The organism is Streptomyces sp. NPDC006687, from assembly GCF_040636215.1.
Classification (GTDB): Bacteria; Actinomycetota; Actinomycetes; order Streptomycetales; family Streptomycetaceae; genus Streptomyces.
Window position 1 is genome coordinate 25,294 of the sequence record NZ_JBEYJJ010000007.1, and the last position, 55,434, is coordinate 80,727.

Genomic DNA, 55,434 nt, shown 5'->3' on the forward strand with positions numbered 1-55,434 from the left:
ACGGCGGAAGCCACCACCGGAGGACGGACGGTCGTCACGGCGGAAGCCGCCACGGTCACCGCGGTCGTCACGGTTGAAGCCACCCGACGGACGGTCATCGCGACGGAAACCACCCGAGGGACGGTCGTCACGGCGGAAGCCACCACCGGAGGACGGACGGTCGTCACGGCGGAAGCCGCCACGGTCACCGCGGTCGTCACGGTTGAAGCCACCCGACGGACGGTCGTCACGACGGAAACCACCCGAGGGACGGTCGTCGCGACGGAAGCCACCACCGGAGGACGGACGGTCGTCACGGCGGAAGCCGCCACGGTCACCGCGGTCGTCGCGTCGGTTGTCGCGGCGCTCGAAGTTGCCGCGGTCGTCGCGGCGCTCGAAGCTGCGCTGCTCCTGGGCGGCGGCCTGGGCGGCCTGCTTGGCCTGCTCGGCCACAGCCGCGGCCACCTCGGCCTCGGCGGCCTCGACGACCTCGGCGACGGCGGCCTCCGGGTCCTCACCGCGCTCACGGGCGGAGCGGGCGACGAGGCGGTCGGCCTCCTCGCGCAGCTCGGCGGCACGACGGGTCGCGCGCTCCAGCTGCTTGGTCAGGTCGGCGACCTCACGCTCGGCCTGCTTGGCGGCGTTGTTCGCGGAGTCGGCCTGGACCTCGGTGAGCGAACGCGCACCGGTGATCTCGGCGACCTCCGGGTCGAAGGCGCCGGCGCCCTGGACGATGTGGCGCGAGGCGTCGACGCCCGCGTCCTCCATCAGGCGGAAGATCTGGCGGCGCTGGTGCGGGAGCGCCAGCGACACGACGACACCGGACTTGCCGGCGCGGGCGGTACGGCCCGAGCGGTGCAGGTAGTCCTTGTGGTCACCGGCCGGGTCCACGTTGAGGACCAGGTCGATGCCGTCGACGTGGATACCGCGGGCGGCGACGTCGGTGGCGACGAGCGCGTTGACGTAGCCGTCCTTGAAGTCGGCGAGGACGCGGGTACGGGCGCCCTGCGTCATGCCGCCGTGCAGCGCGTCGGCCTTCACGCCGGACTCGACGAGCTGCTCGGCGATGCGGTCGGCGCCCAGCTGGGTGCGGACGAAGATGATGGTGCGGCCCTTGCGGGCGGCGATGGCGGCCGTGACCGGCGCCTTGTCCTTCGGCTTCACGACGAGGACGTGGTGGGTCATGGTCGTGACGTTGCCCTGGGCGCTGTCGACCTCGTGCGTGACGGGGTTGGACAGGTAGCGCTTGACCAGGGTGCCGATCTCGTTCTCCATGGTGGCGGAGAAGAGCATGCGCTGGCCGCCGCCGGGGATCTGGTCGAGCAGCTCGGTGACCTCGGGCAGGAAGCCCAGGTCGGCCATCTGGTCGGCCTCGTCGAGGACGGCGATCTTGACGTTCTCCAGGGAGCAGGCGCCGCGGTTGATGATGTCGCGCAGACGGCCGGGGGTGGCGACGAGGACGTCGACACCGCGCTCCAGGGCGTAGATCTGGTTGCCCATGGAGGTACCGCCGCAGACGACCTTCATCTTGAGGCCGAGGACGTCGCCGTAGGGCTGGAGGGCGTCCGCGACCTGCATCGCGAGCTCACGCGTCGGCGTGAGGATGATCGCGCGGGGCTTCTTCTTCTCGGTGTGGCCGCCGGCCAGCGAGGCCAGGGTCGGCAGACCGAAGGAGAGGGTCTTGCCGGAGCCGGTGCGGCCGCGGCCGAGGATGTCCTTGCCGGCCAGGGCGTCCGGGATGGTCGCGGCCTGGATCGGGAACGGGCTGGTGACACCGTTCTGCGCGAGCTTGCGGACGATGCCCTCGGGCAGACCGAGGTCCGCGAAGGTGACCGTGGGCTCGGCGTCGGCGGCGTCGGCGTCCTCGTCGGAGGCGGCGTCAGCGGCGTCGGCCGTCACATCGGCCTCAAGCGCCTCGATGATCTCGTTCGCTTCCGCGGCCTCCATGGCCTCGGTGACCACAAGGGCCTCAACAGCGTCGACGATCTCGGTGGAGTCGTTCTCGGGCATGACGGAACGGTCAGAACTGGAAATGGACATGCGAAATGCGAAACCTTCCGGAGTCTCGGCACGCGCCCAAACTCCGTGAATCGCAAATCGACCGCCTCAATGCGGTCAGCCACGGCTAGGGAGAGTACGCGCCACACGGCGCTCTTCGGATTCGGCGCCGGGCAATGGGATCAAACGATCTATAACCATACGCACCCTCCCGGGGGTCTGGCAAGTCGCCCCTGCACCACCCCCTCTGACCTGCGACGACGCCCGACAGACCGGGATGGTCGGGGACGCGGTTCCCCCGCGCCCGCCCTCAGGCGACGCTCGGCCCCGGGGAGGCGGGCGGCGGCTCGCTCGGCGTGGGCTGTGTCACAGGAGGCGTGCTCTCCCCGCCGCCGGACGTCGTGGTGGACCCGCCCGCACCACCCGACCCACCTGACCCACCTGACGAGGAACCACCGGCCCCGCCCGCACCACCCGACCCCGACCCGGAACCGGACCCGCCGGCTCCCGACCCGGAGCCGGAGCCCGACCCGGAACCGCCCGTCCCGGACCCCGAGCCGGACCCGCCCCCGGACGACACGTGGCCCCCCTGCCCGCCGGCCCCGCCCCCGGGACCGGCCGACGGGGAGGGCTGGCCCGGCTTGCCCGCGGGCGCGCCGGGGCCGGGAGAGGCCCCGGGCGCCCCGGCGGAGCGCCCCGGCTCGGCGGACTTCCCCTCCTGAGGGCCCTCCTTGACGCCGTGCCCGTTGCCGTGGATCCCGGAGCCGTGCCCGGAGCCCGCGGCCGTGCCGGCCCCGGCGGCGTCCTTGCCGCCCACCGAGGCGGCGGGTCCCGGCTTCGCGGCGTCCTCGCCGACGCTCATGCAGCCCGCGGTCGCCGCGACCGCGAGGGCGGAGACGGCCAGTCTGAGGGTGGTGGACAGGGAGGGGGGCAACGGGCGCACGGGGGCACCTCCGGGACGCGGGGTGGGGTCCGCGGTGAGCGGGTCAATGAGCCCAACTCCCTTTACCCCGTAAGAGACACGCCCCTTGTGCGAGTTACCCGGAAGGCCCCCGGGGTCACGCGAACAGCTGCCGCGCCACCTGCGCCCCCAGCGTCACCGCGCCCAGGCCCACCAGCAGGGAGGCGGCGACGTTCGCCGCGGCCAGGAACCTCCAGCCGCGCTCGGCCAGCCGCAGCGTCTCGTACGAGAACGTCGAGTAGGTGCTCAGCGCCCCGCACAGCCCCGTCCCCAGGAGCAGCGTCAGCCGCGAGGACCCGGCGCCCGCCAGGAGGGCCCCGGTCAGCACCCCCAGCAGCAGGCAGGCGCCGGCGTTGACCACGAAGGTCCCCCAGGGGAAGACCGAGTCGTGCCGCGCCTGCACGGCCCGGTCGGTCAGGTACCGCAGCGGGGCCCCGATGACCGCGCCCGCCACCACCAGCAGCCAGTTCACCCGGCCCCCCGCGCCCGCAGCGCCAGCCGCGTCAGCGAAGCCGCCGCCCACACCGCGCCCAGCGCGCCCGCCACGGTCAGTCCGGCGTACGCCAGCGCGAGCCCGGCGCGGTCCGCGTCCAGCAGCCGCGAGAAGTCCAGGGCGTAGGTCGAGAAGGTGGTGAACCCGCCGAGCACCCCGGTCCCGGCGAAGGGCCGCAGCAGCGGGTGCGGAGCGCGCCGCCCGCCCTCGTTGATCAGCGCCATCAGGACGCCGATCAGCGCGCAGCCCGCCACATTGGTCCACAGGGTCGCCCAGGGGAAGCCCGCCGGCCCGGCCGGCCACAGCAGGGCCACCGCGTAGCGGGCCGCCGCGCCCAGGGCTCCGCCGGCGGCCACCGCCGCGAGGACCCGGCCCTGCGGCTCGGCGCGCTGGTCCGGGACGTGGAGGTCGACGTCCGGGTCGATGGCCTCCGCGCCCGGTGCGGGCCGGGTCACCCGTAGCCCAGGGCGTGCAGGCGTTCGTCGTCGATGCCGAAGTGGTGGGCGATCTCGTGGACCACGGTCACCTCCGTCTCGGCGATCACGTCCTCCCGGTCCTCGCACATCCGCAGCGTGGGGTTCCGGTAGATCGTGATCCGGTCGGGGAGCACGCCGGCGTACCACTCGCCGCGCTCGGTCAGCGGGGTCCCCTCGTACAGGCCGAGCAGCTCGGGGTCCCCGGCCGGCGGCTCGTCCTCGACGAAGACCGCCACGTTGTCCATCAGCCGCGTCAGCTCCGGCGGAATCCGGTCCAGCGCCTCTGCGACGAGCTCCTCGAACTCCTCGCGCGTCATCTCCAGCACCCGGCCATTGTCGCCCCGGCCGGGGCCGTTCCCCCGCCCGGGCGGTAACCGTTTTGGCGATACCTCCTCGGATCCCATATGCTTCTCACGTCCCCGACGCGCTGAAAAGTGCCCGGCGGGCCTTTAGCCCTCATCGTCTAGTGGCCCAGGACGCCGCCCTTTCAAGGCGGTAGCACGGGTTCGAATCCCGTTGGGGGTACGCAACACCATGTGCAAGACTTGCTCTTGCACAAACCAGGTCCTGTGGAGCAGTTGGTTAGCTCGCCACCCTGTCAAGGTGGAGGTCGCGGGTTCAAGTCCCGTCAGGATCGCTGAGGCTGGAAACAGTCTCGTGGCTGGGTAGCTCAGTTGGTACGAGCGATCGCCTGAAAAGCGATAGGTCGCCGGTTCGACCCCGGCCCCAGCCACAGAAGGAAGGCCCCGTCTCCGGACGGGGCCTTCCGCGTTTCACTCCTCCGGAGGCTTCCCGGCCTCCTGGACCTCACGGGCCTCCTCGGCCTCGCGGGCCGCCGTCCGCCGCCGGTGCAGCAGCCCGAAGGCCACCGCCCCGGCGCCGACCAGCCCGAGGAGCGCCCAGTCCGGGACGGCGTCCGCGACGGCGCCCACCTTCTCCTCCACCGCGTACGAGTCGTCCACGTCCAGCAGCCCCGGCAGGGCGCTCGCCCCGTCGTACAGCAGGAACAGGGCGCCCAGGGTGATGAAGAACAGCCCGGACAGCAGCGAGGTGGTGTGCAGCTCCAGGCGGCCCACCCGTACGGCCCGGCCGCGCAGCCAGGGCCGGCGGCCCAGGTCGAAGCGCTCCCACAGCAGGGCCAGCACGAACAGCGGTACGGCCATGCCCAGGGCGTAGACCGCCAGCAGGAGGCCGCCGTAGACGGGGCTGCCGCTGACGGCCGCCACCGTGAGGACGCTGCCCAGGATCGGGCCCGCGCAGAAGCCGGCCAGCCCGTAGACCGCGCCGAGGGCGTACACCGACAGGGCGGTGGTCGGACGGATCCGCCCCGAGAGCTCGGAGAGCCGCTTCGGTGCGAAGCCGAGGCCGAGGATCTGGGCCAGGCCCAGGACGATGATCAGCCAGCCGCCGGCCAGGACGAGCTGGTCGCGGTGGGAGTGGAAGAACCGGCCCGCGAACGAGCCGGCCGCGCCGAGCGGGACGAGGGTGGTGGCGAGGCCGGCGTAGAAGATCCCGGTGCGGGCGAGCAGCCGGGAGCGGGAGTCGATGGAGTACGCGAAGAAGGCCGGCAGCAGCAGGGCGCTGCACGGGCTGAGCAGGGCGAGGAGGCCGCCGAGCAGGGCGGCGGCGTAGCCGACGCCGCTCACTGGGCCTTCGCCTGTGCCTTGGCCCGGTCGATGGCCGCGGTGAAGGCGGCGAGGGGCTGGGCGCCGGCGAGGGGCTGCCCGTTGACGAGGAAGGAGGGGGTGGACTGGACGCCGATGCGGTAGCCCTCCTCCCGGTCGCGGCGCAGGGCGGCGGCGGCCTGTTCGCCGGCCATGTCGGCCTTGAAGCGGTCCAGGTCGGGCACGCCGGCCTCGCGGGCCAGCTCGGTCAGCCGGTCCGCGCCGAAGCCCTTGGCCTTGGCGCCCTCGGCGTAGGCGGCGGTGTGGAAGGCGGCGAAGCGGTCCTGCTGCCCGGCGGCCCAGGCGGCCTTGGCGGCGGCCTCGGACTCGGCGCCGAAGATCGGGAAGTTACGCCACTCGATGCGCAGGGTGCCGTCGGTGACGTACTTCTCGATCAGTGCGGGCTCGGTGTCCCGGGCGAACTTGGCGCAGTAGCCGCACTTGAAGTCGGAGTACTCGATGAGGACGACGGGCGCGTCGGTGCGGCCCACGGCGAGCTTGTCCCCGGCTTCGCGGCGGGCCAGCGCCTTCAGCTCCGCGAAGGCACCGCTGTCGGGGGCGTCGGAGGCGGAGGCGCTGGCGGTGGGGCGGTCGTGCTCCTGACGGGGCGCGGTGGTCTGCCACGAGACCACCCCGAGGGTGATCGCGGCGACGGCGACCCCGGCGGCGTAGAGGAGGGGCTTGCGGGAGGTCTTACGGGACGTGGACATACGGGTGCTCCAGAGCGGGATGTACGGGGGAACCGGCGGACCGGCTCCCCTACACCCGCATCACGGACAGCTCCACCGGCCCCGGTGCCCGCTGACCGGGCCCGCGCACGGGCACCCGTACGCATTCGGCCCGGTACGGCCGCACCCCCTCGGGCGCGGGCCGCGCGGCGAGCACGGAAACGTGCTCGTGCCCACCTCGGGACGGCACCACCGGCACCACCCCGTCCCGCCCGCTCCCGGGCCCGCACGCGGGCCCCGGCTCCGAGCCCGCGGAGGCCGCCCGGGCCACCGCGCGGGCCGGCGCGTCCCCGCCCTGGGGCGACGCTGCCACGGCCGGGAGGAACCCCGGGGACGGCGGCCCGTGCGGGGCGGTGCCTTCCCCGGCGCCTGCCGGAGCGGCGAAGCCCGTCCGCACCCCGCCGGCCGACGGCGCGGGACCTCCGTCCGCCGTCCCCCGTACCGCCCCCGGCAGGGCGAACACCACGGCCAGCAGGGCCGTCGCCAGGGCCAGCACGGCGGCGGGCCGCGAGCGGCGAACGGGACGGGAGGACAAAGGTGGGGCGCCTCTCACTCGCACAACTGGGGGACTCGTCCCGAAATGGTACGGGGAGGGGCACAAATGCGTTCGCCACCCGCCCGGCCCAGGTGAGATCCTCGACCAGGTATGTCTACTTCCTTCGCCGCCCTGCAGACGCTTCTCGGTGAGATCTCCCTCCGCGACGCGCACCGCCTCGGCCGCCGCCTCGAAGGCGCCCGCCGCATCCGCAAGCCCGAGGACCAGCAGGCCGTACTCGGCGAGATCGCCGCGGAGGCCGAGAAGGCCGCCGCGCGACTGGCCGGCCGCGCCTCGCGGATGCCGGAGGTCACGTATCCCGAGAACCTGCCCGTCAGCCAGAAGAAGGACGCGATCGCCGAGGCGATACGCGACCACCAGGTCGTGATCGTCGCGGGCGAGACCGGCTCGGGCAAGACCACGCAGATCCCCAAGATCTGCATGGAGCTCGGGCGCGGGGTCCGCGGCATGATCGGGCACACCCAGCCCCGGCGGATCGCCGCCCGCACGGTCGCGGAGCGCATCGCCGAGGAGCTGAAGTCCGAGATCGGGCAGACCGTCGGCTGGAAGGTCCGCTTCACCGACCAGGTGAACCCGGACGCGACCTTCGTCAAGCTCATGACGGACGGCATCCTGCTCGCCGAGATCCAGACGGACCGCGAGCTGCGCGCCTACGACACGATCATCATCGACGAGGCCCACGAGCGCAGCCTCAACATCGACTTCCTGCTCGGCTACCTGGCCCAGCTGCTCCCCAAGCGCCCCGACCTCAAGGTCGTGATCACCTCCGCGACCATCGACCCGGAGCGCTTCTCCCGCCACTTCGGCGACGCCCCGATCGTGGAGGTCAGCGGCCGTACGTACCCGGTGGAGGTGCGCTACCGGCCGCTGCTGGAGGGGGCCGATGAGGACGCAGAGGAGAGCGACCGCGACCAGATCACCGCGATCTGCGACGCCGTCGACGAGCTCCAGGGCGAGGGCCCGGGCGACATCCTGGTCTTCCTCTCCGGCGAGCGGGAGATCCGCGACACCGCCGACGCGCTGATCAAGAAGAAGCTGCGCTTCACCGAGGTCCTGCCCCTCTACGCCCGCCTCTCGCACGCCGAGCAGCACCGGGTCTTCCAGCCCCACACCGGCCGCCGGATCGTGCTGGCGACCAACGTCGCCGAGACCTCCCTGACGGTCCCCGGCATCAAGTACGTGATCGACCCGGGCACGGCCCGTATCTCCCGCTACAGCCACCGCACGAAGGTGCAGCGGCTGCCCATCGAGCGGATCAGCCAGGCCAGCGCCAACCAGCGCAAGGGCCGCTGCGGCCGCACCAGCGACGGCATCTGCATCCGGCTGTACTCCGAGGACGACTTCAACGCCCGCCCGGAGTTCACGGACGCGGAGATCCTGCGCACCAACCTGGCCTCCGTCATCCTCCAGATGACCGCCGCCGGGCTCGGGGAGATCGAGAAGTTCCCCTTCATCGACCCGCCGGACCACCGCAACATCCGCGACGGCGTGCAGCTGCTCCAGGAGCTCGGCGCCCTCGACCCGGCCGAGAAGGACCCAAAGAAGCGGCTCACCCCGATGGGCCGGCAGCTCTCCCAGCTGCCGGTGGACCCGCGCCTGGCCCGCATGGTGGTGGAGGCGGACAAGAACAACTGCGTCCGCGAGGTCATGGTGATCGCGGCGGCCCTGTCGATCCAGGACCCGCGCGAGCGCCCGTCGGACAAGCAGACCCAGGCGGACCAGTACCACGCCCGGTTCAAGGACGAGACGAGCGACTTCCTCTCCTTCCTGAACATGTGGCGCTACGTCCGCGAGCAGCAGAAGGAGCGCGGCTCGTCCTCCTTCCGCCGGATGTGCAAGCAGGAGTACCTGAACTTCCTGCGCATCCGCGAGTGGCAGGACATCTACGCCCAGCTGCGCTCGGTCGCCAAGACGATGGGCATCCACGTCAACGAGGCCGACGCCGCCGAGACGAACATCCACGTCTCCCTGCTGGCCGGCCTGCTGTCGCACATCGGCCTGAAGGACACCGACAAGAACGAGTACCTGGGCGCGCGGTCGGCGAAGTTCGCGATCTTCCCGGGGTCGGCGCTGTTCAAGAAGCAGCCGAAGTTCCTGATGTCGGCGGAGCTGGTGGAGACCTCGCGGCTGTGGGCGCGGGTGAACGCCAAGGTGGAGCCCGAGTGGGTGGAGCCGCTGGCGCAGCACCTGATCAAGCGCACGTACAGCGAGCCGCACTGGGAGAAGGACCAGGCGGCGGTCATGGCGTACGAGAAGGTCACTCTGTACGGGGTGCCGATCGTCGCCCAGCGGAAGATCAACTACGGCCGGATCGACCCCGAGGTCTCGCGCGAGCTGTTCATCCGCAACGCGCTGGTCGAGGGGGACTGGCGCACGCACCACAAGTTCTACGCGGACAACCGCAAGCTGCTGACCGAGGTCGAGGAGCTGGAGAACCGGGCGCGGCGCCGCGACATCGTCGTGGACGACGAGACCCTGTTCGACTTCTACGACCAGCGGATCCCCGAGCACGTGGTCTCGGGGGCGCACTTCGACTCCTGGTGGAAGCACAAGCGGCGCGAGGAGCCCGAACTCCTCGACTTCGAGCGGGAGATGCTGCTGACGGAGAAGGCGGCCGGGGTCACCAAGGCCGACTATCCGGACTCCTGGCGGCAGGGGCAGCTGAAGTTCCGGGTGACGTACCAGTTCGAGCCGGGCGCGGACGCGGACGGCGTGACCGTGCACATCCCGCTCCAGGTGCTGAACCAGGTCACCGGCGAGGGCTTCGACTGGCAGATCCCGGGGCTGCGCGAGGAGGTCGTCACCGAGCTGATCCGCTCGCTGCCCAAGCCGATCCGCCGGCATTACGTGCCCGCCCCGAACTACGCCTCCCGTTTCCTGGAGCAGTCGCCCTCGCTGAGCGAGCCGCTGCCGGTGGCGCTGGCGCGCGAGCTCCAGCGGATGGTGGGGGTGCCCGTCTCGGCGGAGGACTTCGACCTCTCCCGGATCCCGGACCACCTGAAGATCACCTTCCGGATCGTGGACGAGCGGCGGCGCAAGATCGCCGAGGACAAGGACCTGGAGGCCCTGCGGCTGAAGCTGAAGCCGAAGGCCCGCCAGGCCCTCTCCCAGGCCGCGGCCGCCACCGCCGAGCGGACGGGCGGGGAGTCGGTGGAGCGCTCCGGCCTGACCGACTGGACCATCGGCACCCTGGTCAAGGTCTTCGAGACCCGCCGGGCCGGCCAGCCGGTGAAGGCGTACCCGGCACTGGTGGACGAGGGGACGAGCGTCTCCGTACGGCTCTTCGACACCGAGGCCGAGCAGCAGCAGGCGATGTGGCTGGGCACCCGGCGGCTGATCCTGCTCAACATCCCGGTGAACCCGGCGAAGTTCGCCTCGGAGAAGCTGACCAACCAGCAGAAGCTGGCACTCTCCCGCAATCCGCACGGTTCCATCCAGGCGCTGTTCGACGACTGCGCGACCGCGGCCACCGACAAGCTGATCGCCGACCACGGCGGTCCGGCCTGGGACGAGGCGGCCTTCCGCCGGCTCTTCGACGCGGTCCGGGCCGACCTGGTGGACACCACCGTGCGGACCGTGGGACAGGTCCAGCAGGTCCTGGCGGCCTGGCAGGCGTGCGAGCGGCGGCTGAAGGCGACCAGCAGCCTGGCCCTGATGGCGAACATCGCGGACGTGAAGACGCAGCTGGCGGCCCTGATGCCGGCCGGGTTCGTGACCCTGACCGGCCTGAAGCGGCTGCCGGACCTGATGCGCTACCTGGTGGCGATCGACCGGCGGCTCCAGCAGATGCCGACGGGGGTCCAGCGCGACACCACGCGCATGGAGAAGGTCCACGAGATGCGGGACGAGTACCTCTGGCTGCTGGAACAGCTGCCGAAGGGCCGGCCGGTGCCGGAGGCGGTCACCGAGATCCGCTGGATGATCGAGGAGCTGCGGGTCAGCTACTTCGCGCACGCGCTGGGGACGGCGTACCCGATCTCCGACAAGCGCATCGTGAAGGCGGTGGACGCGCTCGCTCCGTGATCGCGGAGCGGGCTGGTTCGACCCCACCCCCCGTGCTGCTGTACAGTCTGTTTCGCAGCCGGGCAATCGGCCGCACGCCAGGTCCTGTGGAGCAGTTGGTTAGCTCGCCACCCTGTCAAGGTGGAGGTCGCGGGTTCAAGTCCCGTCAGGATCGCAGAAACGTCAGGGCCCGTATCCCGCAAGGGATACGGGCCCTGACGCGTTGTCGGCTCCGGCGGTCCGGCCCCCTCGTGCGCGCTCCGCCACCTCATGATCACTCGGGGCTCACGGCGCCTCTGGAAGCCCCTCAGGCGGCCCCGGCCGCCCCGCCGGACCCGCTGGGGTCCGCGCTCACTCCGGGGGGCCTCCAGGGCCCTCCGGGAGGCTTTCGGGAATACATGCCTCCGGAGAGAGGAAATCCCCCCTTCGAGTGAGGGGGCGGCTGTGACGGGAGTCACCTCATGAGTTTTTGAGACTCGCACATTTATCGGAGCCCTACGCCCGCTCGATTTAATATGTGCAATGGCACCTACCCGGCCGCAGACGTGGCGGGCACAAAAAAATCGCGCTGGACCCGGCGGAGTCCAGCGCGATCGACGGCAGTGCCTGTTGGGGCAGGCTCCGCCGCGTGAAGCTGTTGTGGGTCATCGGATTGGGGGATCCGATACGCACCCTTTAAAGCGGTGGTGCTGCGCGACCTCAGCCCTCGCTGCGCTGCTGCGGAATTCCCGCGAGCAGTGCGCGAACCTCGGCCTCGCGGTATCGGCGGTGTCCACCCAGGGTGCGGATGGACGTGAGCTTGCCGGCCTTGGCCCAGCGGGTAACCGTCTTCGGGTCCACGCGGAACATGGTGGCAACCTCAGCCGGGGTCAGCAGCGGCTCGGCATCAGGGGTGCGAGCGGTCATGAGCGGCCTCCTCGGGAGAACCGAACCATCTCGGTTCTTTCCTCTAAATTCTGCACCTTGGCCCACGTTGCCCGAAATGGACATACGCAGGCCGAGTCGGTTATAGGACGAACGGCTTGTCCTCGGCACTACAACTACACCATCCGTCCAGCCTCGACGGCCAAACCGATGGAATTGCCCTCCGAGGTGTTCATCAGCGGCGGAAGCCGATGGACCGTCCCATAACGGACAGTCACCCCACTGTGACGATCAGTCACAGAGCGATCAGGAGTCGTCAGACCCCCCATAGAGTGCAATACCGAGCATTCCGCCCTTAGTTGGGCGGAAGGAACCCTCCCCGGACTCCTTGTCCTATTTTGGCATGAGGATAGGGGATGGGCGCAAGGGTGTGGATAGTGCGGTCCGTCACGCTTGGGCCAATGGCCCGGATCGGGACGTAGGTCCTGGGACAAAGACCCTAATACCGTGACCAAGCCCCTGATCTGCGGCGTGTGGGCCATTCGGCCGATCATGACCGGTACGGGCGATACGCGTAGCGCCCGAACGGGCTCCGAACAGGATCCGAACACCTACGCCCATGATCTACGCAGACCCCGGTTCCCGAAAGGGTCAAGGCTGCCTCTAGTTCGCGAAAAGTCTCTCCCTCACCGCCCCCCAGCGACCGGCCAGTTCCTGGTACACCGCCGCCGCCCCCTCCTGGTCCCCCTCCCGCAGGGCCGTGAGCCCCTCCGCGAGGTCGCGGGCCGAGCGGTCCGCGGCCAGGCCGTCAGCCGGGAGCGCGTGCAGCAGCCCGCCGTAGTCCAGTTCGACCATCGAGCGCGGATGGAACTCCTCCAGCCAGCGGCCGACCTCCGCCAGCCCCTCCGCCAGCGGCCCGTACCCCCGCTGCTCCCGGCCCTCCGCCTCGCGCAGCGTCCGCAGCGCCCGCGCGAGCCGGCGCCGGGCCTGCACCATCGGCGTGCGGTAGCGCAGCCGCTCCCCCGGCAGGTACTCCCGCTCCTCGTCCCCCACCAGCACGAACCAGCGCAGCGGCACCTGCCACACCCCGGTACGGATCCAGGGCCGCGCGTCGGGGTTGCGCTCCCGCCACGCCTCGTACGCGGCGGCCGCCCTGCGCCGGGCCGCCGGGGGCAGCGCCGCGTCCAGCACCGGCGCCGGGAAGTTCGCCACCAGCTCCTCCAGCGCCAGCCAGCCGCGCAGCCGCGTCCGCCAGGGGCACACCAGCAGCACCCCGTCCCGCTCGGCCGTGAAGGCGTCCCCGCTCTCGTGCGCCGGGACACCGGTCACGGGTACGCGGACCAAGTCGGAAAGACAGCGGCGCAGTTCGTCCTGGGCGGTTGGCGCGGTCCCGCGCCGGGCATACGCCGCCCAGTGCGTGCGCTCCGGCTCCGGGAAGGAGGTCAGGGGCTCGTAGATCCGCAGGTAGGAGGCGTACGGGACCATCGGCGCGGGCCGCGCGGCCGGCGGCCGGAGGTCGGGGGATTCGCTCACCCCCTCGTCCTCCCCGCTTTCGGGGCCCGGTTCACCTCCAACTCGCGGGCCGGACAGCGAATCCGCCGACCGGCCCGCCGACCGTGTGTGGCTCATGAGTGTTCCGATCCCCGGACAGGGGGTACCGGCGCCCGCCTCAGGTCTTACTCTGCTCCCAGTGCGCCCTCCCCCACCCGCAGGGCGGGCGTTTTTCCGCCGCATCTCTTCCATGGGAGTCACCACCGTGACCGAAATGACCGACGGCGTCCTGCACACCCTGTTCCGCAGTGAGCAGGGCGGCCACGAGCAAGTCGTGCTGTGCCAGGACCGGGCCACCGGACTCAAGGCCGTCATCGCCATCCACTCCACCGCCCTGGGCCCCGCCCTCGGCGGCACGCGCTTCCACGCGTACGCCTCCGACGAGGAGGCCGTCCGCGACGCGCTGAACCTCTCGCGCGGTATGTCGTACAAGAACGCCCTCGCCGGTCTCGACCTCGGCGGCGGCAAGGCCGTGATCATCGGCGACCCCTCCATCCTGAAGTCCGAGGAACTCCTGCTGGCCTACGGCCGCTTCGTGGAGTCCCTCGGCGGCCGCTACGTCACCGCCTGCGATGTCGGCACGTACGTGGCCGACATGGACGTCGTCGCCCGCGAGACCCGCTGGGCCACCGGCCGCTCCCCCGAGAACGGCGGCGCCGGCGACTCCTCCGTCCTCACCGCCTTCGGTGTCTTCCAGGGCATGCGGGCCAGCGCCCAGCACCTGTGGGGCGACCCGACCCTGCGCGGCCGCAAGGTCGGCGTCGCGGGCGTCGGCAAGGTCGGCCGCCACCTGGTGGAGCACCTCCTCCAGGACGGCGCCGAGGTCGTGATCACGGACGTCCGCGTGCAGTCCGTGCAGGAGATCCTCGACAAGCACCCCGGCGGCAAGGTCACGGCCGTCCCGGACACCGAGGCCCTGATCCGCACCGAGGGCCTGGACATCTACGCCCCCTGCGCGCTCGGCGGCGCCCTGAACGACGACTCCGTCCCGGTCCTCACCGCCTCGGTGGTGTGCGGCGCGGCCAACAACCAGCTGGCCCACCCCGGCGTGGAGAAGGACCTCGCGGACCGCGGGATCCTCTACGCCCCGGACTACGTGGTCAACGCGGGCGGCGTGATCCAGGTCGCCGACGAGCTGCACGGCTTCGACTTCGACCGGTGCAAGGCCAAGGCGTCGAAGATCTTCGACACCACCCTGGCCATATTCGCACGTGCGAAGGAGGACGGGATCCCGCCGGCCGCCGCGGCCGACCGGATCGCCGAGCAGCGCATGGCCGACGCCCTCGCGGCGCGCGCCGCCGCCCGCCAGGCGTAGCCCCGACGGGGACCCGCCGGGGCGCGGCGAGACGGAACTCACTGCGCTTCGGCGGGTCGCCGGGCAGGAAAGCGTTAAAATCGCAGCTGACCAGCGAGTACGGGGTGTCCCGCTGGTCCTGTGGAGAGGCACGTCATGCGGGCGGCGTACCGTATGGCCGCGGAAGCAGGTACCGTTAAACCCCTACGGACGGTCTCTTCACGGAGAGCCCGCTCCGAACCATGAACGCGTGTCAGACTCTGGGGCCGTCGAGCCCCGTCACCGAGGGGGTCGAGCCATGGGGCGCGGCCGGGCCAAGGCCAAGCAGACAAAGGTCGCCCGCCAGCTGAAGTACAACAGCGGCGGGACCGACCTGACGCGTCTGGCCAATGAGCTGGGCGCATCGCCGACGGAGCCGCTGATCAGCGCGCCGGTCGAAGTCGATGACGATCTGGACGACGACGACCCGTACGCCAAGTACGCGGATCTGTACAACGATGACGACGAGGACGAGGACGAAGAGTCCGGTCCGTCGGCGCACCGTCGCGGGGCTTGACGCGCAGCACCTCTGCTTCGAGCATCTGCACAGCCGGGCTCCTTCCGGCTGACAGCCGAACATGCCAGAACCCGGTCCAGGGCCTTTGCCCCGGACCGGGTTTTGGTGCTGCTCAGGCCGCGTAGTCGCCGGTGAGGGTGGCGCCCTCGGTGTGGTCGCCGCGGTCGAGGATCTCGCCGGCGACCCAGGCTTCGACGCCCCGGTCGGCCAGCGCGGTCAGGGCCACGTCCACCGACTCCTGCGGGACCACGGCCATCATGCCGACGCCCATGTTCAGGGTCTTCTCCAGCTCCAGCCGCTCCACGTTCCCGGCCTTGCCGACCAGGTCGAAGACGGCGCCCGGGGTCCAGGTGGAGCGGTCGACGGTGGCGTGCAGGTGGTCCGGGACGACCCGGGCCAGGTTCGCGGCGAGGCCGCCGCCGGTGATGTGCGAGTAGGCGTGGACCTCGGCCGTGCGGGTGAGGGCCAGGCAGTCCAGCGAGTAGATCTTGGTGGGCTCCAGCAGCTCCTCGCCGAGGGTCCGGCCGAGCTCCTCGACGTGCTGGTCGAGGGTCATCCCGGCGCGGTCGAAGAGGACGTGCCGGACGAGCGAGTACCCGTTCGAGTGAAGCCCGGACGAGGCCATGGCGATGACGGCGTCCCCCGTACGGATGCGGTCGGCGCCCAGGAGGGCGTCGTACTCGACCACACCGGTGCCGGCGCCCGCGACATCGAAGTCGTCCGGCCCGAGCAGGCCCGGGTGCTCGGCGGTCTCGCCGCCGACCAGGGCGCAGCCGGCGAGGACACAGCCCTCGGCGATGCCCTTGACGATGGCCGCGACACGCTCGGGGTGGACCTTGCCGACGCAGATGTAGTCCGTCATGAAGAGCGGCTCGGCGCCGCAGACGACGATGTCGTCCATGACCATGGCGACCAGGTCGTGGCCGATGGTGTCGTAGACGCCCATCTGGCGGGCGATGTCCACCTTGGTGCCGACGCCGTCGGTGGCCGAGGCCAGCAGGGGGCGCTCGTAGCGCTTGAGGGCGGAGGCGTCGAAGAGGCCGGCGAAGCCGCCGAGGCCGCCGAGGACCTCGGGGCGCTGCGTCTTCTTCACCCACTCCTTCATCAGCTCGACGGCGCGGTCGCCCGCTTCGATGTCGACGCCGGCGGCTGCGTAGCTGGCACCGGTGGTCTTCTCTGTCATGACAGGCGAGAGCTTTCGTGTCGTTGCTGCGTGTGGTGCCGGGCCCCGGGAGAAGCCTCAAAGACAGGGCGCGGCGCAGGTGGAGCCGGGCCGGCCCGGGAAGGGCCGGCCCACGGGCCTACGGGCGGCGGAGCGCGTCGGCGGCGTCGGTGCCGCCCGCGAGCTCGGACTCCAGGAGCTGCTTGCCCAGGAGCTGCGGGTCGGGCAGCTCCATGGGGTACTCGCCGTCGAAGCAGGCACGGCAGAGGTTGGGCTTCTGAATGGTCGTCGCCTCGATCATCGAGTCGAGCGAGATGTACGAGAGCGAGTCCGCGCCCAGCGACGTGGCGATCTCGTCGACCGTCATGCCGTTGGCGATCAGCTCGGCCCGGGTGGCGAAGTCGATGCCGAAGAAGCAGGGCCACTTCACCGGCGGCGAGGAGATCCGGATGTGGACCTCGGCCGCGCCGGCCTCGCGGAGCATCTTCACCAGGGCGCGCTGGGTGTTGCCGCGGACGATCGAGTCGTCCACGACGACGAGGCGCTTGCCCCGGATGACTTCCTTGAGCGGGTTGAGCTTGAGGCGGATGCCGAGCTGGCGGATCGTCTGCGAGGGCTGGATGAAGGTCCGGCCCACGTAGGCGTTCTTGACCAGGCCGGAGCCGTACGGGATCCCGCTGGCCTCGGCGTAGCCGACGGCGGCGGGCGTGCCGGATTCCGGCGTCGCTATCACCAGGTCGGCCTCGACCGGGGCCTCCTTGGCGAGGCGCCGGCCCATCTCGACCCGCGAGAGGTAGACGTTGCGGCCGGCGATGTCGGTGTCCGGGCGCGCCAGGTAGACGTACTCGAACACACAGCCCTTGGGCTTCGCTTCCGCGAAGCGCGAGGTGCGCAGGCCGTTCTCGTCGATCGCGATGAGCTCGCCCGGCTCGACCTCGCGGACGAAGCTGGCGCCGCAGATGTCGAGGGCGGCGGTCTCGCTCGCCACCACCCAGCCGCGCTCCAGGCGGCCGAGGACCAGCGGGCGGATGCCCTGCGGGTCACGGGCGGTGTAGAGGGTTCCCTCGTCCATGAAGACCAGCGAGAAGGCGCCCTTGACCTGAGGGAGGACCTTGGCGGCCGACTCCTCGATGGTCAGGGGCTTGCCCTCGTCGTCGGTCTGGCCGGCGAGGAGGGCGGTCACCAGGTCGGTGTCGTTGGTGGCCGCCACCTGGGTGGCGCGGCCGTCCTGACGGGGGAGGTCGGCGACCATTTCGGCGAGCTCGGCGGTATTCACCAGGTTGCCGTTGTGACCCAGGGCAATGGAGCCGTGGGCGGTCGCCCGGAAAGTGGGCTGAGCGTTCTCCCAGACGGAGGCTCCGGTGGTCGAGTAGCGGGCGTGACCGACCGCGATATGACCCTGGAGCGAGCCGAGAGAGGTTTCGTCGAAGACCTGGGAAACGAGGCCCATGTCCTTGAAGACGAGGATCTGGGAACCGTTGCTCACAGCGATTCCCGCGGACTCTTGTCCGCGGTGCTGCAGTGCATACAGTCCGAAGTAGGTGAGCTTGGCGACCTCTTCACCCGGAGCCCAGACACCGAAGACGCCGCAAGCGTCCTGGGGGCCCTTCTCGCCGGGGAGCAGGTCGTGGTTGAGTCGTCCATCACCACGAGGCACGTCTCGAGTGTAGGCGAGATCGACCACTGGTCCGAATTGGGGATGGCCGGGAAATGTCACAGCACGGAGGGTGACGGGATACCTCCGTCTCGGTATTCGGATCATTTGTTGACATCTACGAGGGCATTCGTACAGGCTCTCGCCCCATGCAGCCCCTCGGTGACCACCGCGTCACCCTCGTCGAGCGCCGGCACGTGGACCTGGTCCGTGTCGCGAGCGCCATCTGTCGCTGTTTCGCGTAGCCGCAACTCCTCTTCGCCCTTTCGCCCTTCCGCTTCGCCCCGGCCCGACCCGCCGTGCGCCGCGCCCTGCCGCGCCCCGCCGGGAAACGGGCGGCCGAGCCGTGTCCTGGAGTACCTGTGTCTTCGTACAACAGCAAGCTGTCCCGCCGCGCCTTCGGGGGCGCCGTCGGAGCGGGCGCCGCGGCCGCCGCCGCGGGGCTCGGGGCGGCTCCCGCCCACGCCTCGGACTGCCCGGCCGTACCCGCGGGACCGGCCGACGACGCCCGCGGGGCCGCCCCCGGGGAGCGTGAGTTCCGGGCCGCCCGCGAGCGCCGCTCCCGGCGGCCGAACGTCCTGTTCATCCTGGGCGACGACCTCGGCTGGGCCGACCTGTCCTCCTACGGCGCCCCGCACATCAGGACCCCGAACCTGGACCGGCTGGGCCGCCAGGGGGTGCGGTTCACCGACGCCTACGCGGGCTCGGCGACCTGCTCGCCGACCCGCTTCAGCCTCTACACCGGGCGCTACCCGGGCCGTACGAAGGGCGGCCTGGCCGAGCCGATCGCCGACAAGTCGGCGGGCCTGGAGCCGACCCACCCGACGCTGGCCTCGCTGCTGCGCGACGCCGGGTACGCGACGGCCCTGATCGGCAAGTGGCACTGCGGCTACCTGCCCGACTACAGCCCGACCCGCTCCGGCTGGGACGAGTTCTTCGGCAACTTCGGCGGGGCGCTGGAGTACTACTCCAAGCTGGGCCTGGGCGGCGAGTACGACCTGTACGAGGGCGACGCCGCCTACAAGGACCTGCGCTACTACACCCGGATCCTCACGGAGCGGGCGAGCGAGTACGTATCCCGCGACCACCACGGCAGGCCCTGGCTGCTGAACCTGAACTTCACCACCCCGCACTGGCCGTGGATCGCCGACGGGGACACCGCGGAGAGCGCCGAGATCGTCCGGCGGATCAAGGCGGGGGACGCGCGGGCGCTGTGGCACCAGGACGGCGGCTCGGTGGAGAAGTACCGGCAGATGGTGGAGGACCTGGACCGCTCGGTCGGCCGGGTGCTGGAGGCGCTGAAGCGCTCCGGCCAGGAGGAGGACACCCTGGTCGTCTTCGCCAGCGACAACGGCGGCGAGCGCTTCTCGTACAACTGGCCGCTGTCGGGGAACAAGGCGTCCCTCCAGGAGGGCGGGATCCGGGTGCCGACCCTCCTGCGCTGGCCCGCCCGGATCGACGGCGGCCAGGTCAGCCGGGTGCCGGTGTTCAGCCCGGACTGGACGGCGACCCTGCTGGAGGTGGCCGGGACCCGGCCGCACCCGGCATACCCGCTGGACGGGGCGAGCCTGGCCGGATACCTGCTGCGGGGCGAGCAGCCGGCCGGGCGGGACCTGTTCTGGCGGGTGCGCGGGGAGCGGGCGCTGCGGCGCGGGAACTGGAAGTACTACCGGGGCAAGGCCGGCCGCGACCAGCTGTTCGACCTGGCCTCGGACCTGCGCGAGCAGGCCGACCGCGCGGCGTACGAACCGGCCCGGCTGGCGCAGCTGCGGGCGGCCTGGGAGCACACCGACGCGGGACTGCTCCCGTACCCGGCCTGACCCGCGGGCTCACTCGGCGGCGGAGGACGCCTCGGCGGTCAGGGCCCGGCCGTCGGCGGCGGTGAGGGTGAGGGTCCGGCCCTGGATCCGCCAGGTGAGCGGGCCCGCGCCGAACAGGGCGGTGAGGGCCCGCTCGACCTCTCCGGCCGGGCCCTCGCAGGCCATACGGGTACTGGTGAGCGGGCCGAAGGTGACGGTGTCGCCCTGGACCGCGGCCGGGGCGCTGAACCGGTTGCAGCCGAGACTGCCCCCGGCGGTGCCGTCGGGGGCCAGGGTGAACCGGGCCCGTCCGGCGGCCCCGGCCGGGACCGGCGCACCGGACAGGGCGGTCACCGTCCAGCCGGTCACGGTCAGCGGGGCGTCCGGTACGGGGGGCGTGGCGGAGGCCGTCGCGGTCATGGCGGGGTCGCTCCCGTCCTGCGGGGTTCCGGTGCAGCCGGCGGCCAGGGCGAGTACGGAGGCCAGTACGAGGGCCGGCCCTGCGGGGTGCCTGCGGGTACGCATGCCCCTGGGACGGGCCCCGGCCCGCACCGGTTCCCCCGCGTCAGCGCATCAGCGGCAGCAGCCCCGACAGGTCCGCCCGCTCACCGCCGGCGCTGACCCGGGCCGCGTCCAGGGCCTCGGCCCAGCCGGTGCGGCCCGTGGCGAGCCGGAGCCAGGTCAGCGGGTCGGTCTCCACCACGTTGGGCGGGGTGCCGCGGGTGTGCCGGGGTCCCTCGACGCACTGGACCACCGCGAACGGCGGGATCCGTACCTCCACCGAGCCGCCGGGCGCCTTCACCGCGAGGGCGTCGGCGAGCAGGCGGGTGCAGGCGGCCAGGGCCTGCCGGTCGAGGGGGATGCCGAGATCCGCGGCCCGGTTCAGGTCGTCGGTGTGGACCACCAGCTCCACGGTGCGGGTGACCAGGAAGTCCGCGAGGGTCATGTCCCCGATCCACAGGTCCATCACCCGGTGGCCCGGGGCTGCCTCCAGGGCCTCGGCCATCCTGGCTCCCGCCCGCTCGAACAGCTCGGGGAGCGGGGCGCCGCTCAGGGTCTCCCGGGCGGCCTCGGAGATCCTCCCGGCGAGGGAGGCGGTGGCGAAGGGCCATTCGACGGCGCTCAGCTCGGCGACGGCACCCGGCGGGCGGGCCAGCCCGGCGGCCAGCGAGTCCGCGACCCAGGCGATGTGAGCGGCGAGCTCGCCGACGTTCCAGTGCCCGAGCCCGCTGGGCCGCGCGAGCTGCTCGGGCCCCAACTCGCCCACGGCGGCGGCGACATGCCCGAACTGGGCGGTGACGGCCGCGCGGATCTTCGCCTGGTCGTAGGTGCGCTGCTTCTTCTTCGCGGGCGACATGCCCCGACCCTACTGGGGCGCTCGCGCGAAGGCCCCGTCCACACGGTGTGGACGGGGCCTCGCGGCGGCCGGGAGCGGTCAGGCCAGGAGGGCCGGGATGGTCGCCTCGTGCGCCTCGCGCAGTTCCGCCAGGGGGAGGGTGAACTCGCCCTGGATCTCGATCTCCTCGCCGTCCACCACGCCGACGCGGGTGGCCGGCAGGCCCCGCGCGCCGCACATGTCGGTGAAGCGGAGCTCCTCGCTGCGCGGGACCGACACGATGGCGCGGCCCGCGGACTCGGAGAACAGGAAGGTGAAGGCGTCCAGGCCCTCGGGGACGACGATCCGCGCACCGTTGCCGCCCTTGAGGCAGGACTCGGTGAGCGCCTGGATCAGGCCGCCGTCCGACAGGTCGTGCGCGGCGTCGATCATGCCGTCGCGCGAGGCCGAGATCAGGATCTCGCCGAGCAGCTTCTCGCGGCCGAGGTCCACCTTCGGGGGCATCCCGCCGAGGTGGTCGTGGACGACCTGGGACCAGGCCGAGCCGCCGAACTCCTCGGCCGTGTCACCGAGCAGGTAGAGCAGCTGGCCGGCCTCCGCGAACGCCATCGGCGTGCGGCGGTTGACGTCGTCGATGACACCCAGGACCGCCACGACCGGGGTCGGGTGGATCGCCACGTCGCCGGTCTGGTTGTACAGGGAGACGTTGCCGCCGGTCACCGGGGTGCCCAGCTCCAGGCAGCCGTCCGCGAGACCGCGGGTGGCCTCGGCGAACTGCCACATGACGCCCGGGTCCTCGGGGGAGCCGAAGTTCAGGCAGTCCGAGATCGCCAGGGGCTTGGCACCGGTCGCGGCGACGTTGCGGTACGCCTCGGCCAGGGCCAGCTGCGCGCCCGTGTACGGGTCGAGCTTGGCGTAGCGGCCGTTGCCGTCGGTGGCCATGGCGACGCCGAGGTTGGACTCCTCGTCGATCCGGACCATGCCCGCGTCCTCGGGCTGCGCGAGGACGGTGTTGCCCTGCACGAAGCGGTCGTACTGGTCGGTGACCCAGGACTTCGACGCCTGGTTCGGGGAGGAGACCAGGGCCAGGACCTGCGCGCGGAGCTCCTCGGAGGTCTGCGGGCGGGGCAGCAGGCCGGCGTCGTCCGCCTGGAGGGCGTCCTGCCACTCCGGGCGGGCGTACGGGCGGTGGTAGACCGGGCCCTCGTGGGCGACGGTGCCCGGGGGCACGTCCACGATCTGCTCGCCGTGCCAGAAGATCTCCAGGCGCTCGCCGTCGGTGACCTCACCGATGACGGTGGCGATGACGTCCCACTTCTCGCAGATCTCCATGAACCGCTCGACGTGCTGCGGCTCGACGATCGCGCACATGCGCTCCTGCGACTCGCTCATGAGGATCTCCTCGGGCGAGAGCGTCGCGTCGCGCAGCGGGACGGTGTCCAGCTCCACGCGCATACCGCCGGAGCCCGCGGAGGCCAGCTCGGAGGTGGCGCAGGAGAGCCCGGCGCCGCCGAGGTCCTGGATGCCCGCGACCAGCTTCTCCTTGAAGATCTCCAGGGTGCACTCGATGAGGAGCTTCTCCTGGAAGGGGTCGCCGACCTGGACGGCGGGCCGCTTGGTGGGCTTGCTGTCGTCGAAGGTCTCCGAGGCCAGCACGGAGACGCCGCCGATGCCGTCGCCGCCGGTGCGGGCACCGTAGAGGATGACCTTGTTGCCCGGGCCGGACGCCTTGGCGAGGTGAATGTCCTCGTGCTTCATCACGCCGATGCAGCCGGCGTTGACCAGCGGGTTGCCCTGGTAGCAGGCGTCGAAGACGACCTCGCCGCCGATGTTGGGCAGGCCCAGGCAGTTGCCGTAGCCGCCGATGCCCGCGACCACGCCCGGCAGGACGCGCTTGGTGTCGGGGTGGTCGGCCGCACCGAAGCGCAGCGGGTCCACGACGGCGACCGGGCGGGCGCCCATGGCGAGGATGTCGCGGACGATGCCGCCCACGCCGGTGGCCGCGCCCTGGTAGGGCTCGATGTACGACGGGTGGTTGTGCGACTCGACCTTGAAGGTGACCGCGTAACCCTGGCCGACGTCGACCACGCCGGCGTTCTCGCCGATGCCGACGAGCATCGCGTCGTTCTCGGGGGCCTTCTCGCCGAACTGCTTCAGGTGGACCTTGCTGCTCTTGTACGAGCAGTGCTCGGACCACATGACGGAGTACATGGCGAGCTCGGCGCCGGTGGGGCGGCGGCCGAGGATCTCGCGGATGCGGGCGTACTCGTCCTCCTTGAGGCCGAGTTCCTTCCAGGGCTGCGCCGCGTCCGGAGTTTCGGTGGCGTTCTTGACCGTGTCGAGGCTCATGCGGAGACCAGCTTCTTCAGGACCGACGTGAAGAACGGGAGGCCGTCGGTGCGGCCCGTCCCGACCAGCGGCTCGACCGCGTGCTCGGGGTGCGGCATGAGGCCGACGACGTTCCCCTCGGCGTTGGTGATGCCGGCGATGTCGCGCAGCGAACCGTTGGGGTTCACGTCGAGGTACCGGAAGGCCACGCGGCCTTCGGCCTCCAGTTCGTCGAGCGTGCGCTCGTCGGCGACGTACCGGCCGTCCATGTTCTTGAGCGGGACCGAGATTTCCTGGCCCTGCGCGTAGTCGCCGGTCCAGGAGGTCTGCGCGTTCTCCACGCGCAGCTTCTGGTCGCGGCAGATGAAGTGGAGGTGGTTGTTGCGGAGCATCGCCCCCGGCAGCAGGTGGGCCTCGGTGAGGACCTGGAAGCCGTTGCAGATGCCGAGGACCGGCATACCGCCCCTGGCCTGCTCGATGATGGTCTCCATCACCGGCGAGAAGCGGGAGATGGCTCCGGCGCGCAGGTAGTCCCCGTAGGAGAAACCGCCCGCGAGGACGACCGCGTCGACCTGGTGCAGGTCTTTGTCGCGGTGCCACAGCGAGACCGGCTCCGCCCCCGCGAGGCGGACGGCGCGCAGCGAGTCACGGTCGTCGAGCGTTCCGGGGAACGTGACGACACCGATGCGAGTGGTCACCGTCAGACCTCGGCCTTCACGGTCTCGACCCGGACGGTGAAGTCTTCGATGACGGTGTTGGCGAGGAACGTTTCGGCCATCTTGTGGATGCGGTCGAGGGCGGCCTGGTCGACCTCTCCCTCCACTTCCAGTTCGAAGCGCTTCCCCTGACGGACGTCGGCGATCCCCTCGAAGCCCAGGCGCGGCAGTGCACGCTGCACCGCCTGGCCCTGGGGGTCGAGGATCTCCGGCTTGAGCATGACGTCGACTACGACGCGTGCCACTGGCACTCCCGATGAGGTGGTTGGTGCAAGGCGGTTCCCTCAGCGTACCCGGCCGAAATTTCTACGCGGGTAGATATCGGCCGGGAGGGTGCGGGGCGCGGTTTGGGCTTCACCAACGCTTCGCAAAATCCACCGGAAAACCGCTCGCCCGGGATTGCGGTGGGACACGCGGGAGGAATTAACTGGGCTTCGCAATTCAATGGGAATCGCGGTACAAAGGAATCAGCCGAGGCCGTAACATTTGCCGCTCCACGACGAGCCCGGTTTGACGTATTCCACCGAAACCTCCACACAGGCGACATCACCGCACGTCAGCACGCGCGGCGAGGCGCACGAAGGGACCGATATCCGTGGCGCAGCGCGTAGTAGTCACGATCTCCGACGACCTCGACGGCGGAGAAGCGGCGGAAACGGTCACGTTCGCCCTGGACGGTAAGTCCTACGAGATCGACCTCAATGTGGCGAACGCAAAGAAACTGCGGAAGAGCCTGGCGCCCTTCGTGGCCGCCGGCCGCCGGCAGTCCCGCTCGGGCAAGGCGTTCAAGCACACCGCCGTCGCCCCGGACCCGGCGGTCGTCCGGGCCTGGGCCCGCTCCCACGGGCACGACGTGCCCCCGCGCGGCCGCATCCCGAAGGCCGTCTACGCGGCCTACAACGAGGCCCACTGACCCCGGTCGGCCCCGGATTTGCCATGCACCCCCTCCGATCGGCTAATGTGTGGATCACGCCGAGGGGCCAGGCCGAGAGGCCGGGAACCGACGTCGTGCGGGTGTAGTTCAGTAGCAGAACACCCCCCTTCCAGGGGGGAGGCGCAGTGTGCAATCCCTGTCACCCGCTCTGCATCGCTTTACCGTCCACGGTCGTGGATCAGGTAGAGTGAGGCGCACAGCGCGCGGCCCACAAGCCGTAGCGGGTATGCGGACGTAGCTCAGTTGGTAGAGCACCACCTTGCCAAGGTGGATGTCGCGAGTTCGAGTCTCGTCGTCCGCTCAGCGAAAGGCCCCGATCATTCGATCGGGGCCTTTGTCGTGTGGTGCGGTCCACTCCTCGGAGGACTCCGGGTGTCTCCGATGTCTCCGGTGTCTCCGGATGTCTCCGGTGTCTCCGGATGTCTCCGGATGTCTCCGGACGTCCTGGATGACAAATGTCATCGGGGGTCGTGACACCGCGCACTGCCGCCCCGGCGGACCCGCCGGGAGGCTTGGGGTCAGGAAAGAACCGGGGGGACGGGGTCGTGTCGAAGCTGACCGGGTGGTGGAAGAACCGCAGCAGTGCGGGCAAGGTCGAGGTGTACACGCGCTGGTCGTTCCACTTCTTCGTCCTGGTGGAGATCTTCTCCTTCGGGTCGATGGCCTTCACGGTCCGCGAGCCGGGCTCCCCGAAGGCGCCGGCGGTGGCCGTGGCGGCCTTCCTGGTGGTCTGCGCGCACGCCGTGCTCGTCGGATTCCTCTCCTCCAGGGCCCTGGACGGCGTCACCGGGCGCCGCGAACGCCCCGTACGGCTCGCGGTCGTGACCTCGGTCCTCACCGGCGTGGCCGTCCTGTTCCTGCTCTGCCTGCGCCGCTTCGCCGGGCTCGAAGCGGCCGCGGCGCCGGGCATGGTGATCGGGGTGAGCTGCTTCGGCTGCGGATCGCTCGTGCTCACCCTGGAGAAGGTCCGGCACATGCGGTACGTGCCCCTGGGCGCCGCGGCCGGGTCCGCGGCGGCCGTCGCCGCGCTGGGGCTGCCGCTGGACGAGGCCGTCGGGTACTTCGTGGGCGTCCTGACGGTCTGCGCCTTCCTCGCCTTCACCTGCGGATTCTCCGGCTGGCTGCTGCGCACCGTCTACGAGCTCGACCACGCCCGGGAGATCCAGGCCCGGCTGGCCGTCGCCGAGGAGCGGCTGCGGTTCGGCCGGGACCTGCACGACGTGATGGGCCGCAACCTGGCGGTCATCGCCCTCAAGAGCGAGCTGGCGGTGCAGCTGGCCCGGCGCGAACGCCCCGAGGCGGTGGACCAGATGATCGAGGTCCAGCGGATCGCGCGCGCCTCGCAGAAGGAGGTGCGCGACGTGGTGCGCGGCTACCGGGAGGCCGACCTCTCGGTGGAGCTGGAGGGGGCGCGCGGGGTGCTGAGCGCCGCCGGGATGGACTGCCGGGTCGAGCTGGAGGCGGCCGCGCGGGAGCTTCCGTCCGAGGTCCAGTCGGCGCTGGGCTGGGTGGTCCGCGAGGCGACCACGAACGTCCTGCGGCACGGGGACGCCCGCAGCTGCCTGATCCGGCTCACGGACCGGGAGGCCCCGGGCACCCTGACCCTGCTGGTGGAGAACGACGGGGTGCCCGAGGCGCCCGCCGGTCCGCCCGGATCCGGGCTCGCGGGGCTGCGGGAGCGGCTCGCGGCCGTGGACGGGTCCCTGCACGCGGGACCGGCCGGCAGCGGCCGCTTCCGGCTGCGGGCCGAGATACCCCTGCACACGCGACGAACGGAGGTGCGGGCGTGAGCCCCGTACGGGTCCTGCTGGCCGACGACGAACACCTGATCCGGGGCGCACTGGCCGCCCTGCTGGGCCTGGAGGACGACCTGGCGGTCGTCGCCGAGGCGGCCTCCGGGCCGGAGGCCCTGGCCATGGCACGGGCACACCGCCCGGACGTGGCGGTGCTGGACCTCCAGATGCCCGGGGCCGACGGTGTGAACGTGGCCACATCCCTGCGCTCCGAGCTGCCCGACTGCAAGGTCATGATCGTGACCAGCCACGGCCGGCCCGGCCACCTGAAGCGGGCCCTCGCGGCCGGCGTGCGGGCCTTCGCGCCCAAGACGGTCTCGGCGCAGCGGCTGGCCGAACTGATCCGGACCGTGCACGCCGGAGGCCGTTACGTGGACCCGGAGTTGGCGGCCGACGCGATCAGCGCGGGCGACTCGCCGCTGACCGCCCGCGAGGCCGAGGTGCTGGAACTCGCGGCGGACGGGGCCCCCGTCGCGGAGATCGCGGAGCGGGCCTCCCTGTCACCGGGGACGGTGCGCAACTACCTGTCCTCGGCCGCGACCAAGCTGGGCGCGGAGAACCGGCACACGGCCGTGCGTCTCGCACGCGAGCGGGGTTGGGTATAGTAGGTCCCGCGCTACGGCGCAGTGCGGACATAGCTCAGTTGGTAGAGCACCACCTTGCCAAGGTGGATGTCGCGCGTTCGAGTCGCGTTGTCCGCTCAGTGAGCGAAGGCCCCGATCATCCGATCGGGGCCTTCGTCGTTTCAGCTCCAGGTCTGGCCGGTGAGGCGCTCGTACGCCTCCACGTACTTGGCGCGGGTCCGCGCCACGACCTCCTGCGGCAGGACCGGCGGCGGGAGCTCGCCCTTGGAGTCCCAGCCGGAGGCCGGGGAGGCCAGCCAGTCGCGGACGTACTGCTTGTCGAACGAGGGCTGCGAGCGGCCCGGCTGCCACTGGTCGGCGGGCCAGAACCGGGAGGAGTCCGGGGTGAGGACCTCGTCGGCGGCGACGAGCGTGCCGTCCTGGTCGAAGCCGAACTCGAACTTGGTGTCCGCGAGGATGATGCCGCGCTCGCGTGCGATGTCGCGGGCGCGCCCGTACACGGCGAGCGTGGTCTGGCGCAGCAGCGCCGCCGTCTCGGCGCCGGTGGTGCGGGCGACCTCCTCGTAGGAGACGTTCTCGTCGTGGTCGCCGACCTCGGCCTTGGCGGCCGGGGTGAAGATGGGCGCGGGCAGCTCCGAGCCGTCCACCAGCCCCTCGGGCAGGGCCAGGCCGCAGACGGTGCGCGTCTGGACGTACTCCTTGAGGCCGGAGCCGGTGAGGTAGCCGCGGGCCACGCACTCGACGGGGATCATGTCGAGGCTCTTGCAGACCAGCGTGCGGCCGGCCCAGTCGGCGGGGGCGCCGGCGGGCAGGTCGGTGCTGATGACGTGGTTCGGGACCAGGTCCACCAGCTGCTCGAACCACCAGAGGGAGAGCTGGGTGAGGATGCGGCCCTTGTCCGGGATCTCGGAGGGCAGCACCCAGTCGGCGGCGGAGATGCGGTCGCTGGCGACCATGACGAGGTTGCCGTCCTCGCCGCGGTAGAGGTCGCGGACCTTGCCGGTGTGGAGGTGGACGAGGCCGGGCACCTGCACCGGCTCGGGCTTTTCGACGAATCCGGGCACGGGGTCTCCCTGTGGTTCTGTACGAGCGCGGGACCATTCTCCCGTACGGGGGGCCGTGCCCGGGGCAGGGGGTGCGCCGGGCGGGGACGCGGCGGGGTCAGTCCCGCTTGCAGATCCGGTCGAGGAGGTTGGCGGTCGCCCGCTGGATCCGCTCGTCCACGTGCCCGGGGCGGTCCAGGGCGGGGGACCAGGCGAAGGTGCCGGAGGCGAACACCAGGGCCCCGCTGGGCGCCCGGTACAGGGAGGTCTCCTGGTGACGCTTGGCGCCCTCGCCGTCGAGGTACGGGGAGTGCGCGAGGAGGATCCGGTCCTGGTGCTCGGGGAGCTGGGTGCGCGGGAAGTACCGGTCGGCCTCGCCCGCCACGAGTCCGTCGAGCTCGTCGTTCTCGGTCGCGCCGGTGGAGTCCCAGAGCCAGTGCGTGGCGTTGCGGACGACCAGGGGCGCGGGTTCGGGGACCCGGCCGGCGTACTGGATGCCGAGGAGCTGCTGTTCCGGGCGGTCGACCTCGCGCCACAGGCTGGGGCGGCCGGGCCCGCGGCGTTTTCGGCAGGTCAGGAGCCGGTCGGGGACTCCGGAGGGGGAGGGGGCGAGCTCGACCTGCCAGTACATGGTGTTGGCGGAGAGGAAGACGAGGGAGGTGCCGTGGTCGCGGGCGCGTTCGGCGGTGCGGCGCATCGGCAGCGACCAGTACTCGTCGTGGCCGGGGAAGACCAGGCCCCGGTAGCGGGTGGGGTCGACGCGGCCGGCGTGCAGGTCGCGGGTGTCGGCGTAGGCGAGGTCGTAGCCGTAGCGCTCGGCCCAGCGGATGAAGTCGTAGGCGTGCCCGACGTGCAGGGGCAGACCGGCGCCCGCGTAGGGGCGGTCGAAGGAGACGGTGAGGGCGGCGCCCTGCTCGCCGAGCAGCCGGCCCTCCTCGTCCCAGGCGTGGTAGAGGCTGGCGCCGGTGCGGCCGTCCTCGGGGTAGAGGTTGTACGCCTGCCAGGTGATGTCGGGGAGCAGCAGGAGGAGGTCCGCGGGGTGGTCGTCGCGGACGGTGAAGGGGATGTGGGAGCGGTAGCCGTCGGCGGTGGTGAGGACGGCGACGTACGCGCCGACGCTCCAGTAGGAGGGGATCTGGAGCCGCCAGGACTGCCACCAGTGGTGGCAGGAGACGGTGCGGTCGGCGGTGAGCGGGGGCGGCTGGACGATGCCGGACAGGCGGGGGCTGGTGGTGATCTTCGAGGCGCCGTCGCCGCCGTAGTGGCCGATGCGGTAGACGTCGACCTGGAACTGCTGGGGCGGGTCGACGGTGATGTGGAAGTCGATGGCCTCGCCGGGGGCGACGGCTCCGGTGGAGGAGAAGCCCTTGATCTGGCGGTGTACGTCGTCGGCGGTACGGGGGCCGCCACCGCGGGCCGCGGTGGCCTGGGCGGGGGTGAGGGCGGGGTCCACGTACCAGGGGACGACCTGGCCGGTGTCGCCGAAGTACACCTCACTGCCCCGGAACCAGGGCAGCGGGCCCTGGCCGAAGGGGTCGTTCACGGCGTGCGCGAGCGCACCCGATTCCCACCGCCGGATCTGGTCAGCACCCATTCCGCTTCCCCTCCCTCGCGCCCCCGAACGCGTTCTCGACACGGCGGCGCGAGGCGGGTTTCGGACAACCCGCGACGCGACCGGTCCCAGCACATCACATAACGCGCTCACCCCGTCACCGTTCGTCGCGAATTGACGTGAACGGAACCAGGTTCGGTGGACGGGGTGCGTCCTCGTTCCGGCCCGTGCCGCGGGCTCAGACGAGCCTGACCGGCTTCTCGGGGCGGACGCCCAGCTCCGCGAGCCAGTCGCGCAGGGGCTCCGGGTCGCCGTCCTCGACGAGGGAGAGCACCCGGGGGGCGAGGTCCGCCCGGCGTTCTCCGCCGACCAGCAGCACCGGGCCGTCCAGCCAGTCCAGGCCGGGGCCGGCGCCGGCCGAGTCCACGGCCGCGCAGCAGACCAGGGCGGTGACATGGTCGGCCAGCAGGTCCCGGCTGCTGCGCGGGGGCTGGAGCGGGAACACGGGCAGGGTGTCGGCGCCCCTGGACCGGCCGCCGTGGCCGGCCGTGCGGGCCCCGGCGGTACGTTCCTCCCGCGCGAGGTCCCCGCTGAGCCGCCCGGCCAGGGCCTCCCCGGCCGCGCCTGCTCCGGAGGGGTCGGTCAGGTAGTCGAGCACCCGCTCCAGCGTCGGCCGGTGGGCGGCCTGCCCCGCCGGGGCGGACGCGGGCCGGACGGTCACCGGTGCGGAGCCCTGGGGGGCGGTGGGAAGCGCCGGGGGGGCCGAGAGGGCGTCCAGGGCGGTGTGGAGGCGGGCTGCCTCCGTGCGCCATTTGCGGTCCACGACCTCCTGCGGGTACGCCGCCCAGTCCACCGGTGCCCAGTCCGGGCCCGCCTCGGCCGGGCCTCCGTGGAAGAGCCGGGCCGCCAGCAGCGAGGCGGCCTCGTCGATCAGCCCGGGCTGCTCCAGCAGATCGCAGGCGGGACGCTCGCCGAGCCGCGAGGTGAAGCCGTCCGCCAGCCGGTCGCGCCGGGACAGCTCGGTCAGTGCGGAGACGACCCCCGCGTCGAGGTGCGCCGGCCAGCGGCCCATCCGCCAGGCGGGCAGCGCCACCCGGGTCAGCAACCGGTCCCAGCCCGCGTACGCCAGGCCCACCTGCTCCTGGGCGACGGTACGCATCCCCTGGTCCACACCCTGCGCCCGCTCGGAGGCGGCGGCGGCCACCCCGCGCTCCATCTCGGCGGCGTCCGCCCCGCACAGCCGCAGCAGCAGCCGGGCGGGCCGGGCGACGAGCCAGCCCAGGCCGGGCCGGCCGCCCACGTCCGCCGCGGCGTCGAGTCCCCGTACGAAGCCGCGGGCGTCGGCTATGTCCGGGTGCGCGGAGGGGCCCGTACCGGCGACGACGGGCGCGAGGAGGGCCCGTAGCTCCGCCACCCGCATCCACCACAGGAACGGCGAGCCGATCACCAGCACCGGCGCCGCACCGGCCTGCGACTCCGGCGCGGCGGATCCCGCCGGCCCGGATATACCGGCGGGCATCCGCGCACGGCCCCGGCGGTGCGCCCGGTGGCTGCGGTCCTCCAGCCAGCTGTCGCAGTCCGGGGTCAGGGCTATCGCGGAGGGCGCGGGCACGCCCATGCGGTCGGCGAGGTCCCGTACGAGCCGGTACAGGTCGGGCGCGGCGGCCTCGGGCAGCGGCACGGTGGGCGTCACGGCGGGGCTCGCCCGCAGCACCACGGTGCCGAAGATCCCGCCCGCCAGCAGCACGAGGGCGGCCACCGCACCCACCGCGAGGGTCACGGCGGGCCAGGGGTCGCCGGCCAGCCGGCCCGTCATCCGGGCGGTGACCAGCACCACCGCGAGGGCGGCGGGCAGCAGTACGGCGGCCAGTGCCCTGCTGCGGACCCGCAGCACGGCGAGGGCCCGGGAGCGCGCGGACGGCGCGCCCACTTCTGCGATCGAACCGGTTCCGGACACGGCCGGACCTCACCCCCTCTGCCCTGCGGCGGCTTTGCTCACTCCCCCACTGTGACACCCGCCACTGACATCGCAATGCCGGTGGGCCATGTGCCGGAATGCTTGCGCCGCACCCTAGTTGGGGTGCGCGCGGCCGTCAGGCGGACAAGGGGACCATCACCCGATGGAATGGCTTTGGGCAAAGGTGGGTGCGCCGCAGCGCCTCCAGAGGCAGGCGCACGCGGGCGCACGCGAGGGCCCGGTGCGCGCCGTCGCGCCCCGGGCCCCCCGTACGCACCGCCCCGCTGGTCAGCGGCCGGCGGCCGCCTCAGCGGCGATGTCCGTACGGTGCTGGGAGCCGTCGAGCCGGATCCGGGCGACCGCCTTATACGCCCTCGCGCGCGCCTGCGCCAGATCCTCGCCGGTCGCCGTCACCGACAGCACGCGGCCGCCCGCGCTGACGACGGAGTCGCCCTCGTGCCGGGTCCCGGCGTGCAGGACGTACGCCTCCGGGCCGTCCTCGGCGGCCACCTCGGCGAGGCCCTCGATCGGGTCGCCGGTGCGCGGGGTTCCGGGGTAGTTGTGCGAGGCGATGACCACGGTGACGGCGGCCTCGTCGCTCCAGCTCAGCGGCGGCAGGGAGTCCAGGGTGCCGTTGGCGGCGCCCAGCAGCACGCCCGCGAGGGGGGTGCGCAGCCGGGCGAGGACCACCTGGGTCTCGGGGTCGCCGAAGCGGGCGTTGAACTCGATCACCCGGGTGCCGCGGCTGGTGAGGGCGAGACCGGCGTAGAGCAGGCCGGAGAACGGGGTGCCACGGCGGCGCAGCTCGTCGACGGTCGGCTGGAGAACGGTCTCCAGGACCTCGTCGACCAGCTTCGGGTCGGCCCACGGGAGCGGGGAGTACGCGCCCATGCCGCCGGTGTTCGGGCCCTCGTCGCCGTCGAGCGCGCGCTTGAAGTCCTGCGCGGGCTGGAGCGGCAGCACGGTGACGCCGTCGGTGATGGCGAAGAGGGAGACCTCGGGGCCGTCGAGGTACTCCTCGATGACCACGCGCTCGCAGCCGGCGGCGTGCGCACGGGCGGCGTCGAGGTCACCGGTGACCACGACGCCCTTGCCGGCGGCGAGGCCGTCGTCCTTGACCACGTACGGGGGGCCGAAGGCGTCGAGGGCGGCGTCCACCTCCTCGGCCGTGGTGCAGACGTAGCTGCGGGCGGTCGGGACGCCGGCGGCGGCCATCACGTCCTTGGCGAACGCCTTGGAGCCCTCCAGCCGGGCCGCCTCGCCGGAGGGGCCGAAGACGGGGATGCCGGCCGCGCGGACGGCGTCGCCGACCCCGGCGACCAGCGGCGCCTCCGGGCCGACGACGACCAGGTCGGCGCCGAGCTCACCGGCGAGCGCGGCCACCGCGGCGCCGTCGAGGGCGTCGACCGGGCGCAGCTCCGCCACCTCGGCGATGCCGGCGTTGCCGGGGGCGCAGTAGAGCGCGGAGACGTCGGGGTCGAGGGACAGAGAGCGGCACAGGGCGTGTTCGCGGGCGCCGCCGCCGATGACGAGGACCTTCACGCCGCCCAGGGTAGCCCGGACGGTGTGGCCGGTTTCGTGCGGCCACCCCAATACCGGGGGCCTACTCGTTCGTGTATTCCTCCACAACGGTCGCTCCGAGCTCGCGCACGATCAGTTCGTGTCCGGTCAGGGCGCTGTCCACCAGGTCGGGATCGTCCGCCTCCGCCACGTCGTCCTCGGGGGCGACCGGCGGCGGCGCCTGCTGGACGGGCGGCTGCGGGGCGGGCGCGGCCTGCGGGGGCGGCGGCTGCGGAGACGACTGCTGCTGCGGGGCGCCGGCCTGCGGGGGCGGCGGCGGGCTGTACGCGGGCGCCGGGGGCGGGCTGTACGCGGGCGGGGCCGACGGGGCTCCGTACGAGGGGGCCGAGGGGGCGGGGGCTCCGCCGCCGCCGACGACGGCGTCGATCTTCCAGTGGACCTGGAACTGCTCGGCGAGCACCGCCTTGAGGACGTCCTCGCTGCCGCTGCTCGCGAAGTTGTCGCGGGCTCCGGGGTTGGGGAACCCGAGCTGGAGGGTGGTCCCGTCGAAGCCGGTGACCTGGGCGTTCTGGCTGAGCAGGATCCAGGTGAAGCGGCGGCGGTTCTTGACGGCCTCCAGTACGGCGGGCCACATGGCCGCCACCTGGCCGACGCCGGCCGCCATCTCGGCGGAGGGCGGCGGGGCGGAGCCGGCCGCAGGGGCCGGGGCGGGGGCCCGCACGGGAGCCGGAGCCCCGCTGCCGGGCGCGGCAGCACTGGGCCAGGCCCCGGCGGAGGGAGCGACAGCGGGGGCGGCGGGCGCGGGCGCACCGCTGCCGGGCTGAGCGGCGCCGGGCCACGCGCCGGGGCCCTGCGCGGGAGCGGGCTGCGCGGGCGCCGGGGTCGGGGCGGGCGCCGCGGCGGCCGGACCGCTGCCCGGCTGTGCGGCGCCGGGCCACGCACCGGCCGCCGCCGGGGCGGGAGCGGCCGGAGCGGGGGGCTGCGCGGCCGGAGCCGGGGCGGCGGCCGGAACGGGACCCGGAGCGGGCTCCTCCACGGCCCCCCGTACGGCGGCGCGCGCGGCGGCGACCCCGCCCCCCGGACCGGCCGGGGCCATGCCGTGGGCGTCGGGCCCTGGCACGTACCCCAGGGCGGCTGGCGCGGCGAAGGCGGCGGCGGGCGGCCCGCTGCGCTCCAGCCGGTCGAGCCGGGCCTGGACGGACCGCTCGTCGTCGAAGGCGGCCGGGAGCAGCACCCGGGCGCAGATCAGCTCCAGCTGGAGCCGCGGCGAGGTGGCCCCGCGCATCTCCGTCAGCCCCGCGTTGACCAGGTCGGCGGCGCGGCTCAGCTCGGCGGCGCCGAACACCGACGCCTGCGCCTGCATCCGCTCCACCACATCGGCGGGGGCGTCGATGAGCCCCTTCTCCCCGGCGTCGGGCACGGCGGCCAGGATGACCAGGTCGCGCAGCCGCTCCAGCAGGTCGGCGACGAACCGGCGCGGGTCGTTCCCGCCCTCGACCACCCGGTCGACGACCTCGAACGCCGCGGCCCCGTCCCCGGCGGCGAAGGCGTCCACGACGGAGTCGAGCAGCGACCCCTCCGTATATCCGAGCAGCGAGGTGGCCATGGCATACGTCACACCCTCCTCACCGGCGCCGGCGAGGAGCTGGTCCATGACGGACATCGAGTCACGCACCGACCCGGCGCCGGCCCGCACCACGAGCGGCAGCACACCGTCCTCGACCGTGGCCCCCTCGCGGCCGCAGACCTCGCCGAGGTAGTCCCGCAGCGTCCCCGGCGGCACCAGCCGGAACGGGTAGTGGTGGGTCCGGGACCGGATCGTCCCGATGACCTTCTCGGGCTCGGTGGTCGCGAAGATGAACTTGAGATGCTCCGGCGGCTCCTCGACCACCTTCAGCAGGGCGTTGAAGCCCGCCGAGGTGACCATGTGCGCCTCGTCGATGATGTAGATCTTGTAGCGGCTGGACGCGGGTCCGAAGAACGCCTTTTCCCGCAGGTCACGGGCGTCGTCGACACCACCGTGCGAGGCGGCGTCGATCTCGATCACATCGATGGACCCCGGGCCGTTCCGCGCCAGGTCACGGCAGGACTGGCACACGCCGCAGGGGTCGGGAGTGGGACCCTGCTCACAGTTGAGGCAGCGGGCGAGGATGCGCGCGCTGGTCGTCTTGCCACACCCCCGCGGACCGCTGAACAGGTACGCGTGGTTGACCCGGTTGTTCCGCAGGGCCTGCATCAGCGGGACAGTGACATGCTCCTGCCCGATGACCTCGGCGAACGACTCGGGGCGATAGCGGCGGTACAGCGCAAGGGACGACACGTCTACGAGGTTATCCGGGCCCACCGACAACGGCCGCCCGCTACGGCCCCGGAACGCAAAGGGCCCCCCACGCACCCGCCAGAGCCCACTTACCCTTGCTGCCTTCCGGCCCTGGGGGAGTTGGGTGAGATAGCGCCACGTGAGGGGCTGGGCCCCACCCTAGCGGATGAACCCCCTCGAAATCGACCCGCCCCGACCGCCACACCCCGCCCCGGTCCTTGATCCGGATCGTGTTCGCGAGCACCCCTCAACGTCTTGTATTGTTTGCCCCGGAGGATTCGCCTAGTGGCCTAGGGCGCACGCTTGGAAAGCGTGTTGGGGGCAACCCCTCACGAGTTCGAATCTCGTATCCTCCGCCAGTGCCTCACCGGGCACGATGTCGAAAGGCCCCCCTGTTCGCAGGGGGGCCTTTCGCGTGCCCCGTCTCAGTTTCCGTCTCAGTTCGCGTTCGGGGCCTCCTCGACGGGGAAACCGGCTGACCGCCTCACGCCGCCCCGGCCACCGCTCGGCGAGCGCCCGCCGCTCCACTCGTCCGTACCGTCCGGACTCCAGCACGGGGCTGCCCACTCTCCCTCGGCCCGTCAGCCCGCCCGCGGGCCACCCTTATATCGCCGACTGAGAGGCGTTCCATGGCATCAGTGATCCATGGAAGGTATACTTGTCTCCACATTTGATATACGGGAGGTGCACAGTGAGTCGGACCGTGATCGATCTCGATGACGAGCTGGTGGCAGATGTAGCCAAGGCCCTGGGGACCAGCACCAAGAAAGAGACGGTCAACACGGCCCTGCGCGAGGTACTGGAGAACAGGCGGCGCGCGCTGGCTCTGACCCGTCTGCGCGCTGCCGCCACCGACGGCGCGTTCGACCTGGCACTCTTCGAGGACAAGCGGAACTACCGACGGTGAACGCCGCCCTCTACCTGATCGACACCAGCGCCCTCGCCCGGTTCATGCGGGGCGACGCGGAGCTGTACGGCTGGGATCAGGCGGCAGCCGCCGGCCTGATCGCCACGTGCCCCATCACGGAGCTGGAGTTCTTCTACAGCGCCCGATCGGCCGCCGACCGGGCACGCGGCATCGAGGACGTCCGCCAGATCTTCAGCTGGGTCCCGGTCGACGACCGCGCCTACGACCGGGCCTGGCAGGTGCAGGAAGCCCTCACCAAACAAGGCAAGCACCGCAGCGCCGGTGCAGTGGATCTCGTCGTCGCCGCGACCGCCGAGTTGCAGGGGCTCACTCTTCTGCACTGCGACCACGACTTCGAGTGCATCGCCGCAGTAACCGGCCAGCCCCTCCAGTGGTACGGACCCGAGGGGCGTAAGTAGCCGAGCGGTGGCTGGTTCGGCCCTGCGGCGTTTGCCCCGTTTCCACGATGCGACGTACCAGTCCTGGCTACGCGCCAGATGCTCCCGAGAACGCCTTGAACATGGCGTCGACATCTCTCCTGGACCCACGCCGACATCCTCGTGAGCTGGGTCAGAAACTCGGCGGGCTGTTCTGCCAGTGTCTGCGACGGCACGCTCCGCTGGAAGAAGAACGAGGCCGTCAGTCCAGGTTGAGGCGGGCCAGTTCCGTGCGGGAGTGGATGCCGAGTTTGGGGTAGGCCCGGTAGAGGTGGTGTTCGACCGTGCGGGGGCTCAGGAAGAGGAGGGCGGCCACCTCACGGCTGCTGCGGCCCTCGGCTGCCAGGCGGACCACCTGCAGCTCCTGGGGGGTCAGGCGGTCGGCGAGGGCCCGGGCGGTGGGGACGGCCGGGGCGGCGGAGTCTCCGGCCGCGCGCAGTTCGGCGCGGGTGCGGTCGGCCCAGGGGGTGGCGCGCAGGCGTTCGAAGACCTCCAGGGCGCCGTGCAGGCGGGCCCGGGCCTCCGTCTGGCGGCGGGCGCGGCGCAGCCACTCCCCGTACGCGAGCAGGGTACGGGCGGACTCGAAGGGGCGGCCGCCCTCGGCGTGGAGGAGCTCGGCCCCGGTGAAGGCGTCCTCGCGGCCGGTCAGCTGCGCCTCGCAGCGCAGTGCGACGGCCCGAGCCCAGGGCTGGCCGCTCGCCTCCGCCCAGGAGGCGAGGCGCTCGTAGGGGAGGCGGGCCCGTTCGGGGGCGCCGAGCCGTACCGCCGCCTCGACCAGGTCGCCGGTGGCGGCCACCAGGGCCGTCATGTAGTGGCCGGGGCGGGTCCAGGCCGACTCCAGGCGGGCCAGTGCCTCCTCGTAGCGGCCCAGGCCCAGGTCGAGGAGGCCGAGCAGGCAGGCCACCGCTATCCCGCCGTCGACGGTGCCTGCGGCCACCGCCCGGCAGCGCTCCGCGTCCCCCTCGATCGCGGCGATCCGGGCGAGGGCCACGTCCAGCCGGCCGATGCGCTGCGGCATGCCGCAGTCCTCGGCGACGGCCCGGGCCTCGGCCACCGATGCCTCCGCGTCGCGGTGCCGGCCCTGGACCACCTGGAGCCGGGCCAGCATCTGGAGCGCCTCGGGGAGTCCGCCCACCAGGCCGGCCCGGCGTCTGCGGGCCACTTCGGCGGTGACGAGTTCCTCCGCCCGCCGGTCGTCGCCGAGCAGGGCCGCCGCGTAGACCGGCCGCATGCCGGGCCCGCCCTCGGCGACGGCCCCGGCGAGGGCGGCGAGGCCGGCCCGGTGGTCGCCGTCCACCAGGCGGGACATGCCCTCCACGATGCGGTCCCCGGGGAGCAGCCCGGCGCAGGCGCGCACCGAGTCGGCGTCCCCGGAGAACCAGGCGTACGTGGCCGCGGTGCGCAGCATCGACGCCGAGGGCCCCGGTTCGGCTTCGGGGGCTCCGGCGACCAGCAGGCGGGCCGCGGCGGCCTGGTCGCCGCGTTCGAACTCCACGGCGGCGCGGACCTCGGCGAGGGCCGCGCGTTCCGGCCCGGTGGTGGTGAGGGGGTCCGCCTGTCCGGCCAGGGCGGCGGCCAGGCTGAGGTCCCCTGCCGCCACCGCCGCGGCGGCCGCGCGGCGCAGCATGCGTCCCCGGTCGGCGAGGGTGGTGGAGAGGGCGGCGGCCCGCTGGTAGAGGTCGCAGGCGATGGCCGGGGCGGCCCGGTCGCGGGCGCGGTCCGCCGCCCGGGCGACCTCCGCGGCCACCGCAGCGTCGGGGCCGAGGGCGGCGAGGGCCAGGTGGTGGGCGCGTACGTCGGCGTCGGCGGCACGTCCGGCCAGCTCGCGGTGGACGCGGGTCCGCTGGACGGAGGCGGCGCCCTGATAGGCGGCGGCGCGGACCAGGGGGTGGCGGAAGGCGGCCCGGGCGCCGTCGACGTGGAGCAGGCCCGCCCGTTCCGCCGCCTCCAGCGCCTGCGGGCCGTCGCCGCCGAGCGCGTCGACGGCGGCCAGTACGGAGGCCAGGTCGCGGCTGCTGTCGGCGGCCGCGGTGAGAAGCAGCAGCCTTACGTCGGCGGGCAGTCCGGCGATGGTGTCGCGGAAGGAGGCCAGGACGCGGTCGGTGACCCGCTGTCCGCCGCAGGGCCCCGATCCCCGGTCGTTGCGGCCGAACTCCAGCAGGGCCAGGGGGTTTCCGTCCGCAGCGTCCAGGACCTGGGTGCGGCGCGGGGCCGACAGCCGGTAGGCGTCGAGGAGTTGCGCGGCGGACCGCCGGTCCAGGCGTGGCAGGACGAGCTCGGTCAGGCCGCGGGCGTCGAAGCCGTCGTCGCGCGCGGCGAAGACGAGCGCGACAGGCTCGGCGGCGAGCCGGCGGGCCGCGAACAGCAGGGCGTCCGCGCTGTTCTGGTCCAGCCACTGGGCGTCGTCCACGAGGCAGACCACCGGGCCGGATTCGGCGAGGCGGGCGAGCAGGGTGAGCAGCGCGAGCCCGGTGGTGTACCGGTCGGCGGGCGCGGCGTTCCCGCCCAGGACGGTCCGCAACGCCTCCGCCTGCGGGGCGGGAAGTTGCGCCACCAGCTCCTGCAACGGCCAGAGCAGTTGCAGCAGTCCGGCTCCGACGAGGTCCCGTTCGGCCTCGCATCCGTTGACCCGGAGTACGGCGTGCGCGGGGGTGTTCGCCGTCTCCGCGAGGTGTTCGAGGAGCGCGGACTTGCCGATGCCCGCCTCGCCGCGCAGGACGAGCGCACCGCCGCGCCCCTCCCGCGCCGCCGCCAGCAGCGCGTCGAGCGCCGCTTCCTCGGGCTGTCGTCCGTAGAGCATGTGCCGCTTCCCCCTCGCTGCCCGCGCCGCCCCCCGGCGGAACTACGTAGCCGCTGCCAGAAACCTTACTGATCCGGCCCGTAGGGGCCCGCGTCTACGGTCGGACCAGATCGCGGAACCGCCCGTGACCACGTCCTCTAGCGCCGCTCGACGGGGAGTCCGGCGCCTGCGCCTACCGTCGGGACGGGATCGCGGTGTCCGCCGCGTCCCTCGCCCTCAGGCGTCTTTTCCAACAAGGAGTCCGACCATGACCGTTCGCGTCCTCGCCCTCGTCGGCAGCCTCCGGGCCGGCTCGCACAACCGACAGCTGGCCGAGGCGGCCGTCAAGCACGCCCCCGGGCACGTGACCGTCGAGATCCACGAGGGCCTCGCCCAGATCCCGTTCTACAACGAGGACATCGACGTCGAGGGTTCCGTGCCCTCCGCCGCGGTGGCCCTGCGCGAGGCGGTGGCCGCCGCGGACGCGCTGCTGCTCGTCTCCCCCGAGTACAACGGCACCATCCCCGCCGTCCTGAAGAACGCGATCGACTGGCTGTCGCGCCCGTACGGCACCGGTGCGATCACCGGCAAGCCGGTCGCGGTCATCGGTACCGCCTTCGGCAGCTACGGCGGCGTGTGGGCGCAGGACGAGGCCCGCAAGTCGGCCGGTGTCGCCGGCGCCGCGGTGCTGGAGGAGGTCCGCCTCTCCGTCGCCGGTTCCGTCACCCGCTTCGCCACCACGCACCCCGCTGACGACACCGAGATCGCCACCGCGGTCCTGGAGGTCCTGGAGCAGCTCGCCGCCGCCAAGACGGCCGCCTGACACACCCCGCGGGCGCAGCTCCGTCGGCACTTCACGCAGGAGCCGGGTCACCGGCCGGAAAGGAACACCGCCATGCTCACCCTGACTCCCCGCGAGGGCGCGGCCCCGAAGGTCTTCGGCCCGGCCCCGCACGGCCAGGGCTCCCAGATCTCCCCGATCATGCTGCAGGAGGAGCTGTGGGGGCGGATGCGGGCGCTGCCGTACGTGTACATGGCACCGACCCTCGTCTCGGTGCCGCACGCCCGGGCGCTCTTCCTGCCCGAGGGCGTCGGCACGGGTCCGGCCGAGGCGTTCCAGCGCGGCAGGGAGTGGGCGCACATCCACCCCCACCACGACGGCTCGCTGCACCTGACGCTGCCGAAGGACGCCGAGGAGCACGTGATCGAGGCGGGCTGGGGCGTGCACCACCCGGTCCAGGACGTGACGCTCATCTACGGTCCCCGCAGCTACGCGGAGCTGGAGACGGTGTGGAAGATCGTCCACTTCTCGTACCGGTACGCCGTCGGCATGAAGTGACCTTCGCCTGACGGGCGCCAGCCGACCGTACGGCGATGAGAGGGCCGGACCGCATCAGCGGTCCGGCCCTCCGGCGTTCCGGCCGGCCCGTCGGCTCGTGTCCGGGCATCGGCCTCTGGTCGGCGTCCGAACACGCGCCCCTCCCGGACCACCCGACACACCGTCACTCTGCGCCACCGCTCGCTACCATCGGCGACGACAGCGGGACGGTACGGGCCGAGAGGTGGACGCAGCGATGAGGCGAACGGGACGACGTGCGGGGAAGGCCCTGGGGGCGTGCGCGGCGGCCGCGCTGCTGGCGCTGGCCACCCCGGCGGGTGGCGCGCAGGCGGCGGAGGGGGTGCTGTCCATCGACGGGACGGAGCACGAGGACCCGTCGGGCTGCTTCCCGCTGGGCGACTTCGCCCCGCCGAAGATCGCCAACCTCACGGACGGGACGGCGTGGGTCTGGTCGGGCCCGAGCTGCGACGGCCAGGTGACCCAGCAGATCGATCCCGGCGCGAGCGCCATCGGGCGCGGCCGGAGCCTTTACATCGAGTGAGGTCCCCGGCCACGGCCCCGGGCGGCGGCCTTACGCGGCCTGGAGGGAGACCTCGGTCGCCTTGATCAGCGCGACGACGGAGGAGCCGGCGGCCAGGCCGAGGGCCTCGACGGCGTCGGCGGTGATGGCGGCGGTGAGCCCGCCGCCGTTCACGTCCACCTTCACGGAGGCCATGGCCGGACCGGCGGCGACGTCCACGACGGTGCCGGCGATCTGGTTACGGATGGACAGCCCCTCGACGGGCCCGGTGGCCAGCGCCACCTCGGTGGCCTTGACCAGGGCCTTCACGGAGGAACCGGTGGCCAGTCCCAGCTCCTTGACGGCGTCGGCGGTGATGGCGGCGGTGATGTCCTGACCGCCTTCGAGACGGACCTTGACCGCCGCCATGGCCTCACCGGCGGCGATGGCGGTGACGGTTCCGGCGAGCTGGTTGCGGATGCTCAGGCTCATGCTGGTTTCGACCTCTTACGTAGTCACGTCGCACGGCCCGGGAAGAGCCGCGCCAGGCCGACCGTAGGGCCGATGTGATCACCGCGCCGACAGCCCCTCGCAGCCACGAACCGGAACCACCCGCGCGCCTCGCCTATGCGGCGTCGGAGGCCGCGACGGCGGGCCGCCGTCCCGCCATACGGCAGCCGAGGCACCCGGCGTGGCCCTCGCGCGCGGCGTGGTCGCGGACCCCCATGGGCCAGTGCGCCTCGGGACGCGGGCCGGGCCCCTTGCCCCAGCCCGCCAGGTGCAGCACCCAAGTGAGCACGGCGGCTCCCGCCATGACGGCGGCCCCGAGCACCACGCCCGGCGCCCAGCCGCATATCCCCAGGCCGACCCCGGCGGCCCCCACCGCGGCGACGGCCGTGCCCGCCCATCCGGCGACCGTGTGGCCCTCGTCGTATCCGTGCGCGCTCATACGTCACCCCTGTCGACCTATGATGTCTTAGTCAGTAAGCAAGTTATCTTAGGCGCTAAGGGATTTTCAATGGACACCCCTCGCCCCGACGCTCCCGTCCCCGACGCCTCCGCCCCCGACGCCTCCGTCCCCGCGGCGATCAGCGCCATGGACGACCTGATCGCGACGAGCATGGTGGCCCAGCAGGAGTTCGCCCGGAATCTGGGCCTGAGCCCGACGGACCTCATCTGCTTCGCGTACGTCCTCCAGGCCGGGGACAGCCCCGTCACCGCCGGCGACCTCGCCGCCCGCGCGCACGTCACCACCGGCGCGGTGACCGGCATCGTCAACCGGCTGGAGCGCGGCGGGTACGTGACCCGGCAGCCCGACCCCGCCGACGGGCGCCGCGTCCGCGTGGTCGCCGTACCGGAGGCGGCGCAGCGCGTGCGCGCGGTGTACGAGCCGTATTACGCGCTCCTCGCGCAGCTCTTCGCGACGTACAGCCCGGAGGAAGTGGCCGTGCTGAACGACTGGTTCACCCGCGCGGGCGCCCTGGCCGCCACCTATCTCGAAGAGTCCTGCGAACCCTGAGCCGCCCGACCCCGACCCCGGCCCCGGCGTCGCGTTCACGTTCATTTCATTGCAACGAACAGTGAGTTTACGTTGCATTAGAGCGCAGGCTCACTGCAACGATTTCCGCCCCTCCACCTGCACTTATCTTGTTACGCACCTGAGCGCAGTTGCCACCCCCATGAACGCAACATAGCGTTTCCTCTATCGGAAAGCCGACGAACGCACGCCGAGCGCAGGAGACCACGATGCAGAAGTTCGCCACCCCCGCCCCCGTCTCGGCCGTCCTCGACATCCCGGCCGGGCGCATCCAGCTCATCGCGGCCGACCGTGCCGACGCCACCGTCGACGTCCGCCCGGCCAACCCCGCCAGAGGCCGCGACGTGAAAGCGGCCGAGCAGATCACGGTCGACTTCCAGGACGGCGTCCTGCGCATCACGGCCGCCCCGGCGAAGAACCGGCTGCTCGGCCACTCCGGCGCCGTCGAGGTGACCGTCCAGTTGCCCGCCGGCTCCCGCGTGGAGGCGAAGGCGGCCGCCGCCGACCTGCGGGGCGTGGGGCGGCTGGGCGACGTCGTCTTCGACGGCGCGCACGGCCAGGTCAAGCTGGACGAGACGGCCTCCGCCCGGCTGAGCGTCCAGGCGGGCGACGTCACCCTCGGCCGCGTCGGCGGCCCGGCCGAGATCAGCACCCAGAAGGGCGACATCACCATCGCGGAGGCCGTCCGGGGCGCGCTCACCCTCAGCACCCAGCACGGCGACATCTCGGTCGGCGCCGCCCGCGGGGTCTCCGCCTCCCTGGACGCCGGGACCTCCTACGGCCGCATCCACAACGCCCTCACCCACGACGGCGCGGCCACCCCGCTGACCATCCACGCGACCACCGCCTACGGCGACATCACCGCCCGGAGCATCTGACCGCGCCGGCCGCCCGCCTCCGAAATCGGATGCGGCCCCCCGCCCCCGGCCTGTTTCCTCATCCCATGCCCACGACGACGAGCCCGGTACGCCTCCACCCCTGGACGGACGCCGACCTCTGGGTGCTCCGCCTGCGCAACACCGCCGCGATGACGGCCCACCTGGGCGGCCCCGATTCCGAGGCCGCCCTCCTGGAACGGCACCGCCGCTGGACGGCCATGAGCGCGAACGCCCCCCACGAAGGGCGGGTGTTCCGCGTGGCATCCCCGGCCGGGGACACCGTCGGCACGGTGTCCTTCGTGCCCAGGGAGCATCAGGGCGAGCCCGTCTTCGAACTGGGCTGGGGCGTCCTGCCCGAGCACCAGGGCCGGGGCTGGGCGACGGCTTCCGTCCGCGCCCTCCTCGCCCACCTGGCCGCCCTCCCCCCGGCGCACCGGCGGGCGGCGGCCCACGCCTTCCCCCGGGTGGCCAACACGGCCTCGAACGCCGTCTGCCGCGCGGCGGGCTTCACCCTCGTGGCCGAGACCGTCCACGAGTACCCCCCGGGCCGGCACCACCGGAGCAACGACTGGCGGTTCCCCCTCCCCCGGTGACCGGCCCGGCGCTCGGTCTCACTCGAACTTCGGCATCTCCCCCGTCCGCTTCGTCATGTCGATCACCGCGAACACCGCGCCCTGCGGGTCGCCCACCGCGGCGAAGCGGCCGAAGGGGCTGTCCATCGGGCCGAAGTACACCTGGCCGCCTCGCGCCCTGGTCTTCTCCACCGCCTCGTCGCAGTCCGGCACGCCGAAGTAGACCTGGACGTAGGACGGAACCTGCGGCGGGAACTCCTCGCCCATCTTCATCCGCCCCAGCACCGGGTGGTCCGCGCCGCCCACGCTGAAGATCTTGAAGTCCATCCCGGCCGCCCCCGGGTCGTCGCAGTCGCCGCCCGCCTGCATCTGCTGGGAGCCGTACGGGAAGACCCGCTCCAGGAACGGGTCGGCCCGCTCCGGGTCGCGGGTGCAGAGCTCGGCCCAGGCGTACGCACCCGCCTCGCCGAGCTTCTCGAAGCCCTTGTGCTCGCCCGGCTGCCAGACGCCGAAGACCGCGCCGCTCGGCTCCTGGGCGATCGCCATCGTGCCGAAGGTGCCGACCCGCATCGGCCCCATCATCAGCTTGCCGCCCGCCGCCTCGATCTTCTCCGCGGTGGCGGAGGCGTCGTCCGAGGCGAAGTACAGGCACCACTGGGAGGGCGCGTCGCCGCCGGGCATCGGCGGAACGATCGCCGCGACCGCCTTCCCGTCGGAGTACGCCTGCGTGTAGTTGCCGTGCTCGCTGCTGGCCTCACCGAAGGTCCAGCCCAGCACATCGGCGTAGAACTCCTTGGCGCCCTCCACATCGGTGAACATCGCGTCCACCCAACAGGGGGTGCCTTCCGGGAACTCGGCCATGGTCGATCGACTCCTGTGTCGTCCGTCTGCGGCTACGTCCTTCCCCACGCTAGGGCGGGGGTCTGACAACCGCGCGCCGAACGGGCACCGGGGCCGGTCCCGGGGGAGGCTGGGGGCATGGACGACATCACCATCCGGCTGGCGCAGCAGCCCGAGGCCGACGCCCTCCTCGCGCGCAGCCCGCTGGCCGCGCTCACCGGGATGCTGCTGGACCAGCAGGTGCCGATGGAGTGGGCGTTCTCCGGGCCCTGGACGATCGCGCAGCGCCTCGGCGCCGACGACCTGGACGCGTACGCCATCGCCGCCCACGACCCGGACGCCTTCGCCGCGCTGCTCTCGCGGAAGCCGGCGGTGCACCGCTACCCGGGGTCGATGGCGAAGCGGATCCAGCAGCTGTGCGCGTACCTGGTGGAGCACTACGACGGGAGGGCTGAGGCGGTCTGGGCGGACGCGGCGACCGGCGCGGAGCTGCTGGAACGGCTCAAGGCGCTGCCGGGGTTCGGGGAGCAGAAGGCGCAGATCTTCCTGGCCCTGCTGGGCAAGCGGTACGGGGTCCGGCCGAAGGGCTGGCGGGAGGCGGCCGGGGGTTACGGGCAGGCGAACGTCCACCGCTCGGCGGCGGACATCACCGGCCCGGAGTCACTGGCGAAGGTGCGCGAGTACAAGCAGGCCGCGAAGGCCGCCGCCAAGGCCGCGAAAGCCACGGGCGGCGGCGCGTAGCTCCCCCTCCCCAAGCCGTGCGCCCGTACGGCACCCCCTACGCCGGGAGCCCCTCCCGCACCGGCCGCCGGCTGCGCAGCGCCGAGGCGTAGACCTCGTCGGCGTCCAGGCGCCGCAGCTCCTCAGCGATCAGCTCCGCCGTGCTGCGGATCTTCAGGGCCACCTTCCGGTCCGGCCAGCCCGGCAGGACCAGGGTGGCCAGCGAGCCGGTGGGGCGGTCCACCACGACCTCCCCGGCGGTGGTCTCCAGGCGTACCCGGGTGATGACCGGCCCGTCGGTGGGCACCCGGGACACCGGCACGCCCAGCCGGTCCTCAAGCCAGCGCGCCAGCAGCTCGGCGCTGGCGTTGTCCGGCTCGCTCTCCACGGCGGCGGCGGTCACCGGGAGCGGCTTCTGGTCGAAGGCGCAGGCCAGCAGCGAGCGCCACGGGGTGAGCCGGGTCCAGGCCAGGTCGGTGTCGCCGGGGGCGTACGAGGCCGCGCGCTCGCCCAGGACGCCCACCGGGTCCACCGCCGCCTGCGCGTCGGTGATCCGGCGCTGCGCCAGCGCGCCCAGGTCGTCGCGGGCGGGGTCGGCGGGGGCCTCGGCCGGCCACCAGGCGACCACCGGCGCGTCCGGCACCAGCAGGGGCAGCACGATCGAGCCCGCCTGGGTGGTGAGTTCCCCGTGCAGGCGCAGGATGACGATCTCCCCGGACCCGGCGTCCGAGCCCACGCGCAGCTCGGCGTCGAGCCGGGTGCGCCGGCGCCGCTCGGGGCCGCGGTGACTCCGCTTGATCACCGCGATGATCCGGCACGGGTGCTCACGCGATGCCTCGGAGGCCGCGCGTACGGCGTCGTAGGCGTTCTCCTCGTCGGTGACGACGACGAGGGTCAGCACGAGGCCCATGGTGGGGCTGCCCACGGCCCGCCGGGCCGCCAGCAGGGCGCGGTCTATCTTGCTGGACGTGGTGTCGGTGAGTTCGGTCCGCATGGATACGAGTCTGTCAGCGGCTGCCGTGGCGCGGGCACCCGGTGCGCTCGATTTCCCCTGGAGGACCTCGCCTTCAGCGGCGGCGGCGGGCCGTGCCGAAGAGGGAACGGGAGATCTCGCGCCCCAGCTGCGTGCCGACCGAGCGGGCCAGCGAGCGGAACAGCCCGCTCCCGACGACCTGTTGGGCCAGTGAAGGATCCGGCTTCGGGGCGCTGCGGGTGGTCGGCCGCTCGGCCTTCGCGCGCTTGCCGGCCTCCGCCGCCGCGGCGGCCGCCTCCGCCTCGGCCTCCGCCGCCGCCTGTTCGGCGGTGATCTTCTCGTAGGCCGACTCGCGGTCCACGGGCTCTGCGTAACGGGCGTACAGCGGTGAGCCCTTGACGGCCGCGTCGAGGGCGGCCGCGTCGACCGGGCCCATCAGCGACTGCGGCGCGCGCAGCCGGGTGGCGGCGACGGGGGTGGGGGCGCCGTTCTCGCTGAGCACCGTGACGACGGCCTCGCCGGTGCCGAGCCCGGTCAGCAACTCCTCCAGGTCGTACGGGGAGTGGGGGAAGGTCCGGACGGTGGCCTTGAGGGCCTTGGCGTCGTCGGGGGTGAAGGCGCGCAGGGCGTGCTGGACGCGGTTGCCGAGCTGGGCCAGCACGTCGGCGGGGACGTCCTTCGGCGTCTGGGTGACGAAGAAGACCCCGACGCCCTTGGAGCGGATCAGCCGGACCGTCTGGGTGATGGATTCCAGGAACGCCTTCGAGGCGCCGCTGAAGAGGAGGTGGGCCTCGTCGAAGAAGAAGACCAGTTTGGGCCGGTCCAGATCCCCGACCTCGGGGAGGCCGGCGTAGAGGTCGGCGAGCAGCCACATCAGAAATGTAGAGAAAAGCTGCGGTTTGTCCTGTACGGCCGGAAGTTCCAGTACGGAAACCAGCCCGCGGCCGTCCGGAGCCGTTCGCAGGAATTCGCTGGTGTCGAATTCCGGTTCGCCGAAGAATTCCGTCGCGCCCTGCTGCTCGAATGCGGTGAGCGCCCGCAGAATCACCCCGGCCGTGGCGGTGGAGAGACCGCCGATCGTCTTCAGCTCGGGCTTGCCCTGGTCGGAGACGAGGAAGGCGACGACCGCCCGCAGGTCCTTGAGGTCGATCAGCTCCAGGCCCTTGGAGTCGGCGTAGTGGAAGATCAGGCCGAGCGACTGCTCCTGCGTCTGGTTCAGCTGGAGCACCTTCGACAGCAGGACCGGCCCGAACGCGGTCACGCTCGCCCGGACCGGGATCCCGGGGCCGATCCCGCCGAGCGCGTAGAACTCGGCGGGGCAGCCGGCCGCCTCCCACTGCTGGCCCACCTCCGCCGCCCGCTGCGCGGTCCTGCCGCCCGGCGCGCCGGGGGCGGAGATCCCGGAGACGTCCCCCTTGATGTCGGCGAGGAAGACGGGCACGCCGTTCGCGCAGAGCTGCTCGGCGATGAGCTGGAGGGTCTTGGTCTTGCCGGTGCCGGTGGCGCCCGCGACGAGCCCGTGGCGGTTGAGCATCGACAGCGGGACGCGGACCTGCCGGTCCGGCAGGCAGACGCCGTCCCAGAGCAGGGCCCCCAGCTCCAGCGCGGGCCCCGTGAAGGCGTATCCGGCGGCGATGCCGGCGGCCGGACCGCCCGGGTCCGTTTCTTCCCCGGCGGCGGCGGCCGGCTCACGCGGGTCGGTGCTCTGGCTCATGCGTCACTCCCGGAATAGCCCTGTGCGCCACTTTTGCACCAGCGGAGCGAGGCTGCGCCCGGAGGCACCGGCCCGGTAGGCTTTCCGTGTGATCTTCAAGCGCATCGGTAGCGGACGGCCGTACCCCGACCACGGCAGGGAAACCACCCGGCAGTGGGCGGACGTCGCCCCGCGCCCGGTCCGGCTGGACCAGCTCGTGACGACCAAGGGCCAGCTGGATCTGGAGACGCTGCTCGCCGAGGACTCCACCTTCTACGGCGACCTCTTCGCGCACGTCGTGAAGTGGCAGGGCGACCTGTACCTGGAGGACGGGCTGCACCGCGCCGTGCGCGCGGCCCTCCAGCAGCGACAGGTACTGCACGCGCGCGTCCTCGAAATGGACTGACCGCCCGCGTAGCGCACCGCCCCCTGCCCGGACCTGCCGAACAGCGGACCGGCGGCGCTGTTGCGCCTTTCGGGTCTGCCTTACCCGATCAACAGATCATTTAGTAGGCATCGTTCCGGTACGGCACTACGCTGCGCCCCATGAGCATGCTCACTCCCCCCGGCATGGGCGGAAAGTACCGCGTCACAGGGACCGCCTACCCGCGCATGAGCCGGCCCCGCCGGCGCCGGAAGCTCGTGCTCGCCCTGCTCGGATCGGTCCTCGCGCTGGCCCTGCTCGGCTACGGGGCGCTGCAGCTCATCGACGTGTTCCGGGGCGGCGGCGGCGACAAGCGGACCGCCGCCGCGAAGGACTGCCCGACCGGGTCCCCCGCCCCCGCCACCCCCGCCAACGCCGCGAACCCCGGGCCGGCCGTCTCCGGAGCCCCCGCGGTGGTCCTGCCGCAGCCCGCCCAGATCACCGTCAACGTCTTCAACGCCACCCCCCGCGCGGGCCTCGCCAAGGCCGTCGGCGACGAGCTGAGGAAACGCGGCTTCACCGTCGGCCACGTCGGCAACGCCCCCGCCGACTTCGACAAGAAGGTCCCCGGCCCCGGGATACTGCTCGGCTCCCCGCGCACCGACAAGGCGGCGTACTCCGTCCTGGCCACCCAGCTCCCCGGGGTCACCCAGCAGACCGACACCCGCGAGGGCGCGGACATCGACCTGATCCTGGGCGACGCCTTCAAGGAGCTGAACACGAAGGAGGACGCGGACAAGGCGCTGGCCCTCCTGGCCAACCCCGCGCCCGCGCCCTCCCCGAAGAAGTGCTGAACGGCGGAGCCCGCCGCTACTCGGCCGAGCCGTACATGCGGTCGCCCGCGTCGCCCAGGCCCGGCACGATGTAGCCGTGCTCGTTGAGCCGCTCGTCCACGGCGGCCGTCACCACCGTCACCGGCGTGCCCGCGAGCTCGCGCTCCATGATCTCGACGCCCTCGGGCGCGGCCAGCAGCACCACGGCGGTCACGTCGTCGGCGCCGCGCTTGATGAGCTCCTGGATCGCGGCGACCAGCGTGCCGCCGGTGGCCAGCATCGGGTCGACCACGTAGACCTGGCGGCCGGAGAGGTCCTCGGGCATACGCGTCGCGTACGTGGACGCCTCCAGGGTCTCCTCGTTGCGGACCATGCCCAGGAAGCCCACCTCGGCGGTCGGCAGCAGCCGGACCATGCCGTCCAGCATGCCGAGGCCGGCGCGCAGGATCGGCACGACCAGCGGGCGCGGACGCGCCAGCTTGACGCCGGTGGTCGGGCCGACCGGGGTCTCGATGTCGGACTGCTCGGTGCGCACGTCGCGGGTGGCCTCGTACGCGAGGAGCGTCACCAGCTCGTCGGCGAGCCGCCGGAACGTGGGGGAGTCGGTGCGCTTGTCGCGCAGTGCGGTCAGTTTGTGCGCCACCAAGGGGTGATCGACGACCTGCAAACGCACAACATCCTCCAAGACTCAGCCGGGCTTCGACCTGCGATCTGCGACCTGCGACCCTGCTACCTGCGAAAAACGGCCGCCTGTGCGCGACCTGCTGCCAAAAGGCTACGCGGTGGAAGGGGCGCGGCGCGTCCCGCGCGCGCCCCCGGCCCCGTGCGGATGCGGGCGGCCGTGCGGACGAGCACCCTGGACGGGTGAGCAACGGACCGGGCAACGGCCCCACGGGCGGCGCGCTGGTGATCGCCGCCGTCGACGGATCCGACCACAGCCTGCGCGCCCTGGAGTGGGCCCGGCAGGCCGCCCTGCGCCACCACGCCGGCCTGATGGTCGCGCACGTCATGCCCGACTCCTCCCAGCTGTACGCGGGACGCCGCTCGGCCCTGCACGACCCGAACGAGCCCGAGGAGTACGCCGACCCCGTGGGCGACCGCGTACGCGACCTGCTGTACTCGGGCCCCCAGTACCCGGCCGAGGTCCGCTACGAGGCCCTGGAGGGCTCGGTGCCCGAGGCGCTGCGGGCCGTCGCCGCCGAGCAGGCGCCGCTGATGCTGGTCATGGGTTCGCGGGGGCGCGGCGGGTTCGCCGCCCTGCTGCTGGGGTCCAGCAGCAGGGCCGTGGCCACCAGCGCGGTCTGCCCGGTGGTGGTCGTCCCGCACGAGGAGCGGGCGGCCCAGGACCCCGAGGGGGCTTCGGCCGGGCGGGTGGTGCTCGGGCTGCACGCGGCCGAGACGCCCGAGGACGTGCTGGACTTCGCCTTCGCGGAAGCCGCCGCCCGGGGGACCACCGTCCAGGTGGTCTCGGCGTACGCCGTACCGCCCGGTCCGACGATGGTGATCGACAGCCCCTTCGTGGTGATCCCGCCCGAGGCGCTCGCCGACGGCGGGGACGGGGTGCCGGCCGAACGGGAGATGCTGCGGGCCCAGACGGAGCGGCTGGCCCCGCTGCGGGCCCGCCACCCGGACGTGCCGGTCGAGCTGGCCGCCGTACCCGGGGACGCGGCGGGGCGGCTGGTGGAGGCGTCCCGGTCGGCCGCGCTGGTCGTGGTGGGGCGGCATCATCGGCGCCGGCGGTCGCTGCTGATGGGGTCGGTGGCGCACGCCCTCCTCCAGCACGCGCACGGCCCGGTGGCCGTCGTACCGGCGCTGCACGACGACGCGACGGCCTGACGCCGCCGGGCCCGCTCTGACCTGGTCCGATCCGGGAGGGGGTGGCATCAAACGCGCCGACGGGGGGAAGGTGGGAGCCGGGGGTCTGCTTCGCGCCGGCGGAGGAGGACGACCGGACCAGCTGGGGTGGTGCCGATGCCCAGGACGCAGCCCGTGAACGACGGCGAGGAGAGCGGGGCGGACGACCCGCCCGAGACGACGGCGCAGCGCAGGGCGCGCCGCGCGCAGTTCCTCCGCGACCTGATGGAGGCGCGCGCCCTGCGCGACCGGGTGCAGCCCCGGCGCGCCCGCGCGGCCCGGATGCGCCAGCAGATGCGGATGCGTACGTTCCGTTGGTGACGGGCACGATGCCCACGGCGGCCCCCGGCCCCTGACGGGCCCTCCGCCCGGCGCCGCGACACGGCCGCCGTGCGGAAGACCTCTCGCAAAGCCGCTGTTTCTGCCACGATGCCGATTGGGCGGGGTGCGAACAGCTTGTGTCAGGACCGTTCACACCCCACCCTCCGGCCGGGGGGACCTCCAACCGGCACGCCTATGACCAGTGGGAGAGTCACGGTGTATTTCGCCGCACTGCTCGCGCGCACCGAAGACGGGTGGGAAGCGAGCGACCTGGAACTCGACGGCGTCGAGTTCCTCAGTGATCTGATCGATCTCGCACGTTCCGCCGCTGTCGACGACGACACGGTGGTCGCCCTCATCGAGCAGGAGGACGCCTGGTTCGGCGTCATCCGCGTGGACGGAGAGGAGGACCCCCGGTACTACCTCTCGAACGCCTCCGCCGCCAACCGGAGCTCCTACGGAGCGATGCTGACCAAGGAGCTGCTGGGCAACGTCGACGAGGACGACGAACTCGACGAACTGGACCTGGACGGCACCGAGGACGGGGAGGACGAGCCCGTCACCGCCTACGCGGACGAGGACGACCCCGCGGACAGCCGGACGGGGCCCGGCGCCGAGCCGGTGCCCGTCGGCCCGCTCGGCGACCCCCGGCTGCTGGACGACCTCGGGGTCGGCCACAAGGAGCTGATGGCCCTGGACGGCGATGCCCTGTCGGAGATCGCCGACGCGCTCGGCGCCACCGAGGTACTGGAGGCCGTCCGCTAGTGACCGCCGCGCACCACCTCATGTACGGCACGCCGGATCAGGACCCTGGCCGGGACCCGGCTCCCGGGCAGGGCCCCGATCCGGTACGGGACCCCTGGCGCGAGCCGATGCGCCTGGCGCTCCGGGAGGCGGCCCTGGCCGTGCCGGCCGGGGACGTACCGGTCGGGGCGGTCGTCCTGGGGCCGGACGGGGCCGTCCTCGCCACCGGGCACAACGAACGGGAGGCCGTCTCGGATCCCACGGCGCACGCCGAAGTGCTGGCGCTGCGCCGGGCGGCCGCCCGGCTCGGGGAGTGGCGGCTCACGGGGTGCACCCTCGTGGTCACCCTGGAGCCGTGCGTGATGTGCGCGGGCGCGCTGGTGCAGTCCCGTGTGGCCCGGGTCGTCTACGGCGCCGGGGACGAGAAGGCGGGCGCGGCGGGGTCGCTGTGGGACCTCGTACGGGACCGCCGGCTCAACCACCGGCCCGAGGTGGTGCACGGGGTGCTGGAGGAGGAGTGCGCGCGGCAGCTGACGGAGTTCTTCCGGGAACGGTGACGTCAGGAGGGGTGGGCAGGGCCACACCGCCGTGAGTTGCGGAGCACTCCCCACCATCGGCTAGGATCTCTCTCGGTGGTGTGTCCGAGTGGCCGAAGGAGCTCGCCTCGAAAGCGAGTATGGGGCAACCCATCGGGGGTTCAAATCCCTCCACCACCGCTCTGAGAACGAGAGCCCCGGTTCGTACGAACCGGGGCTCTCGTGCGTGCCCGCCGTGACCGGGGGTCGGCTTCGGCCGTTGGACACGGCATGACCAAGACCCAGCGCATCCTCGCCGCCTTCGCCCTCGCGGGGGCCGCCGCGGGCCTCGCCGCACCGGCCGCCTCCGCAGCGCCGCCCGCCCCCCTCAGCCTCCCCGACCTGCCGACCGCCGCCCCGGGTATGCCCGCGGGCGCCACTCCGGCCTCGGTCCAGGAGATCGGGGCGAAGGTCGGCGAGGGGGCCAACCAGCTCAACCAGCTCATGACCCTGCCGGACCAGCTCCAGCCCGCGATCGCCCCCGTCGCACCCCTGCTCGACCTGCTGGGCGCCATCCAGTAACTCCGGACGGCCGGGCCCGCCACGCACACGAAGAAGGCCCCGACCGGAGCCGGGGCCTTCGACGCGCACGGGGAAAGCGACACGGGGGGACACGTCGCTTCCCCCGGTGAGACGGAACCCGCCGGCCCAGCCGCAGTCAGGGGGATCGTGCGGCCCGGACCCCGCAGTGAGGTCCTGTCCCTCACCCACCGGTTTCCTGCCAGAACCGGTGGGCTCGTGTTCCATCCTGTCCCTCCCGTGACCGGACACCCAGCGGCAAAGGGCCCTTACGACAGGGTCATTGGTCCTTAAAGGACAGGTGAGTGTCCGAAGTTGACCGGTTAGACTCACCCGACTTTGCAGTACCGGTTGGGGAGGCCGACGCCGTACATGGACACCAAGAAGCTCATCACGGGCGCCCTCACGGTGTTCGTCCTCTTCGTGATCATCACCCAGCCCAAGCGGGCGGCGGAGATGGTCGGAATAGGCTTCCAGGGCATATCCGATGCCGCATCCGGCATCGGCGAGTTCATCACCGAACTGGTGACCTGAACCCGTACGCTGAAGCGATTTCCGGACATCCTGGCCCCTCACTCCGCGGGTGGGGGGCCTTTCGCGTTCACCTTTCACCTGGATACCGGTAAAAAGAATACCCTAAATGCCCAACTTGCCCTCAACACGGCCATATACGGTGCTTGCACACAGTGCACATCTCTTGTGATGCTATGACCGCTTTTGACGGATGAGACGGATGAGTTGAGCGAAGGGGTGGCGTGACCGTGCCGGCCAGTACTGCGCCTCAGGTGCCTCCCCAGCAAGAGCACCTGCAAGAGCCCCGGCAGGAGGTCCGGCAGGAGCCCTCGCACGAGCCGTCGCCCGAGCCGTCGTCCGAGACTCCCGCCGATCCCCAGGAGCCCGCCGCGGCGCCGCGGCCGCAGAGCCGGGGCGCCGACACCCGGGCCCTGACCCAGGTGCTCTTCGGCCAGCTGAAGGACCTGGAGCCGGGCACCAGCGAGCACAACCGGGTGCGCGGGGCCCTCATCGAGGCCAACCTGCCGCTGGTGCGCTACGCGGCCGCCCGGTTCCGCAGCCGCAACGAGCCGATGGAGGACGTCGTCCAGGTCGGCACCATCGGCCTGATCAACGCGATCGACCGCTTCGACCCCGAGCGCGGGGTCCAGTTCCCCACCTTCGCCATGCCGACGGTGGTGGGCGAGATCAAACGATACTTCCGCGACAACGTCCGG

Annotated in this window: 54 protein-coding genes, 9 tRNA genes and 1 other RNA gene (1 of these 64 only partly in view); 35 read left to right on the plus strand and 29 right to left on the minus strand. The window is 72.5% G+C overall.

From position 1 onward, the window contains the following. The 4 genes from ABZ716_RS10890 to ABZ716_RS10905 form a co-directional block, all read right to left on the minus strand. Positions 1–2,019 (minus strand): DEAD/DEAH box helicase (locus tag ABZ716_RS10890; RefSeq protein ID WP_358958161.1); only part of this gene is annotated, 2,019 nt, incomplete at its 3' end. 1,016 nt (positions 2,020–3,035) lie between these two features. Beyond that, positions 3,036–3,410: a CrcB family protein gene (locus ABZ716_RS10895; RefSeq protein WP_358958164.1), complete on the minus strand. Its 375-nt coding sequence runs from the start codon at positions 3,408–3,410 to the stop codon at positions 3,036–3,038. Then, a complete protein-coding gene (locus ABZ716_RS10900) occupies positions 3,407–3,886 on the minus strand; it encodes a CrcB family protein (protein ID WP_358809830.1) in 480 nt (159 codons plus the stop codon). The genes ABZ716_RS10895 and ABZ716_RS10900 overlap by 4 nt, the downstream gene beginning before the upstream one ends. Beyond that, the gene (locus ABZ716_RS10905; protein ID WP_351877365.1) at positions 3,883–4,233 is read right to left on the minus strand and encodes a metallopeptidase family protein; all 351 of its coding nucleotides are present in this window, start codon (positions 4,231–4,233) and stop codon (positions 3,883–3,885) included. Before ABZ716_RS10905 ends, ABZ716_RS10900 begins: the two co-directional genes overlap by 4 nt. 126 nt (positions 4,234–4,359) lie before the next feature. On the opposite strand from ABZ716_RS10905, the gene ABZ716_RS10910 reads away from it, so the two are divergent. The 3 genes from ABZ716_RS10910 to ABZ716_RS10920 all read left to right on the plus strand — a co-directional run bounded on the left by ABZ716_RS10910 (position 4,360) and on the right by ABZ716_RS10920 (position 4,640). Further along, positions 4,360–4,432: transfer RNA gene (locus ABZ716_RS10910), tRNA-Glu, on the plus strand. Between the two features lie 38 nt (positions 4,433–4,470). Continuing rightward, positions 4,471–4,544: transfer RNA gene (locus ABZ716_RS10915), tRNA-Asp, on the plus strand. Positions 4,545–4,566: 22 nt separating this feature from the next. Next, positions 4,567–4,640: transfer RNA gene (locus tag ABZ716_RS10920), tRNA-Phe, on the plus strand. A gap of 40 nt (positions 4,641–4,680) precedes the next feature. On the opposite strand, the gene ABZ716_RS10925 is transcribed toward ABZ716_RS10920, so the two are convergent. The 3 genes from ABZ716_RS10925 to ABZ716_RS10935 are packed head-to-tail and all read right to left on the minus strand — an operon-like array spanning position 4,681 to position 6,834. Then, positions 4,681–5,553 carry a cytochrome c biogenesis CcdA family protein gene (locus ABZ716_RS10925; protein ID WP_358958166.1) on the minus strand — a complete coding sequence of 291 codons (873 nt, stop codon included), beginning with the start codon at positions 5,551–5,553 and terminating at the stop codon, positions 4,681–4,683. Further along, entirely contained in the window at positions 5,550–6,281 is a 732-nt protein-coding gene (locus tag ABZ716_RS10930) for a thioredoxin domain-containing protein (RefSeq protein ID WP_358958168.1), read from the minus strand. Before ABZ716_RS10930 ends, ABZ716_RS10925 begins: the two co-directional genes overlap by 4 nt. Positions 6,282–6,330: 49 nt before the next feature. Then, on the minus strand, positions 6,331–6,834 hold the full coding sequence (locus tag ABZ716_RS10935) for a hypothetical protein (protein WP_358958170.1): 504 nt from the start codon (positions 6,832–6,834) through the stop codon (positions 6,331–6,333). Between the two features lie 111 nt (positions 6,835–6,945). Between ABZ716_RS10935 and hrpA the strand changes: the two genes are divergently transcribed. Together hrpA and ABZ716_RS10945 are read left to right on the plus strand one after the other, a co-directional pair. Then, positions 6,946–10,878, plus strand: coding sequence for an ATP-dependent RNA helicase HrpA (hrpA, locus tag ABZ716_RS10940; protein WP_358958172.1), 3,933 nt, complete (start codon positions 6,946–6,948; stop codon positions 10,876–10,878). An 80-nt stretch (positions 10,879–10,958) separates the two neighbouring features. Next, a tRNA-Asp gene (locus tag ABZ716_RS10945) sits at positions 10,959–11,032 on the plus strand. Between the two features lie 524 nt (positions 11,033–11,556). Here the strand turns inward: ABZ716_RS10945 and bldC are convergent. Together bldC and ABZ716_RS10955 are read right to left on the minus strand one after the other, a co-directional pair. Continuing rightward, positions 11,557–11,763, minus strand: a complete 207-nt coding sequence (gene bldC, locus ABZ716_RS10950; protein ID WP_020869672.1) for a developmental transcriptional regulator BldC — start codon at positions 11,761–11,763, stop codon at positions 11,557–11,559. A gap of 621 nt (positions 11,764–12,384) precedes the next feature. Continuing rightward, complete coding sequence (locus ABZ716_RS10955; RefSeq protein WP_358958430.1) at positions 12,385–13,206, minus strand: hypothetical protein; 822 nt, start codon at positions 13,204–13,206, stop codon at positions 12,385–12,387. A gap of 271 nt (positions 13,207–13,477) precedes the next feature. Between ABZ716_RS10955 and ABZ716_RS10960 the strand changes: the two genes are divergently transcribed. Both ABZ716_RS10960 and ABZ716_RS10965 read left to right on the plus strand, forming a co-directional pair. Then, on the plus strand, positions 13,478–14,587 hold the full coding sequence (locus ABZ716_RS10960) for a Glu/Leu/Phe/Val dehydrogenase dimerization domain-containing protein (protein ID WP_358809825.1): 1,110 nt from the start codon (positions 13,478–13,480) through the stop codon (positions 14,585–14,587). 277 nt (positions 14,588–14,864) lie between these two features. Continuing rightward, on the plus strand, positions 14,865–15,122 hold the full coding sequence (locus tag ABZ716_RS10965) for a DUF3073 domain-containing protein (protein ID WP_351877376.1): 258 nt from the start codon (positions 14,865–14,867) through the stop codon (positions 15,120–15,122). A gap of 112 nt (positions 15,123–15,234) precedes the next feature. On the opposite strand, the gene purM is transcribed toward ABZ716_RS10965, so the two are convergent. Together purM and purF are read right to left on the minus strand one after the other, a co-directional pair. Then, the gene (purM, locus tag ABZ716_RS10970) at positions 15,235–16,305 is read right to left on the minus strand and encodes a phosphoribosylformylglycinamidine cyclo-ligase (protein WP_351877378.1); all 1,071 of its coding nucleotides are present in this window, start codon (positions 16,303–16,305) and stop codon (positions 15,235–15,237) included. 118 nt (positions 16,306–16,423) lie between these two features. Next, on the minus strand, positions 16,424–17,941 hold the full coding sequence (gene purF, locus ABZ716_RS10975; RefSeq protein ID WP_351877380.1) for an amidophosphoribosyltransferase: 1,518 nt from the start codon (positions 17,939–17,941) through the stop codon (positions 16,424–16,426). Positions 17,942–18,087: 146 nt separating this feature from the next. Between purF and ABZ716_RS10980 the strand changes: the two genes are divergently transcribed. Beyond that, complete coding sequence (locus ABZ716_RS10980; RefSeq protein ID WP_351877382.1) at positions 18,088–18,183, plus strand: putative leader peptide; 96 nt, start codon at positions 18,088–18,090, stop codon at positions 18,181–18,183. Between the two features lie 117 nt (positions 18,184–18,300). Beyond that, the gene (locus tag ABZ716_RS10985) at positions 18,301–19,758 is read left to right on the plus strand and encodes a sulfatase-like hydrolase/transferase (RefSeq protein ID WP_358958175.1); all 1,458 of its coding nucleotides are present in this window, start codon (positions 18,301–18,303) and stop codon (positions 19,756–19,758) included. A gap of 9 nt (positions 19,759–19,767) precedes the next feature. Here the strand turns inward: ABZ716_RS10985 and ABZ716_RS10990 are convergent, their stop codons facing one another. The 5 genes from ABZ716_RS10990 to purS all read right to left on the minus strand — a co-directional run bounded on the left by ABZ716_RS10990 (position 19,768) and on the right by purS (position 24,362). Continuing rightward, positions 19,768–20,262, minus strand: coding sequence for an META domain-containing protein (locus tag ABZ716_RS10990; RefSeq protein WP_358809823.1), 495 nt, complete (start codon positions 20,260–20,262; stop codon positions 19,768–19,770). Positions 20,263–20,302: 40 nt separating this feature from the next. Next, entirely contained in the window at positions 20,303–21,094 is a 792-nt protein-coding gene (locus ABZ716_RS10995) for a sterol carrier family protein (RefSeq protein WP_358958177.1), read from the minus strand. A gap of 78 nt (positions 21,095–21,172) precedes the next feature. Beyond that, positions 21,173–23,422 (minus strand): phosphoribosylformylglycinamidine synthase subunit PurL, encoded by a 2,250-nt coding sequence (gene purL, locus ABZ716_RS11000; protein ID WP_358809821.1) that lies wholly within the window; start codon positions 23,420–23,422, stop codon positions 21,173–21,175. Beyond that, positions 23,419–24,099 (minus strand): phosphoribosylformylglycinamidine synthase subunit PurQ, encoded by a 681-nt coding sequence (gene purQ, locus ABZ716_RS11005; protein WP_358809820.1) that lies wholly within the window; start codon positions 24,097–24,099, stop codon positions 23,419–23,421. The genes purL and purQ overlap by 4 nt, the downstream gene beginning before the upstream one ends. 2 nt (positions 24,100–24,101) lie before the next feature. After that, positions 24,102–24,362 carry a phosphoribosylformylglycinamidine synthase subunit PurS gene (purS, locus tag ABZ716_RS11010; RefSeq protein ID WP_351877394.1) on the minus strand — a complete coding sequence of 87 codons (261 nt, stop codon included), beginning with the start codon at positions 24,360–24,362 and terminating at the stop codon, positions 24,102–24,104. A gap of 350 nt (positions 24,363–24,712) precedes the next feature. On the opposite strand from purS, the gene ABZ716_RS11015 reads away from it, so the two are divergent. The 6 genes from ABZ716_RS11015 (at position 24,713) to ABZ716_RS11040 (ending at position 27,545) form a co-directional block, all read left to right on the plus strand. Next, a complete protein-coding gene (locus ABZ716_RS11015; RefSeq protein ID WP_351877396.1) occupies positions 24,713–25,030 on the plus strand; it encodes an Lsr2 family protein in 318 nt (105 codons plus the stop codon). A 97-nt stretch (positions 25,031–25,127) separates the two neighbouring features. Next, positions 25,128–25,199, plus strand: a tRNA-Gly gene (locus ABZ716_RS11020). Between the two features lie 80 nt (positions 25,200–25,279). Continuing rightward, positions 25,280–25,352 (plus strand) — tRNA-Gly (locus ABZ716_RS11025). A 244-nt stretch (positions 25,353–25,596) separates the two neighbouring features. Beyond that, positions 25,597–26,841, plus strand: a complete 1,245-nt coding sequence (locus tag ABZ716_RS11030; RefSeq protein ID WP_358958180.1) for a histidine kinase — start codon at positions 25,597–25,599, stop codon at positions 26,839–26,841. Next, complete coding sequence (locus tag ABZ716_RS11035; RefSeq protein ID WP_351877400.1) at positions 26,838–27,449, plus strand: response regulator transcription factor; 612 nt, start codon at positions 26,838–26,840, stop codon at positions 27,447–27,449. Before ABZ716_RS11030 ends, ABZ716_RS11035 begins: the two co-directional genes overlap by 4 nt. Positions 27,450–27,472: 23 nt before the next feature. Continuing rightward, a tRNA-Gly gene (locus ABZ716_RS11040) sits at positions 27,473–27,545 on the plus strand. A 44-nt stretch (positions 27,546–27,589) separates the two neighbouring features. Here the strand turns inward: ABZ716_RS11040 and ABZ716_RS11045 are convergent. From ABZ716_RS11045 to ffs, 6 genes are all read right to left on the minus strand, one after another. Continuing rightward, a complete protein-coding gene (locus ABZ716_RS11045; RefSeq protein ID WP_358809818.1) occupies positions 27,590–28,492 on the minus strand; it encodes a phosphoribosylaminoimidazolesuccinocarboxamide synthase in 903 nt (300 codons plus the stop codon). Positions 28,493–28,589: 97 nt separating this feature from the next. Beyond that, positions 28,590–30,065, minus strand: a complete 1,476-nt coding sequence (locus ABZ716_RS11050) for a N,N-dimethylformamidase beta subunit family domain-containing protein (protein ID WP_358958182.1) — start codon at positions 30,063–30,065, stop codon at positions 28,590–28,592. Between the two features lie 196 nt (positions 30,066–30,261). Then, complete coding sequence (locus ABZ716_RS11055; protein WP_358958184.1) at positions 30,262–31,980, minus strand: hypothetical protein; 1,719 nt, start codon at positions 31,978–31,980, stop codon at positions 30,262–30,264. 288 nt (positions 31,981–32,268) lie between these two features. Then, a complete protein-coding gene (purD, locus tag ABZ716_RS11060) occupies positions 32,269–33,522 on the minus strand; it encodes a phosphoribosylamine--glycine ligase (RefSeq protein WP_358809815.1) in 1,254 nt (417 codons plus the stop codon). A gap of 61 nt (positions 33,523–33,583) precedes the next feature. Next, a complete protein-coding gene (locus ABZ716_RS11065; protein ID WP_358958186.1) occupies positions 33,584–35,821 on the minus strand; it encodes a DNA polymerase III subunit gamma and tau in 2,238 nt (745 codons plus the stop codon). 56 nt (positions 35,822–35,877) lie between these two features. Continuing rightward, positions 35,878–35,972: signal recognition particle sRNA small type (ffs, locus tag ABZ716_RS11070), an RNA gene on the minus strand. 120 nt (positions 35,973–36,092) lie between these two features. On the opposite strand from ffs, the gene ABZ716_RS11075 reads away from it, so the two are divergent. The 3 genes from ABZ716_RS11075 to ABZ716_RS11085 all read left to right on the plus strand — a co-directional run bounded on the left by ABZ716_RS11075 (position 36,093) and on the right by ABZ716_RS11085 (position 37,147). Beyond that, a tRNA-Ser gene (locus ABZ716_RS11075) sits at positions 36,093–36,180 on the plus strand. Between the two features lie 332 nt (positions 36,181–36,512). Next, positions 36,513–36,728 carry a type II toxin-antitoxin system VapB family antitoxin gene (locus ABZ716_RS11080; RefSeq protein WP_358809813.1) on the plus strand — a complete coding sequence of 72 codons (216 nt, stop codon included), beginning with the start codon at positions 36,513–36,515 and terminating at the stop codon, positions 36,726–36,728. Then, positions 36,725–37,147 carry a PIN domain nuclease gene (locus ABZ716_RS11085; protein WP_358809812.1) on the plus strand — a complete coding sequence of 141 codons (423 nt, stop codon included), beginning with the start codon at positions 36,725–36,727 and terminating at the stop codon, positions 37,145–37,147. The genes ABZ716_RS11080 and ABZ716_RS11085 overlap by 4 nt, the downstream gene beginning before the upstream one ends. Before the next feature lie 220 nt (positions 37,148–37,367). Here the strand turns inward: ABZ716_RS11085 and ABZ716_RS11090 are convergent, their stop codons facing one another. After that, on the minus strand, positions 37,368–39,965 hold the full coding sequence (locus ABZ716_RS11090; RefSeq protein WP_358958189.1) for an AAA family ATPase: 2,598 nt from the start codon (positions 39,963–39,965) through the stop codon (positions 37,368–37,370). A gap of 247 nt (positions 39,966–40,212) precedes the next feature. On the opposite strand from ABZ716_RS11090, the gene ABZ716_RS11095 reads away from it, so the two are divergent. From ABZ716_RS11095 to ABZ716_RS11105, 3 genes are all read left to right on the plus strand, one after another. Next, positions 40,213–40,767 (plus strand): NADPH-dependent FMN reductase, encoded by a 555-nt coding sequence (locus tag ABZ716_RS11095; RefSeq protein ID WP_351877418.1) that lies wholly within the window; start codon positions 40,213–40,215, stop codon positions 40,765–40,767. 72 nt (positions 40,768–40,839) lie between these two features. Then, complete coding sequence (locus ABZ716_RS11100) at positions 40,840–41,283, plus strand: luciferase family protein (protein ID WP_358809810.1); 444 nt, start codon at positions 40,840–40,842, stop codon at positions 41,281–41,283. 235 nt (positions 41,284–41,518) lie between these two features. Next, a complete protein-coding gene (locus ABZ716_RS11105) occupies positions 41,519–41,824 on the plus strand; it encodes a hypothetical protein (protein ID WP_358809809.1) in 306 nt (101 codons plus the stop codon). Positions 41,825–41,854: 30 nt separating this feature from the next. Here ABZ716_RS11105 and ABZ716_RS11110 read toward each other — a convergent pair whose 3' ends face one another. Beyond that, a complete protein-coding gene (locus ABZ716_RS11110) occupies positions 41,855–42,274 on the minus strand; it encodes a TOBE domain-containing protein (RefSeq protein WP_358958191.1) in 420 nt (139 codons plus the stop codon). A 133-nt stretch (positions 42,275–42,407) separates the two neighbouring features. Continuing rightward, positions 42,408–42,731, minus strand: a complete 324-nt coding sequence (locus tag ABZ716_RS11115; protein ID WP_358809807.1) for an HGxxPAAW family protein — start codon at positions 42,729–42,731, stop codon at positions 42,408–42,410. Between the two features lie 147 nt (positions 42,732–42,878). Here ABZ716_RS11115 and ABZ716_RS11120 point away from each other — a divergent pair, with 147 nt between their 5' ends. The 3 genes from ABZ716_RS11120 to ABZ716_RS11130 all read left to right on the plus strand — a co-directional run bounded on the left by ABZ716_RS11120 (position 42,879) and on the right by ABZ716_RS11130 (position 44,790). Then, positions 42,879–43,301, plus strand: a complete 423-nt coding sequence (locus tag ABZ716_RS11120) for a MarR family transcriptional regulator (protein ID WP_358958432.1) — start codon at positions 42,879–42,881, stop codon at positions 43,299–43,301. Between the two features lie 227 nt (positions 43,302–43,528). Further along, positions 43,529–44,197, plus strand: a complete 669-nt coding sequence (locus tag ABZ716_RS11125) for a DUF4097 family beta strand repeat-containing protein (protein WP_358958194.1) — start codon at positions 43,529–43,531, stop codon at positions 44,195–44,197. 65 nt (positions 44,198–44,262) lie between these two features. After that, the gene (locus ABZ716_RS11130) at positions 44,263–44,790 is read left to right on the plus strand and encodes a GNAT family N-acetyltransferase (protein WP_358809805.1); all 528 of its coding nucleotides are present in this window, start codon (positions 44,263–44,265) and stop codon (positions 44,788–44,790) included. 18 nt (positions 44,791–44,808) lie between these two features. On the opposite strand, the gene ABZ716_RS11135 is transcribed toward ABZ716_RS11130, so the two are convergent. Further along, complete coding sequence (locus ABZ716_RS11135) at positions 44,809–45,630, minus strand: VOC family protein (protein WP_358958196.1); 822 nt, start codon at positions 45,628–45,630, stop codon at positions 44,809–44,811. Between the two features lie 117 nt (positions 45,631–45,747). On the opposite strand from ABZ716_RS11135, the gene ABZ716_RS11140 reads away from it, so the two are divergent. Then, on the plus strand, positions 45,748–46,350 hold the full coding sequence (locus ABZ716_RS11140; protein WP_358809803.1) for an HhH-GPD-type base excision DNA repair protein: 603 nt from the start codon (positions 45,748–45,750) through the stop codon (positions 46,348–46,350). A 37-nt stretch (positions 46,351–46,387) separates the two neighbouring features. On the opposite strand, the gene opcA is transcribed toward ABZ716_RS11140, so the two are convergent. Together opcA and ABZ716_RS11150 are read right to left on the minus strand one after the other, a co-directional pair. After that, positions 46,388–47,323 carry a glucose-6-phosphate dehydrogenase assembly protein OpcA gene (gene opcA, locus ABZ716_RS11145; RefSeq protein ID WP_358958199.1) on the minus strand — a complete coding sequence of 312 codons (936 nt, stop codon included), beginning with the start codon at positions 47,321–47,323 and terminating at the stop codon, positions 46,388–46,390. A 73-nt stretch (positions 47,324–47,396) separates the two neighbouring features. Further along, positions 47,397–49,016 carry a helicase HerA-like domain-containing protein gene (locus ABZ716_RS11150; protein WP_358958201.1) on the minus strand — a complete coding sequence of 540 codons (1,620 nt, stop codon included), beginning with the start codon at positions 49,014–49,016 and terminating at the stop codon, positions 47,397–47,399. 88 nt (positions 49,017–49,104) lie between these two features. On the opposite strand from ABZ716_RS11150, the gene ABZ716_RS11155 reads away from it, so the two are divergent. Then, the gene (locus ABZ716_RS11155) at positions 49,105–49,401 is read left to right on the plus strand and encodes a type II toxin-antitoxin system VapB family antitoxin (protein WP_008740979.1); all 297 of its coding nucleotides are present in this window, start codon (positions 49,105–49,107) and stop codon (positions 49,399–49,401) included. A gap of 140 nt (positions 49,402–49,541) precedes the next feature. After that, positions 49,542–50,213: a LytR C-terminal domain-containing protein gene (locus tag ABZ716_RS11160; RefSeq protein WP_358809801.1), complete on the plus strand. Its 672-nt coding sequence runs from the start codon at positions 49,542–49,544 to the stop codon at positions 50,211–50,213. Between the two features lie 16 nt (positions 50,214–50,229). Here ABZ716_RS11160 and upp read toward each other — a convergent pair whose 3' ends face one another. Next, positions 50,230–50,865: a uracil phosphoribosyltransferase gene (gene upp, locus ABZ716_RS11165; protein WP_351877447.1), complete on the minus strand. Its 636-nt coding sequence runs from the start codon at positions 50,863–50,865 to the stop codon at positions 50,230–50,232. Positions 50,866–51,056: 191 nt separating this feature from the next. Here upp and ABZ716_RS11170 point away from each other — a divergent pair, with 191 nt between their 5' ends. The 8 genes from ABZ716_RS11170 to ABZ716_RS11205 all read left to right on the plus strand — a co-directional run. Then, the gene (locus ABZ716_RS11170) at positions 51,057–52,028 is read left to right on the plus strand and encodes a universal stress protein (RefSeq protein WP_358958204.1); all 972 of its coding nucleotides are present in this window, start codon (positions 51,057–51,059) and stop codon (positions 52,026–52,028) included. Between the two features lie 135 nt (positions 52,029–52,163). Continuing rightward, positions 52,164–52,367, plus strand: a complete 204-nt coding sequence (locus ABZ716_RS11175) for a hypothetical protein (RefSeq protein ID WP_358809799.1) — start codon at positions 52,164–52,166, stop codon at positions 52,365–52,367. A 216-nt stretch (positions 52,368–52,583) separates the two neighbouring features. Continuing rightward, positions 52,584–53,132, plus strand: a complete 549-nt coding sequence (locus ABZ716_RS11180; RefSeq protein ID WP_358958207.1) for a hypothetical protein — start codon at positions 52,584–52,586, stop codon at positions 53,130–53,132. A gap of 20 nt (positions 53,133–53,152) precedes the next feature. Next, the gene (gene tadA / locus ABZ716_RS11185; RefSeq protein WP_358958434.1) at positions 53,153–53,668 is read left to right on the plus strand and encodes a tRNA adenosine(34) deaminase TadA; all 516 of its coding nucleotides are present in this window, start codon (positions 53,153–53,155) and stop codon (positions 53,666–53,668) included. Positions 53,669–53,742: 74 nt separating this feature from the next. Continuing rightward, positions 53,743–53,827, plus strand: a tRNA-Ser gene (locus ABZ716_RS11190). A gap of 90 nt (positions 53,828–53,917) precedes the next feature. Further along, complete coding sequence (locus ABZ716_RS11195) at positions 53,918–54,208, plus strand: hypothetical protein (protein WP_358809797.1); 291 nt, start codon at positions 53,918–53,920, stop codon at positions 54,206–54,208. Positions 54,209–54,577: 369 nt separating this feature from the next. Further along, positions 54,578–54,739, plus strand: a complete 162-nt coding sequence (locus tag ABZ716_RS11200; RefSeq protein ID WP_167747595.1) for a hypothetical protein — start codon at positions 54,578–54,580, stop codon at positions 54,737–54,739. 251 nt (positions 54,740–54,990) lie between these two features. Further along, a protein-coding gene (locus tag ABZ716_RS11205) for an RNA polymerase sigma factor SigF (protein ID WP_358958209.1) crosses the window boundary here: on the plus strand, positions 54,991–55,434 show its beginning. 456 nt of this gene lie beyond the right edge of the window; 444 of the gene's 900 nt are visible here — the first part of the coding sequence; it begins with the start codon at positions 54,991–54,993; its stop codon lies off the right edge, out of view.

Excerpts from the sequence above, each read along its gene's own strand:
- ABZ716_RS10930 (WP_358958168.1), bottom strand. The coding sequence starts at position 6,281 with ATGTCCACGTCCCGTAAGACCTCCCGCAAGCCCCTCCTCTACGCCGCC.
- hrpA (WP_358958172.1), top strand. The coding sequence starts at position 6,946 with ATGTCTACTTCCTTCGCCGCCCTGCAGACGCTTCTCGGTGAGATCTCC.
- bldC (WP_020869672.1), bottom strand. The coding sequence starts at position 11,763 with ATGACCGCTCGCACCCCTGATGCCGAGCCGCTGCTGACCCCGGCTGAG.
- ABZ716_RS10955 (WP_358958430.1), bottom strand. The coding sequence starts at position 13,206 with ATGGTCCCGTACGCCTCCTACCTGCGGATCTACGAGCCCCTGACCTCC.
- ABZ716_RS10965 (WP_351877376.1), top strand. The coding sequence starts at position 14,865 with ATGGGGCGCGGCCGGGCCAAGGCCAAGCAGACAAAGGTCGCCCGCCAG.
- purM (WP_351877378.1), bottom strand. The coding sequence starts at position 16,305 with ATGACAGAGAAGACCACCGGTGCCAGCTACGCAGCCGCCGGCGTCGAC.
- ABZ716_RS10980 (WP_351877382.1), top strand. The coding sequence starts at position 18,088 with ATGCAGCCCCTCGGTGACCACCGCGTCACCCTCGTCGAGCGCCGGCAC.
- ABZ716_RS10990 (WP_358809823.1), bottom strand. The coding sequence starts at position 20,262 with ATGCGTACCCGCAGGCACCCCGCAGGGCCGGCCCTCGTACTGGCCTCC.
- ABZ716_RS10995 (WP_358958177.1), bottom strand. The coding sequence starts at position 21,094 with ATGTCGCCCGCGAAGAAGAAGCAGCGCACCTACGACCAGGCGAAGATC.
- purL (WP_358809821.1), bottom strand. The coding sequence starts at position 23,422 with ATGAGCCTCGACACGGTCAAGAACGCCACCGAAACTCCGGACGCGGCG.
- ABZ716_RS11050 (WP_358958182.1), bottom strand. The coding sequence starts at position 30,065 with ATGGGTGCTGACCAGATCCGGCGGTGGGAATCGGGTGCGCTCGCGCAC.
- ABZ716_RS11090 (WP_358958189.1), bottom strand. The coding sequence starts at position 39,965 with ATGCTCTACGGACGACAGCCCGAGGAAGCGGCGCTCGACGCGCTGCTG.
- ABZ716_RS11095 (WP_351877418.1), top strand. The coding sequence starts at position 40,213 with ATGACCGTTCGCGTCCTCGCCCTCGTCGGCAGCCTCCGGGCCGGCTCG.
- ABZ716_RS11100 (WP_358809810.1), top strand. The coding sequence starts at position 40,840 with ATGCTCACCCTGACTCCCCGCGAGGGCGCGGCCCCGAAGGTCTTCGGC.
- ABZ716_RS11105 (WP_358809809.1), top strand. The coding sequence starts at position 41,519 with ATGAGGCGAACGGGACGACGTGCGGGGAAGGCCCTGGGGGCGTGCGCG.
- ABZ716_RS11110 (WP_358958191.1), bottom strand. The coding sequence starts at position 42,274 with ATGAGCCTGAGCATCCGCAACCAGCTCGCCGGAACCGTCACCGCCATC.
- ABZ716_RS11115 (WP_358809807.1), bottom strand. The coding sequence starts at position 42,731 with ATGAGCGCGCACGGATACGACGAGGGCCACACGGTCGCCGGATGGGCG.
- ABZ716_RS11120 (WP_358958432.1), top strand. The coding sequence starts at position 42,879 with ATGGACGACCTGATCGCGACGAGCATGGTGGCCCAGCAGGAGTTCGCC.
- ABZ716_RS11125 (WP_358958194.1), top strand. The coding sequence starts at position 43,529 with ATGCAGAAGTTCGCCACCCCCGCCCCCGTCTCGGCCGTCCTCGACATC.
- ABZ716_RS11130 (WP_358809805.1), top strand. The coding sequence starts at position 44,263 with ATGCCCACGACGACGAGCCCGGTACGCCTCCACCCCTGGACGGACGCC.
- ABZ716_RS11135 (WP_358958196.1), bottom strand. The coding sequence starts at position 45,630 with ATGGCCGAGTTCCCGGAAGGCACCCCCTGTTGGGTGGACGCGATGTTC.
- ABZ716_RS11140 (WP_358809803.1), top strand. The coding sequence starts at position 45,748 with ATGGACGACATCACCATCCGGCTGGCGCAGCAGCCCGAGGCCGACGCC.
- opcA (WP_358958199.1), bottom strand. The coding sequence starts at position 47,323 with ATGCGGACCGAACTCACCGACACCACGTCCAGCAAGATAGACCGCGCC.
- ABZ716_RS11150 (WP_358958201.1), bottom strand. The coding sequence starts at position 49,016 with ATGAGCCAGAGCACCGACCCGCGTGAGCCGGCCGCCGCCGCCGGGGAA.
- ABZ716_RS11160 (WP_358809801.1), top strand. The coding sequence starts at position 49,542 with ATGAGCATGCTCACTCCCCCCGGCATGGGCGGAAAGTACCGCGTCACA.
- ABZ716_RS11175 (WP_358809799.1), top strand. The coding sequence starts at position 52,164 with ATGCCCAGGACGCAGCCCGTGAACGACGGCGAGGAGAGCGGGGCGGAC.
- tadA (WP_358958434.1), top strand. The coding sequence starts at position 53,153 with ATGTACGGCACGCCGGATCAGGACCCTGGCCGGGACCCGGCTCCCGGG.
- ABZ716_RS11195 (WP_358809797.1), top strand. The coding sequence starts at position 53,918 with ATGACCAAGACCCAGCGCATCCTCGCCGCCTTCGCCCTCGCGGGGGCC.
- ABZ716_RS11200 (WP_167747595.1), top strand. The coding sequence starts at position 54,578 with ATGGACACCAAGAAGCTCATCACGGGCGCCCTCACGGTGTTCGTCCTC.